Below are 41,017 nucleotides of genomic sequence, written 5' to 3'. Positions count from 1 at the left end.
CTGCTCCATCCGAGGGGCCCGGTTCCTACCGGGCCCCTCGGCCTTTTCCCGGAAACGAGTCAAGAAAAGTAACAGAACTCCCAGGGAGCCATCTGGCAGGGGAAAAGCGGAAGTCGGTAGGGTTGCCGGAACCCCTCCTGTGACGCCTGTGACGTACCGGGCGCACACCTCTATACATGGAGACTCCGTGATCCCCCGAGTAAAGCGCTTCCTGCCCGCCTTCGGCGGCCTCCTCACCGCCGCCACGCTGACCGCGACCGGCCTCGCCACCGCCGCGCCCGCCCAGGCCGCTCCGGAGCAGGCCCGCGACAACCTCTCCGCGAGCAAGGCCGACGCCTACGCCGTGGCGAACTTCTGGCTCGCGTCCAACGGCGCCGCCCTCAAGAAGGCCACGCAGTACAACTGGGACGCCAAGGCCGTGACCAGGCTCGTCGCCAGCCGCAGCACGGCCGCGGCCGCCGACGGCAAGGCCGGTGCGGTGGCCCCCGTCGGGGGAGAGAAGACCTCCGCCGCCAAGGCGAAGAACGTCAACCTGCCCAAGACCGTCGGCAAGGTGTTCTTCGTCGACCACAAGGGCGACTACCGCTGGTGCTCGGCCACCTCGATCCAGTCGACCTACCGCAACCTGGTCGCCACCGCCGGCCACTGCGTCTACGACATCGAGGGCAACCGCGACGTCATGAACAAGTGGGTGTTCGTCCCCGGCTACTACCAGGGCAAGGCCCCGTGGGGCGTCTACGTCGGCCAGACGGCCTTCACGCACTACAACTTCGCGGTCTACGAGGACTTCGACCACGACTACGCCTTCGTGGCCGTCTACAACGGCTTCGCGCTCAGCGCCCCCAAGGAGGTCGCCAAGAGCGAGTTCACCGCGTGGACCGGAAGCAAGTGGATCGAGTCCGAGGAGCTGAAGGACATCGCCGGCGGCAAGACCGCCCAGCAGCAGTACGCCGAGGGCTTCGAGAAGTACGGCGAGGCCGGCCCCTTCTGGTCCAAGGACTTCGACGTCACCCCGGAGAAGGTGGGCCACGACTACAAGGGCGCCAAGACCCTGACCAAGGTCGAGGTCACCGAGTCCGTCTACAACGCCGCCGCCAAGAGCACCGACAAGCACGTCAACGGCGAGCAGTACGCCGTCGAGGGCCCGGTCGCCATCTCCAAGGAGGAGTTCGACGCCCTCACCAAGAAGAAGGCGGAGGGCGGATTCCCCGGCAAGCTGACCTACGAGGGCAAGAGCGACGCGCAGACCGCCTGGTTCAAGACCCAGTACTACGTCAAGCAGTGGGTCAAGACCGGCAAGACCGTCAAGTACTTCCGGGACCGCTACTACGTCGGCCAGGCCAAGGACACCGGCCGCCTCGGCGACACGGTCGGCGGCCAGGGCTTCGCCTGGAACCAGAAGCCCGGTCAGGCGGTCCACGCCTTCGGCTACCCCGGTGACGCCCACCCCGACGGCGACAAGCCGTTCACCGGCGTGACCATGAAGTACTGCTACGGCAAGACCAACACCCGGACCTACTCCTCCAACACCTACAAGATCGACGACCACCTGGCGCTGAAGTGCTCGATGACCGGCGGCGCCGACGGCGGCCCGTGGATCCTCAAGTACGGCAACGCCAAGCGCCTCGGCTACGTCAACGGCGTGACCAGCGCCTTCCACGACCAGGACGGCAACGACCGGGTGGACTTCATCAGCTCGGCGTACTTCGACGGTGACGCCGCGGGCGTCTACCGCGAGGCCCTCCAGGTGCGCAACACCCGGATCGTCGGCGACAAGGGCGAGCTCCTCAAGTAGGAGACCCCGCGACAGGCGTGGAAAGGGGACCCGGCCCACCGCCGGATCCCCTTTCCCCTGTCCGGACACCCCAGTCTGTCCGGAGGCTCCTCACCCGCCCGCCTGAGCGGCACGGCCGTGGCGGGCCCTCCCGCTCAGGCGGCGGTCAGCTCCCTGATCCGCGCCTCCAGCTCCGCCACCGCGGGCTCGGCGGCGTACGGCTCCATCCGGGCCCGCAGGTCGGTCACGTAGGACCGGGTGCGGGCCGACTGCAGCCCCGAGGCCAGCTCCAGCGCCTGCCCCGCCGCCGCGCAGGCCTCCTCCAGCTCTCCGCACTCCAGCAGCCCCGCGGCGAGCAGCGACAGGTTGAACATCCGGCCCCGCACGAACCGCCCGTCCATCTCCAGCGACCGCCGTGCGTGCCGTACGGCCTGCGGCCCGTCCCGCAGGTCGCGGAAGCAGTGCGCCGTCTTCGCCGCGAGGTACGCCTCGTCGAAGTAGGCGATCCAGCCCGGCTCGTCGCCGGGCCTGCGGCGCTCGAAGGCCCGCTCCGCCTGGTGCAGCGCGGCCCGGCAGCCCGCCCGGTCCTCCCGTACGGCGTGCGCGTGCGCCTCCAGCACGTGCGCCTCGGCCAGCAGGGCGGGGATCCCGGCGCGCCGGGCCGACACCTGCGCGGCGCGGGCCAGGTCGAGGGCGTGCGCGGGTTGCCCGAGGTAGACGGCCTGGTGGCTCATCCCGGCGAGGATCTCCCCGCCGAGGCCGTGGTCCCCAGCCCCCCGCGCCAGCCGGAGCGCCTGGATCAGGTAGCGCTGGGCCACCCCGTGGTGCTCCAGGTCGTAGGCCATCCAGCCGGCCAGCCGGGTCAGCTCGGCCGCCGCCGAGGCGAGCTCCTTCCCGGTGGCCTCGGCGTAGGAGCCGTCGTTGAGCAGCGGCGCGACGGCGGTGTCGAGGTATTTCACGACCGCCGAGCGGATCCGGCCGCCGCCGTACCGGTTGTCCAGCTCCCCGAAGGAGCGGGTGACCTCCCGGATCGCGGCGATGTCGGCCATGCCCACCCGCCGGGACCCGCCCGCGACGGGGCGCCCCTCCGCCGGGAGGGTCAGCCAGCGCACGGCCCCCACCGAGCCCGCCCCGATGGCGAAGGTGGAGTCGACCAGGAACCTGCGGCGCTCCACGTCGGCCCGCCACAGCGCCGTCACGCTCGCGACCCCCTCGTGCCAGGTGCGCGGGAACTCCTGCCCCACCTCCGGCGGGGCGTCCGCCCGCGGCATCCCGAGCTCCGCCCGCGTGACCGTCCGGCCGAGCCGGAGCGAGAAGACCTCGCCGAGCAGCCGGGGGACCGGCTCCCTCGGGCGCAGGCCGCCGATCCAGCGCCGGACGGAGCGCTGGTCGTATCCCAGTCCCGGCACGCCGCGGAAGCGGCCGAGCTCGTTGACGTTGCGGGCCAGTCCCCGGTGGGTGAAGCCGGCTTCGGCGATGAACCGTTGGAGCGGTCGGTTCGGCTGGCGTGCCATCGCTCTCCTCGCCTCGGAGGTGACGGGGCGGGCGGGGGGCGTGCGCGCATCCGCAACACGCTCCCGCGCACGCGCCGTCCACGTGCGTGTCCCTGCCCGGGAGGGCAAAGGTAACGGAGGGGACTTGTTATATCACGTTCCGTAAAGGCTCGGTGATTTCTCGGCAAAAAGAAGACGCCCCCGCCGGTCGGGCGGGGGCGGTCCTCTCTCCGGGTCAGAGGCGGGCGACCCCGTCGGCGCGGGCCTGGGCGGTGACCGCGGCGATGACCGCGGGGGCCACCCGCTCGTCGAACGGGCTGGGGATCACGTAGTCGGCGGAGAGCTCGTCGTCGCCGACCACGGCGGCCAGCGCCTCGGCGGCGGCCACCTTCATGTTCTCGGTGATGGTCCGGGCGCGCACGTCGAGCGCCCCCCGGAAGACGCCGGGGAAGGCCAGCACGTTGTTGATCTGGTTCGGGAAGTCGGAGCGGCCGGTGGCGACCACCGTGGCGTGCCTCCTGGCGACCTCGGGGTGGACCTCCGGCGTCGGGTTGGACAGCGCGAAGACGATCGCGTCGGACGCCATCGAGGCGATGGCCGCCTCGGAGACCGTCGAGCCCGACAGGCCGATGAACACGTCGGCCCCGGCCAGCGCCTCCTCGGTGGAGCCGCGGAGCCCGGCCTTGTTGGTGTCGCGCGCCAGGGCCTGCTTCACCGGGTTGAGGCCGTCGCGGCCCTCGTAGATGAGCCCCTTGGAGTCGGCGACCGCGATGTCGCCGATGCCGGCGCCCAGCAGGATGCGGCTGACCGCGACGCCGGAGGCGCCGGCACCCGCCACCACGGCCCGCAGGTCGCCCAGCGGGCGGCCGGTCAGCCGGGCGGCGTTCTTCAGCGCGGCCAGCGCGACGATCGCGGTGCCGTGCTGGTCGTCGTGGAAGACGGGGATGTCCAGCAGCTCCCGCAGCCGGTCCTCGACCTCGAAGCACCTGGGCGCGCTGATGTCCTCCAGGTTGATGCCGCCGAACGACGGCGCGAGCCGGACCACGGTCTCGACCAGCGCGTCCACGTCGGTGCAGTCGAGGCAGATCGGCACCGCGTCGACGCCGGCGAACTCCTTGAACAGCAGGGCCTTGCCCTCCATGACCGGCATGGCGGCGGCGGGGCCGATGTCACCGAGACCCAGCACCGCGGTGCCGTCGGAGACGACGGCCACGACGTTCGAGACCCAGGTGTAGTCGGCGGCGAGCTCGGGCTCCTCGGCGATCGCGGTGCAGACCTTGGCCACGCCGGGGGTGTAGGCCAGGGACAGGTCGTCGGCGTTGCGGACCGGGACGGTCGAGCGGACCCCCAGCTTGCCTCCGCGGTGCAGGGCGAAGGCCGGATCCAGATCGAGGGCTTCGAGGGAGAGGGAAGATGACGAGATGGCCACAGCGACCCCTGTAGTTCAGTCAGACGGACAGTTCCTTCGTAGGCGCCGCAGGGAAGCTGGCCCGGCTTCTGTAGCCGCTCGGGACGTGCTCACTGAGAACGGTCACCTGGAGGGTTCGGGGGTCACCCGTTGCTCGATTGTGCCACATTATGAGACTCCGGCAGGTGACGGGGGCGCACGCTTTCCTTGAACGCGACGTTAAACTGCTCGCACGTAATGCTCGAACCCCTGACAGACCCTTACCCCGTGATCTCGACACCCCGACGGAACCCCCGGTGGACCTGATCTCCTACGCCGAGCTGGCCGTACTGCTCGTCAACAGTCCCGACCGCCTCACCGGCCTGGAGGGACTGCGCGCCCTCCTGCAGGAGAGCGGCCGGTCCCGGCAGGCATCCCGGCTGACCCGCGCCGACCTCGACGCGCTGCGCGCCCTGCGCGAGGAGCTCGTGGCCGTCTTCGAGGCCGCGGCCGACGGGAACGAGCGCGAGGTCGTCGCCCGGCTCAACGCCCTGCTCCGCCGCCACCCGGTCCACCCGCAGATCACCGAGCACGACGGCGAGCCGTGGCACCTGCACCTGACCGAGGGCGGGCGCTTCGCCGACCAGTACGTCGTGGGCGCCGTGATGGGCCTGGCCACCATCGTCACCGACCTGGGCGCCGACCGGCTGGGCCTGTGCCAGTCACCGCCGTGCCGCCGGGCCTACCTCGACACCTCCTCCAACCGGTCCCGCCGCTACTGCTCGGAGCGGTGCGCCAGCCGGGCGAACGTCGCCGCCTACCGGGCCCGGAAGAAGGTCGGCCAGGACAGCGGCGGCCGGTAGCGCGCCACCACCCGGCCGAGCACCGGGACCGGGCCGAAGTCCCAGCTGTCCCTGCGGCCCGGGGCGCGCTGGTTGTCGCTCTCCACCCACCAGCCCTCGCCGTCGCGCCAGGCGGCGCGTTTGACGATCAGCCGGGACGGGTCGGAGGGGAGCCGGGCGAGGACCAGGTCCCCGGCCCGGACCGGTGCGCCGCGCCGTACCCAGAGCCAGTCCCCGGGACGGAGCGCGGGCAGCATGGAATCCCCCTCGACACGGACTCTCACGCGCTGAACCCCCTTCCACATCGGCCCTTCCAGGGCGAGTAAGGTCGGTGATGGACCATGCTGATCTCAGCATCAAGGAAGGATTTCCGATGCTCGCACGACTCCTGCGCCCCAGGCACGTCGCCTCCGCCCACTGCGACCTGCCCTGCGGCGTGTACGACCCGGCCCAGGCCCGCATCGAGGCCGAGTCGGTGAAGGCCATCATGGAGAAGTACGCCGCGAACGAGGACCCGGTCTTCCGCACGCGCGCGCTCATCATCAAGGAGGAGCGGGCCCAGCTGGTCAAGCACCACCTGTGGGTGCTGTGGACCGACTACTTCAAGCCCCAGCACCTGGAGGCCTACCCCCAGCTGCACCAGCTCTTCTGGGAGGCCACGAAGCTGGCCGGCGCCGCCGCCGCCAAGGGCACCGTGGACGCCTCGAAGGCCGACGAGCTCCTCGCCAAGATCGAGGAGATCTCCAAGATCTTCTGGGAGACCAAGGCCGCCTGAGGCGTCCGCGCCTGAGGCGCGACCGGGCCGTGACCGGGTCGGCGCGGTGCGCCGGCGCCTTCCGGGGACCTCCCCGGGGCGTCGGCGCACCACTTCTCTGACCTCGCGGAACGCCCTTTTTTCCCGTTCCAAATCATCAGGTTCGCGCGTCCGATCGGGCCAACGGCCACCTGGGGGCGGTAGGTTGCAGTCAGCGACCCTGCGAGGAGGAACGTGACTGAGCACACCGAGGCGCCCGCGGTCGACGCGGGCGGGATCCGTGACGTGGTGAGCGTCCGGCTGCCGGCTGTGAGCGCATATCTGTCCGTTTTACGTACGGCCACCGCGGGACTGGCCGCCCGGCTGGACTTCACGCTGGACGAGATCGAAGATCTCCGGATCGCGGTCGACGAGGCGTGTGCGATGTTGTTGACCCAGGCCGTTCCCGGCACCGACCTGACGGCCGAGTTCGAGCTGACCGGGCAGGACATGGTGGTCCGGGTCGAGGTCAGCACGGTGGGCAGCTCGCCGCCCAAGCGCGACGAGTTCGCCTGGATGGTGCTCACCGCCCTGGCGGACGACGTGGACGCCGTGACCGACTCCCCCGACCGTATGGCCATCGTGCTCCGCAAGCGTCGAGGCGCGGCGAGGCCGGCGTGACGGAAAGGACTCGTGCCATGGCCACCAGCGATCACGCGGTGCCCGACCGGGTGCGCGCGCGCACGCTCTTCGGCGAACTGGCGGAGTTGACCCCCGACGACCCGCGACGCCAGCGCATCCGTGACGAGCTCGTCGAGCTCCACCTGCCCCTGGTCGAATACCTCGCCCGCCGGTTCCGCAACCGGGGCGAGTGGCTGGACGACCTCACCCAGGTCGCCACCATCGGGCTGATCAAGTCCATCGACCGCTTCGACCTCGACCGGGGGGTGGAGTTCTCCACCTATGCCACACCCACCATCGTGGGCGAGATCAAGCGGCACTTCCGCGACAAGGGCTGGGCGGTCCGCGTGCCGCGGCGCCTGCAGGAGCTGAAGCTCTCGCTCACCAAGGCGATCAGCGAGCTGTCGCAGCGCGAGGGCCGGGCGCCCACCGTGGCCGAGCTCGCGGCCTACCTGAAGATGACCGAGGAGGAGGTGCTGGAAGGGCTGGAGTCGGCCAACGCCTACTCCACGGTCTCCCTGGACGCCCCCGACTCCGGCGACGACGACGCGCCCGCGGTGGCCGACTCGCTCGGCATCGTGGACGACTCCCTGGAGGGCGTCGAGTACCGCGAGTCGCTCAAGCCTCTGCTCGAGCGGCTCCCACCGCGCGAGAAGCGCATCCTGCTGCTGCGGTTCTTCGGCAACATGACGCAGTCGCAGATCGCCACCGAACTGGGCATCTCGCAGATGCACGTCTCCCGGTTGCTGGCCAGGACCCTGACCCAGCTCCGTGAGGGGCTGACGGCCGAGGACTGAGCCGTCGCCCTTCCCCGTCAGGCTCCGCCGCGACGGCCGTCCTGGACGCCGTCCGGCGGTGCGGCGTCCCCGTAGAGGATCCGGGTCGTCGGCGGGGAGAGCAGGCAGACCAGTCCGGCCACCACGGCGGCGGTCAGGACCGCGCCGAGGAGCGCCTGGCCGGACTGGAACAGCGTGACGGCGACCGGGATCATGAAGATCTGGGTCAGCACGCCGGGGCTGCGGGTCCACTTCTCCGCCCGGAGCAGCCCCCAGGCGACCCGGAGCAGGACCGCCCCCACCAGGAGGCCGAACCCCGCGACGAAGATCGAGCTCATCGTGTCGGACGGCTCTCCGATCACGGTCTCCACCGCGACGTAGCCGCCGAGCAGCAGAGCGGTGAGACCCTCCAGCGCGACGACGGCGGCGGCGGCGGTGAGGGTCAGCGGGCGGTTCGGCACAGGCCAACCTTACCGCCGGTTACGGTAGGTCCCCCTTTCGGCGCCTCTGTGCCGTTATTGATGGATACGCTGGCGCCATGCGCGCGATGCTCCTGGTGAACCCCAAGGCCACGACGACGAACCACCGGACGCGGGACGTGCTCATCAGGGCGCTGGGCGCGACGATGGACCTGACCGTCGAGGAGACCGGCTACCGGGGGCACGCGGCCCACCTGGCCCGCACCGCCCACGCCGACGGGTTCGACGTGGTCGCGGTGCTCGGCGGCGACGGCACGATCAACGAGACCGTGAACGGCCTGCTGGAGGCGGAGGACGGCGAGGTCGCGGCGGAGCGGCCGGCGCTGCTGGTGATCCCGGGCGGGAGCGCGAACGTCTTCGCGCGGGCGCTCGGCCTGCCGAACGACCCGGTGGAGGCGACCGGCGTGGTCCTGGAGGCGGTGGGCGCGGACCGGCGCCGGACGGTCGGCCTCGGCCAGGCGCTCTGGGACGGCCGGAGCCGCTACTTCACGTTCTGCAGCGGCCTGGGCTACGACGCCGAGGTCATCCGGGCCGTAGAGGGCCTGCGCGGCGCCGGGCGCAGGGCCACCCCCGCCCGCTACGTGAACACCGCGCTGCGCCACTATCTGTCGACCGACAAGCGCCACGCCGCGATGACCCTGACGGGCCCCGACGTGTCCCCGGTCTCCGGCATCTTCATGGCGATCGTCTCCAACACCTCGCCGTGGACCTACGTCGGGCCCCGGCCGGTCTGCCCGACGCCCTGGGCGAGCTTCGAGACCGGTCTGGACCTGCTGGGACTGCAGCGGCTCGGCCTGCCCACGATGGCCCCGCTGCTGAGCCAGATCCTCGGCACCCGCGACACCCTGCCCACCGGGCGGCACCTGGTGCAGCTCCACGACGAGAAGGAGTTCACGCTGACCGCCGAGCGCCCGGTGGCCTTCCAACTGGACGGCGACTACCTGGGGGAGGTCGAGCAGGCGACCTTCCGGTCTATCCCCGACGCGTTACAGGTAATGGCATAGCGGGTTACATATCGTCATCATGTGACGCATCCGACACCCTTAACCACGAAAACCTTCCCCCAAACCTCTTGCGTGCTTCTTAGGGGGCTGACAATCTCAACAGTGACGTCGGAACGTAGGACCTTTGAGCGGAGACCCTCGCTCTGAGGCCACCGGCGATCACCGTGAGCAACCCGGACCGACCCAGGACCGGGCCCCCGCTCGCGCCCGCTAGTGAAACCGTTCACAAAGTGAGCCGACCTACGGAGCCGCGCAAGGGGCTCCTCTTACGAAGGAGTGGACGCATGGACTGGCGCCACCGAGCTGCCTGCCGTGACGTGGACCCCGAGCTGTTCTTCCCGATCGGCAACACCGGGCCGGCCCTGATGCAGATCGAAGAGGCCAAGCAGGTCTGCCGTTCCTGCACCGTGAACGAGGCGTGCCTGAAGTGGGCCCTGGAGTCCGGTCAGGACGCCGGCGTGTGGGGCGGCCTGAGCGAGGACGAGCGGCGCGCCCTCAAGCGCCGCACGGCCCGGGCCCGCGCCCGCGCCACCGCCTGACAGCAGTCTCCCACGGCCCCCGGATCCGCACGGCACCGGGGGCCGCGCCACCCCTACGACGCGCCCGCTCCCCCGCCGAGCCCGTCGGGCCGGATCTCCGACCGGGGCAGCGGGATCGCCAGGGTGACCTCGGTGCCGCCGCCCTGACGCGGCGCGATGGACAGGCGCCCGGCCAGCTCCCCCACCACCAGCGTCCGCACGATCTGCAGGCCGAGGCTGGTGGTCGCGTCCAGGTCGAACCCCGCGGGCAGGCCGGCACCGTCGTCGGAGACCGCCACGTCCAGCCGGTCCGCCCCCCGTGCCGCGACCACCTCCAGCCGCCCCGGCCGCTGCGCCAGCCCGTGCTGGACCGCGTTCTGCAGCAGCTCGGTGAGGACCATCGCCAGCGGGGTCGCGATCTCCGAGCGCAGCACCCCGAACGAGCCGACCCGGCGCGGCGTCACCTGCGCCTCCGGCGCCGAGACCTCGCTCGCCATCGCGATCACCCGGTCGGCGATCTCGTCGAAGTCCACCTGCTCCTCGGGCGTGTGCGAGAGCGTCTCGTGCACGATCGCGATCGACCCGACCCGGCGCACCGCCTCCTCCAGGGCCTCCCGCCCCTCCGGCACCTGCAACCGCCTGGCCTGCAGCCGCAGCAGCGCCGCCACCGTCTGCAGGTTGTTCTTCACCCGGTGGTGGATCTCCCGGATGGTGGCGTCCTTGGTCATCAGCTCGCGCTCGCGCCGCCGCAGCTCGGTCACGTCGCGGATGAGCACCAGCGCGCCGATCCGCCCGCCCCCGACCACCAGCGGGATCGCCCGCAGCTGCACGACCGTCCCGCCCGACTCCACCTCGGTCTCCCGGGGCTCCTTGCCGCTCGCCACGACCATGAGGTTCTCGTTGATGGGCTCGTCCGCGTAGCAGAGCGTCGCGGTCGTCCGGCCCAGCTCCGCGCCGACCAGGTCGGCGGTGAGGCCCAGCCTGCGGTAGGCCGACAGGGCGTTCGGCGAGGCGTAGGTCACCCGGCCCGCCCGGTCCAGCCGGAGCAGGCCGTCGCCGACCCGCGGCGAGCGGACCAGGATCGGCTCCGCGCCGGAGAAGGGGAAGCGGCCCTCGGCCACCATCTGCGCCAGGTCGGAGGCGCTCTGCAGGTAGGTCAGCTCCAGGCGGGAGGGGGTGCGCGCCGAGGACAGGTTCGTCGAGCGCTGGATCACCCCCAGGTAGCGGTGCCCGTCCGCCCCGCCGCAGGTCCGCCGCACCGGGATGGTCTCCTCCCGCACCGGGACCCCGGTGGACCAGTCGGGGTCGCCCTCGCGGCAGATCCTCCGCTCCTCCCAGGCCGTGTCGATGAGCTCGCGCTCGCCCCTGGCGATGATCGTCCCCACCACGTCGTCGTGGTAGACCGTGGGGCCGGTGGTGGGCCGCATCTGCGCGACCGCGATCCACCCCGACCCGTCTTTGAGCGGGATCCACAGGATGAGGTCGGCGAAGGACAGGTCGGCCAGGAGCTGCCAGTCGGAGACCAGCGAGTGCATCCACTCGAGGTCCCCGTGGTCGAGCGCGGTGTGACGGACCGCGAGGTCGGTGAGAGTCGGCACGTGTGCATCATGCGTTCTCACCCGGCCTGAAGGCGAATCGGCCGTCCCCGGCTGCGAAGATGCGGGTTATGCGGCAGACCACGGATCCCCTGGCCCGGTTGCGCGCGGCGGCAGACGACCGGCGGGCGGCGGGCCTGAGGCGCGCCCTGCGCCCCCGCACGCCCGACGACGACGGCCTGCTCGACCTCGCCTCCAACGACTACCTGGGACTGGCCAGGGACGGGCGGCTGGCCGAGGCCGCCGTCGCGGCCACCCGCCTGTGGGGCACCGGCTCCACCGGTTCCCGCCTGGTCACCGGCTCCACGGAGCTGCACGCCCGGCTCGAGGAGGCGTTGTGCGCCTTCGCCGGGGCGGAGGGCGCGCTGGTGTTCTCCTCCGGCTACCTGGCCAATCTGGCGGCCGTCGCGGCGCTGGGCTCCGGCGGGCTGGTGGTCTCCGACGCCGGCAACCACGCCTCGATCGTGGACGCCTGCCGGCTGTCCCGCTCGCGCGTGGTGGTCACCCCGCACGGGGACGCGTCCGCGGTGGAGAAGGCGCTGGCCGGCCGGAGCGAGGAGCACGCCGTCGTGGTCACCGACGCGGTCTTCTCCGTCGACGGCGACCTGGCCCCGCTCGCGCGACTGCACGAGGCCGCCGTACGGCACGGCGCGCTGCTCGTCGTGGACGAGGCCCACGCGCTCGGCGTGGTCGGCCCGGGCGGACGGGGAGCGGTGTACGCCGCGGGTCTGGCAGGTGAACGGACGGTTGTGAGAACGGTCACACTGTCGAAGGCCCTCGGTTCCCAGGGCGGGGCCGTGCTGGGCGCCCGCGAGGTCGTAGAGACGCTGGTGGACACCGGCCGCCCGTTCATCTTCGACACCGGGCTGGCCCCGGGCAGTGTTGCCGCCGCACTCGCCGCGGTGGATATCCTTCTCCATCAGCCCGAACTGCCCGGACGTGTGCGAACCAGGGCGGGTGAGCTGGCCGCGCTGGCCCGCGAGCTCGGTCTGGAGACCCGCGAACCGGCAGGTGCGGTCGTCCCCGTCGTGCTCGGCCGGCCCGAGACCGCACTCCGGGCGGCCGCCATCTGTGCGGAACACGGAGTGCGCGCCGGATGCTTCCGGCCGCCCTCGGTGCCGGTCGGCCGCTCTTGTCTGCGGTTGACCGCGCGGGCCAATCTGAGTTCCGATGATCTCGCGGTGACCAGGAGTGCGCTCACCGCCGTTGCCGAGATGAAGGTGGGCATGTGAGCGAACGCGGCGAGCGGTCCGGCCGGGACGGCGCGGCCGGCCACGAGGGTTCCGCGCCGGCCGGCGAGGAGCTCCCATGACCGACGACTCCCCTCGGATCCCGAAGTACTACGACGTCAAGCGGAGCCTTCTGGCGCTGACCAAGAGCCTGCCCCCGGGCAGCGCGCTGCCGCCCGAGCGGACCCTCGCGGTCCGTTTCGAGACCTCGCGCACCACCGTACGGCAGGCGCTGTCGGAGCTCGTGGTCGAGGGCCGCCTGGTCCGCATCCAGGGCAAGGGGACGTTCGTCGCGCAGCCGAAGGTCGCCCAGGTCCTCCAGCTGACCTCCTACACCGGCGACCTGCGGACCGTCGGCCTGGAGCCCGACACCAAGATCCTCGACATCAGCTACGTCACGGCCGACGAGCCCCTGGCCCGCCGCCTGGCCATCAACCCCGGCGGCCGGGTGCTCCGCATCCACCGGCTCCGCCTGGCCAACGGCGAGCCGATGTCGATCGACACCACCCACCTGTCGGCCCGCCGCTTCCCCCGGCTCCGGCGGGAGCTGGAGGTGCACTCCTCGCTGTACGAGACGCTGCACAACGCCTACAACGTGCGGCTGACGGACGCCGAGGAGGTCATCGAGACCGTGCTGGCGACGCCGTACGACGCCCAGGTGCTCGGCGTCGACGTCGGCCTGCCCATGCTGCTGCTCACCCGGCACGCCTTCGACGCCGACGGCAACCCGGTGGAGTGGGCGCAGTCCCTCTACCGGGGCGACCGCTACAAGTTCGTCACCCGCCTGCACCGCCCCTGACGGCTCCGGGGCCCGGCACGCCCCCTCGGCCTGCGGGGGCGTGCGCCGTAGGGTGGGACGGGTGAGCATCCTCGTGGTCACCGGGACCGACACCGGAGTGGGGAAGACGGTCGTCACGGCCGCCGTGGCGGCGCTGGCGCTGGAACGCGGCTCCTCGGTGGCCGTGGTCAAACCCGCTCAGACCGGAGTCGGCGAGAACGAACCGGGCGACCTGGACGACGTCATCCGCCTGTCCGGGGTGACCACCACCTTCGAGCTCGCCCGGTTCCCCGCCCCGCTCGCCCCGGCCGCGGCCGCGCGCGTGGCGGGACTGCCCCCGGTCTCCCTCGCCGAGGCCGCGGTGCGGATCAAGGAGCTCGCCGAGTCGCACCGGCTGGTCCTGGTGGAGGGCGCGGGCGGCCTGCTCGTCCGCTTCGACGAGGAGGGGTTCACGATCGCGGACCTGGCGCGGATGCTGCACGCCCCGGTGCTGGTGGTGGCCCGGGCGGGGCTCGGCACGCTCAACCACACCGCGCTGACGCTGGAGGCGATGGCGGGCCGGGGCCTCGATCCGGCCGGAGTGGTGATCGGCTCCTGGCCGGCGGAGCCGGGCCCGGCCGAGCGGTGCAACGTGGCCGACCTGGAGATGCTGGCCGCCCGGCCGCTGGCGGGCGTGCTCCCGGAGGGGGCGGGCGGGCTGGACCGCGCGGCCTTCGCCCGTGTGGCGCGCGGGGGACTCGGCCCGACGCTGGGCGGCGTGTTCGACCCCTCCGCCTTCCGGCGCGGCCTTACGCTCTTCCCGTAGTCCCCGCAGGTCCCCTCGGTCCCGGGGCGCGCCGCCGGATCGGACCTCCAAGGAGGCCGGGCTCCCGCCGGAGGCCCCGCGCACGTCCAGGAGTCCTTCCGCGCCCGCCGCGCGGTCGCCCTGTAGTTCCCCCTGTAGTCCCGTAGACGCCCCCTGCAGAGTGGAGCCGCACGTTGAACGACATCCTCGACACCGCCCGCGTCCAGGTCCTGGCGGAGGGCCGGGGGCTCGGCGCCCCCCAGGTCCTGGAGTGCCTGAAGCTGCCCGACGACCGCCTGCCCGACCTGCTGGCCCTCGCGCACGAGGTGCGCATGGCGTGGTGCGGCCCGGAGGTCGAGGTCGAGGGGATCGTCTCGCTCAAGACCGGCGGCTGCCCCGAGGACTGCCATTTCTGCTCCCAGTCCGGGCGGTTCCCCTCCCCGGTCCGCGCGGCCTGGCTGGACGTCCCCTCACTGGTGCGGGCCGCGCGGGAGACGGCGGCGACCGGGGCGACGGAGTTCTGCATCGTGGCCGCCGTGCGCGGCCCCGACCGCCGGTTGATGGACCAGGTCCGCGAGGGCGTGCGGGCCGTCCGGGAGGCGGTGGAGATCAACGTCGCCTGCTCGCTCGGCATGCTCACCCGGGAGCAGGCGGCCGAGCTGGCCGCGATGGGCGTGCACCGCTACAACCACAACCTGGAGACGGCGCGGTCGCACTTCGGCGCCGTCGTCACCACCCACACCTGGGAGGAGCGCTGGGAGACCTGCCTGATGGTCCGCGAAGCCGGGATGGAGCTGTGCTGCGGCGGCATCGTGGGCATGGGCGAGACCCCGGAGCAGCGGGCGGAGTTCGCCGGGCAGCTCGGCGAGCTCGTCCCCGACGAGGTCCCGCTCAACTTCCTCAACCCGCGCCCGGGCACGCCGTTCGAGCGGTTCCCCCCGATGGAGGGGGGCGAGGCGCTCAAGACGATCGCCGCCTTCCGGCTGGCGCTGCCGCGCACGATCCTGCGCTACGCCGGCGGGCGCGAGCTGACCCTGGGCGACCTGGGCACGCGGGACGGCATGCTCGGCGGGATCAACGCCGTCATCGTCGGCAACTACCTGACCACCCTCGGCCGGCCCGCCGAGCACGACCTCCGGCTGCTGGCGGACCTCAGGATGCCGATCAAGGCGCTCTCCGACACCCTGTGACCGCCCGCCGTACCGCGTTCTGCGCGGCACGGAGGGACCCTCCGGCGCGGGGTAACGGAAGTGTCACGTTCCGTTCAGGAGATGTCCGTGGACACGCGTGTGACGGGAGGGAATCGGGGGAGGTAGAAGGCCGTGAAGCCCCCCGAGCAACTCCCCTGTCCGACTATGTGACCGACTGGTAGGTTTCGCGGTATGGAGTCCCCCAAGCACGCCGGTGACATCGCGGTCGCCGTCTCCAAGGCCTACGGCATCGAGACCATGTTCACCCTGTCCGGCGGGCACGTCTTCCCGCTCTACGACGGGGCGGTCCACGAAGGCATGTCCATCCTCGACGTGCGGCACGAGCAGAGCGCCGTCTTCGCCGCCGAGGCCACCGCCCGCCTGACCCGCAGACCCGGCCTCGCCGTGCTCACCGCCGGGCCCGGCGTCACCAACGGGGTCAGCGGCGTGGCCACCGCCCACTTCAACGGCTCCCCCGTCGTCGTCATGGGCGGCCGGGCACCGCGTTCCCGCTGGGGCTCCGGCGCGCTGCAGGAGATGGACCACCCGCCGCTGCTCGCGCCGGTCACCAAGCTCTCCTTCACCGGCTCGGGCCCGGACTCCGTCGGGCAGGACGTCGAGATGGCCTTCCGCACGGCCATCGCCCCGCACCGGGGCCCGGTCTTCCTCGACTTCCACATGGACGACCTGTTCGCGCCCTCCCCCGAGCACCACACCGAGACGCTCACCCCCTCCCCCCTGGAGCCCGACGCGGACGCCCTGGCCGAGATCGCCCGTCTGCTCTCCGAGGCCGAGCGCCCGGTGCTGGTGCTCGGCTCCGACGTGTGGATGGACCGCGCCGAGGAGGTCGCCCGGGGCTTCGCCGAGGAGTACCGCCTGCCGGTCGTCCCCAACGGCCAGGGCCGCGGCATCCTGCCCGCCGGGCACGAGCTGCTGGTCACCCGCGCCCGGGGGCTGGCCTTCGCCCAGGCCGACCTGGTGATCGTGGCCGGCACCCCGCTGGACTTCCGGCTCGGCTACGGCTGGTTCGGCGGCAAGGACGGCGCCCCGCTGGCCAAGGTGGTGCACCTGGCCGACGCGCCGTCGCAGATCGCCACCCACATGAAGCCCTCCGGCGCCGCGGCCGGCGACCTGTCCCTGGTCTTCTGGGGCCTGTCCGCGGCCTGCGCCGAGGCCGGCGTGTCCCCCCGGTCCTACGCCCCGTGGCTGGAGAAGCTCGCCGCGGCCGCCGCCGAGGCCATCGCCGGGGACGCCGAACTGCTGGCGTCCGCCGCCGCCCCCATCCACCCGATGCGGGTCTACGGCGAGCTGAACCGGCTCCTCGCCGACGACGCCGTGGTCATCGGCGACGGCGGCGACTTCGTCTCCTACGCCGGCAAGTACGTCGAGCCCAGGCAGCCCGGCAACTGGCTCGACCCGGGCCCGTACGGCTGCCTGGGCACCGGGCTGGGCTACGCCATCGCCGCCCGGCTGGCCCGGCCCTCCTCCCAGGTGGTGCTGCTGCTCGGCGACGGCGCCGCCGGCTTCTCGCTGATGGACGTCGACACCCTCGTACGGCACCGCCTGCCGGTGGTGATGGTCTGCGGCAACAACGGCATGTGGGGCCTGGAGAAGCACCCCATGCAGATGCTCTACGGCTACGACGTGGCCGCCGAGCTCCAGCCGCAGTGCCGCTACGACCAGGTGGTGACCGCCCTGGGCGGCGGCGGCGAGCTCGTCACGGACCCGGCGCAGATCGGTCCGGCGCTGCGCCGCGCGTTCGACTCGGGCGTGCCGTACATGGTGAACATCGCCACCGACCCGTCGGTGGCCTACCCCCGCGCCACCACCGGCGTGTGAGGGGCCTGGAGGATCCGTCCGGGGACCGTCCGGCCGGTCCGCCCCCGCGGCTCCCCGGAGACGGCGGGCGCCGTCTCCCGGCGGGCGGCGGGGGAGCCCGCCGGGCCCGTGCCCGCTACGGTTTCCCGGGTCCCCGGAGCGGGGTCAGCCCTTGGTGGCCTTGACCGTCGGCGTGGGGGTCGGCGTCGCCGGGCCACCGCCCTGGCAGGGCACGGGGTCGGCGATGAGCTCGACCGGCTTGCGGGCGTCCCACAGCTCTCCCCCGCGCGGATACTGCTGGTAGACCATCCAGCACTTCTCCGTGTCGGGTCCGCCCTCCTGGGTGACCTGTGCCTTGAAGCCGGCGTTCTTGAGCTGCTGGAGCGCCTGGGTGAGCGGCATCAGCATGACGTCCGGAACCTTCTTCTTCGGCGCCGGTGTCGGGGTGGGGGTCGGCGTCGGAGTGGGCGTGGAGGTCCGCTTCTGCGTGGTGGGGGTCGCGCTGGGCTGCGCGGGCTCGTCCTCCGTGGGCGTCGCGGGCGCCGCGGAGGGCAGGCGCTCCTCCTCGGGGGTGGGGGTCGGGCGAGGCGTCGGACGACCGCTCTGGCGTGCCTTCGGCGGCTTGCTGGGAGCGGGCGGAGTGGTGATCTCGCTCGGCAGGGGATCGGCCTTGGGCGTCTCGGAGGCGGCGACCATCCCGTTGATCGTCACCACGGCCACCGCGGAGCAGAGGACCACGGCGCCCGCGGAGACCGCCAGCAGGCCGCCCCGGCGCTTGGGCCGCTGCACGCCCCGGCGGCCCCGCCGCCCGGGGGAGAGCTCGGTCGGGGTGCCGGGCGCCACCGCGCCCGCCTGCCAGCCCGACGTCGGCTGCGCCGCCGCGTTCCAGCCGGTCTGCGGCATCGACTCGCCCCGCTGCCCGTCCGGCCGCACGGCGGCTCCCTGCCCGGGGGCCGCGCCCGTCTCGATCGGCGGGACCGCGGTCGCCCCGGTCTGCGGGCCGGCCATCGCCTGGCGTGCGGCGTCGCTCATCGCGGCGGCGCTGGGGAAGCGTCGGGCCGGGTCCTTGGAGAGCGCCCGCTCCACCAGGGCGCGGACCATCGGCGGGATGTGCTCGGGGAGCGGCGGCGGGGCCTCGCGGATGTGCTTGAGCGCGATCGTGACAGGACTGTCGCCGTCGAAGGGGCGCTGCCCGGCCAGGCACTCGTAGGCGACCACGCCGAGGGCGTAGATGTCCACCGCCGGGGTGACCGGTGCGCCCTCGGCCTGCTCCGGCGCGCAGTAGGCGGCGGTGCCGAGCACCATGCCGGCGTCGGTCAGCCGGCTGGCCGTGTCCGCCCTGGCGATGCCGAAGTCGGTGAGCACGAGCGTGCCGTCGGAGCGGACCAGCAGGTTGCCGGGCTTGACGTCCCGGTGCACGATGCCCTGGTCGTGCACCGCCTGCAGAGCCGAGGCGGCCTGGGCGATGAGCTCCATCGCGGCGCCGGGGGTGATGCTGCCGAGCCTGCCGAGCAGCCGGTCCAGCGGCTCGCCGTCCACGAACTTCATCACCAGGTACGCCGTCGCCCCCGCGCCGGGCACCTCGTGGACACCGTAGTCGTAGACGTCGACGACCCCTGGGTGGTTGATCGTCGCCATCGCCCTGGCCTCGCCCTGGAAGCGAACCAGGAAGCCTGGGTCGTCGGTGCGCCCCGGAAGCAACACCTTCACGGCGACGGTGCGGGCCAGGACGGTGTCCTCACCCCGCCACACCTCGCCCATGCCGCCGGCACCGATGCGGGTATCTAGGCGATACCGCCCGGCCAGCGTCGTGCCTTGGGCCACCATGACTCCCCCGTAACCCTCTCCACTCCCACCCCAGGGCTCTCCAATAAAGCGGATTTGTATCGTGGCAACGTCACGGCGGCATAACGAAGTCCTGCACGCCGCTTGACCCGCTCGTGGGGCGCGAGCGGCAGCATGACACAAAAGTCCAAGCTTCGGGGCTATTTATACAGTTTGCTGGTCAAGATACGCGACCCGGGCCAGAAACGGGCAACCCCGACCTGCCTTCCAGATCTCCGATGTGAGGACTCTCCACCACGGAACGGACGCCAGGAAGAGGATACGCGGGAGCGGGCGTCCGGCCGGACGCCCTCAGCCGCTCAGCGTGCCGTGCTCGGCGCAGCGGGCCGACCAGCCCGCAGGCGTCACCTGCACCACCATCCGGCGCCGGCAGCGGGCGCAGTAGCGCGGCGGCTCCAGCTCCCGCGCGGCCCGGCAGGGGCCGTGGTCGGCGCCGTCCGCCGGACCTCCGCAGTGATCGCAGTACGGGTTCCGATATCGCGTCACAGCCCAGACCCTATGCTGGCCCTCATGACGCTCGCTCCCGGTCTGCACGCCCGGCTCCTCATCATGGTCGAGAAGAGCGACACCGCGATGAAGGTCGGCAGCGGCGACGTCCCCGTGCTGGGCACCCCCCGCCTGCTCGCCCTCGCCGAGCAGGCCACCGTCCGGGCGGTCGCGGACGCGCTGGAGCCCGGCCAGACCTCCGTGGGCACCAGGGTCGCCCTGGAGCATCTGGCGGCCAGTCCGATCGGCACCCACGTCGAGATCGCCGCCGAGCTCACCGAGGTCGACGGCCGCCGCCTGGTCTTCGCCTTCACCGCCCGGGACGCCCGGGCCACCGTCGCGACCGGCACGATCGAGCGCGTGGTCGTCGACCGCGAGCGCTTCCTCGCCCGGCTCTCCGGCTGACCGCCCCCGCCGTACCCGTGGGCGGGCACGGCGCGGGAGCACCCGGGCCGGGCCGCCGTCCGCGGCCGCCCGGCGGTCACCCGTCCGGACGGCCGCGGACGGCGCTCGGCGGAGCTACTCGATGACGGCGATGAGATCGCCCTCCTGGATCACATCGCCCTCGGCCACCTTGATCTGGGCCACCACGCCGTCGTCCTCCGCGATGACCGGGATCTCCATCTTCATCGACTCCAGGATGACCAGCGTGTCGCCGTCCGCCACGGTGTCGCCCTCGGAGACGAGGACCTTCCAGACGTTCGCCACCATCTCCGCGCGTACCTCAACCACCGCGAACTCCCTCACTGTCACTCTCGACGTTCATGCTCGATCCGGCCCGCGCGGGCCGCGGCCGCACGCGCCCGTTCCCCGGGCCCGCCGCACCGCACGCGCCCGCGCGGATCAGGCCCTCATCCGGGACACCAGCCCGGTGTCGTAATCTCCGGCGACGAACTCGGGGTGCTCCAGCAGCTCCGCGCAGAACGGCAGGTTGTGCTTGGGCCCCTCGATCTGGAAGCCCGCCACGGCCTTGCGCGCCCGCTCCAGCGCCTCGTCCCGGGTCCGGCCGTACACGCAGAGCTTGGCCATGAGCGGGTCGTAGAACGGCGTGACCGCGGTGCCCGCGGCGTAGCCGGAGTCGACCCGCACACCCTCCCCGGAGGGCTCCTCCCACACGTCGATCTTCCCCGGTCCGGGCAGGAACCGCCGGGGGTCCTCCGCGTAGACCCGGAACTCGATCGCGTGGCCGGAGGGCGCCACCGGCGGCGGCTCCGCCTCCCCCGCGGCGATGCGCAGCTGCTGCTCCACCAGGTCCACCCCCGTGACCAGCTCGGTCACCGGGTGCTCCACCTGGAGCCGGGTGTTCATCTCCAGGAAGACGAAGTCCTGCGCGTCCGCGTCGACCAGGCACTCCACGGTCCCGGCCCCGAGGTATCCCACCGCCTCGCCCGCCCGCACGGCCGCCGCCAGCATGCGCTCGCGCAGCCGCGGGGTGATGCCGGGCGACGGCGTCTCCTCCACGACCTTCTGGTGGCGGCGCTGCACCGAGCAGTCGCGCTCGCCCAGCGCGACGACCGTGCCGTCCGGGAAACCGAGGATCTGCACCTCGACGTGGCGGGCGCGCTCTATGTAGCGCTCGAGCAGGATGGCGGGCCCCGCGGAGGCGCCGTCCCGCCCGGCGGCGCCGAAGCGGGCGGCGGCCCGCGCCGCCGTCTCGAACGCCTTGGCCAGCTCCGCCTCGTCGCGGGCGACGCCCATGCCGATGCCGCCGCCCCCGCCCGCGGCCTTCACCATGACCGGGTAGCCGATCCCGGCCGCCGCGGCCACGGCCTGCTCCAGGCCGGTGACCGGCTCCCTGGTCCCGGCCGCGACGGGAACACCCGCGGCCTCCATCAGGTTGCGCGCGTTGATCTTGTCGCCCATCCGCTCGATCGCCTCGGGCGAGGGGCCGATCCAGACCAGCCCCGCGTCGATCACGGCACGGGCGAAGCCCGCGTTCTCGGAGAAGAAGCCGTACCCCGGATGGACCGCCTGCGCCCCCGACGCCCGGGCCGCCTCGAGCACCTTGTCCGCATCGAGGTAGCTCTGCACCGGGTTGGCGGGACCCAACAGGACCGCCTCGTCGGCCTCCTTCACGAACGGCAGGTCCGCGTCGGCCTCGGAGTACACCGCGATGGCCCGCACCCCCATGCGGCGGACCGTACGGATGACGCGCCTGGCGATTTCGCCGCGGTTCGCGACCAGGACAGACTCGAACACGTAGTGGCCCCTTTCGACCGCTCCACCCTAAGGCCGGGGCCTCGGCCCGGCCTTTCCCCCGACGGCACTGATCACAGCAGCGTGAGCTGTAGGAAACTTACAATGCGCGGGGCCGGAAACCCTCGTACGACAAGCCGGGAGACGGCGTTCTGCTCACCTCGTGCCCCGGTCCCGGACGTCCCGGCGGGCCCACCGGGCCGCCTCCGTCTCCCGGACCGGTCAGTAGCGGGCGAGGCGGCCGGTGACCCGCACCAGCGCCTCGACGACGGCGGGGTCGTACTCTCCGCCGACGCCGAGGCGGAGCCGCTCCAGCGCGGCTCCGGCGCGGTCCCGGTCGGTGGAACCGCCCACCAGGTCGTCGTAGGCGTTGGCGGCCTTGATGATGCGGCTCGACAGCGGCGACCGCCGGCCGCAGGGCTCGCACTGGCGGCGGACGATCTCCGCCACCCGGTCCAGCACCCCCGTCTGCCGGATCACCTCGGCGCCCAGCTCGGCGATCCGGCGGGCCTGCGCCGGATCGGTGAGCACGGTCGCGCCGCCGGGGATCGGGTCGCGGAGCGAGAGCTGCCCGATGTCGTGCATGAGCGCGGCGTACTCCAGCTCCAGCAGCTCCGGCTCCGCCATGCCCAGCTCCCGCCCGACGGCGACCGACAGGCGGCTCACCCGGCGCGAGTGCCCCGGCTCGACGTAGCCGGCGACCTCGGTGACCTGCGCCAGCGCCCGGACGGTCTGCAGGTAGGTCGCCCGGATCCCGGCGTACTTGCGGAAGGCGACCTGGGTGACCAGCAGCGGCGCGGCGAAGACCAGCAGCGCCGCCATGTCCATGCTGTGCGAGGCGAGCGCGAGCAGGATGCCGGAGGCCGCCACGGCGACGCCCAGCGGCACGGCCATCCGCAGCTCGTCGCGGACGGCGACCCGGAACGCGGCGCGCACCTGCTCGGCCCGGATGACGGCGGCCAGCAGCACGTCGACCAGCACCGTCACCAGGATCAGCACCGCCATCACGCCCAGCGCGGGCGTCCAGCTCCCCTCGGGCGGCCGCGTCGTCTCGTGCAGCGTCCCGGCCAGCGGCCGGTAGGCGACGGCCAGCAGCGCGCCCGTGAGCAGGCGCCGGGCCATCGCGTCGAGCTGCGGCGGACGTCCCACCGCCAGGTGCGGCAGCGCCCCGGCCACCATGCCGACCGCCAGCACCGCGACGACCTGCAGGGCCGAGTGGGTCGCCGGCGTGCTGCCCATGTCGAGCAGGAGCGTGTAGCCGAGCGCGGCGGCGGCCCCGATCGGCGCCACCTCCCGGTTGCCCGGCATGGTGAGCCTGGCCAGCTCCCCGGCCGCGATCAGCGCGCCGAACCCGATCGCGAACTCCGGCTGGTGCAGCCCCACCGCGGCCGTGTAGGCCACCCCCGCCACCGCCACCAGGCCCGCCGCGGAGATGAGCAGGAGCTGGCCGGAGTCGAGCCGCCGGAACGCGCGGGCGGCCGGGAGCGCCGTACCGGCGGTGCCGGTCACCGCTCCGTCCCCATCGTCGCGTCCGACACCACCTGGATCGGGCTGGTCGGGTCGTCGTGGTCCTTGGTGGTGGTCTCCGCCGTGCCGGCCGGCGGAGCCGCCACCGGACGCGGCGACTCCCACCCGTGCCGGTCCAGGGCCTTGAGGAAGGCGTTCACCATGACCGGGTCGAACTGGGTGCCCGCGCCCTTGCGCAGCTCCTCCGTGGCCACCTCGATCGGGCGGGCGTTGCGGTAGGAGCGGTCGGAGGTCATCGCGTCGAAGGCGTCGGCCACCGCGATGATCCTGGCGAACTCCGGGATCTCGTCCCCGGCCAGCCCCATCGGGTAGCCCTTGCCGTCCTGCCGCTCGTGGTGGTGCATGATCCCGGCGAAGGCCTCGTCCAGGAAGTCGATGCCCCGCACGATCTCCAGCCCGCGCATCGGGTGGAGCTGGATGGCGGCGAACTCCTCCTCGGTGAGCGGGCCCTCCTTCTGCAGCACCTTCGTCGGCACGCCCAGCTTGCCCACGTCGTGCAGCATGCCCGCGTAGCGGATCGCCCGCAGCCGCTCCGAGCCCATCCCGATCTCCTCGGCGATCATGCCGGAGGCCCGGGAGACCCGGGTGCAGTGGCCCCGGGTGTAGTAGTCCTTGGTCTCCACCGCCTGGCAGAGCGCGGCGATCGTGGCGTCGTAGGAGCGCTGCTGGGCGTGGTACTGGCCGAAGGCCCAGCGGGCGACGAACAGCGGGATCAGCACCAGCACCGCGGCGATCGAGGCGACCGTCGCCCACAGCCCGGCGATCAGCAGGCCGAAGGTGGCGTATCCCAGGTAGGAGACCAGGAACTGGGCCAGTCCGCGCAGCGGCACCTGGTCGGCCTGGCCGGTCACCACCAGGACGCCCGCGATCAGGGCGAAGTTCAGCGGCACGAACACCGCCGCCGCCCCGGCGAACGGCACGATCAGATCACTGAAGTCGGCCCCCGCCATGCCCGGCGCGGAGGCCGGGCTGCCGAGCAGCGTCGTGTAGACCCAGCCCGCGCCGTAACCGCAGATCGCGAACTGGGCGCCGTTGAACAGCCGCTTCACCAGCGGCAGGCCGGGCCGCACGCTGAACACGGCCGTCACGCCGACGAGCGCCGCGCCCTCCGGGCCCACCAGCACCACCGCGGCGAGGGCGGCCGAGAAGCTGACCGAGACCGCGGCCTGCCTGACGCTGAGCAGCGTCGGCATCGACTCGCACACCAGGAACAGCAGGGCCAGCACCAGCAGGGTGGACCAGTCGAGCCGCTCGGTCCGGCCGCTCCCCAGCACGCCGTGGAGGAGCAGCCCGAAGGCCGTCCCGATCACGGCGACGAGGTAGACCTTGGCAAACCATGGCAGTCCACGCAATGCGGCCACCCTAGGGGTCCTACGGGCGCGTGTTCAGGTCCAGGAGATCCCCGGGTGTGCCCGGATGACCGTTTCCTTCGACATGCGCTGCCTCCACGTTGATTTCGTGTCTCAGGCTACAGAAGCGAACCGCTTCCGGCGGGATGGACCGATAATCGCAAGCAAAGCGTAACCAACCCAGCACGAGGAGTTTGTCAGCGTACCGACGAGCGGCTCCGCGCCCACTCGACGGTGGTCTTCAGCCCGGTGACCAGGTCCGTCCGGGGCCGCCAGCCGAGCGCCTCGAACGCGGGCGCCGGGTCGACCGCCATCGCGGGCAGGTCCCCCAGGCGCGCGGGGGCGCTGCCCGGCGTGTCGGGCGCCCCGGCCGTCGCCGCGACGAGGCCGTGCAGCTCGCGGTCGGTGGTCTGGATCCCGGTGCCGAGGTTGAACCGGCCGCCGCCGCCCGCCTGTCCGCAGGCCCGGGCGAAGCCGTCCACCACGTCGTCGACGTAGACGTAGTCGCGCGTCTGCGTGCCGTCGCCGTACACCACGGTGGGCGCCCCGTTGAGCAGCGCGTCGGTGAAGATCGCGACCACACCGGCCTCGCCCTCGGGCGACTGGCGGGGTCCGTACACGTTGGAGAGCACGAGCGTGGTGTAGTCGATGCCGTACAGCGCCTTGAAGGTCGCCAGGTAGACCTCCGCGCTCAGCTTGGAGGCCGCGTACGGCGAGCGCGGGTCGGTGGCCGCGCCGGCGGGGACCGGGATGACCGCGGGCCGGCCGTACACCGCGACGGAGGAGGCGAAGACGACCTTGCGCGTGCCGCCCCGCCGGGCGGCGGAGAGCACGGAGACGGTGCCCTCGACGTTCAGCCGGGCGTCGTGGACCGGGTCCGCCACGCTCCGGCGCACACTGATCTGCGCGGCGAGGTGGCAGACGACCTCGGGCCGGAACTCCTCGGCCAGGTCGGCCAGCGCGGGGTCGCGGACGTCCATCTCGTGCATGCCGAAGCGCGGGTTCCGCTCCGCGTCCGCGAGATTGGCCCGGCTCCCCGAGGAGAGGTCGTCCACGACCCCCACCTCGTGTCCGTCGGCCAGCAGCCGGTCCACCAGGTTGGACCCGATGAACCCCGCTCCTCCGGTGACGAGTATCCGCATGCCGCTCCCCGTTCGTCGTCACGAGGCCGCGGCCGGGCGCGCCGGATGTCCTCACCACGCGCGGGAGGGCCTCGCCGACATCGCCCCGTGCGGCCCGTACGGCCGTTGTCGTACGGGAATCCTAGAGGTCAGGAGGTCAGTTCGCTGCGCACCTGGTCGATCCGGTTGAGGACCTTGGCCCTCAGGTCGTCGGGGACCTGCTCGCAGCCGCAGTGCTTGGCCACGAGCTGTTTGACCACCTGCTCCAGGCCGTACTCCTTCAGGCAGGGGCCGCACTCGTCCAGGTGCTGGCGGATGTCGACGCAGTTGCCCTCGTCGAGCTCGCCGTCGAGGTAGTTGTAGACCTTGTCCAGTACCTCACGACAGTCGGTGTCGTGGTGCTCTCCACAGCTCACTGTGCACCCTCCGCAGGAACCAGGCCACGCTCCCGGGCGTAGTCCTCGAGTTGCGTCCGCAGCTGCCGGCGTCCGCGGTGGAGCCTCGACATCACGGTCCCGATCGGGGTCCCCATGATGTCGGCGATCTCCTTGTAGGGGAAGCCCTCGACGTCGGCGAGGTAGACCGCGATCCGGAAGTCCTCCGGGAGCGCGGCCAGCGCGTCCTTGACGTCGCTGTCGGGAAGGTGCTCGAGCGCCTCGATCTCGGCCGACTTCAGCCCCGCCGAGGTGTGCGACTCGGCCCTGGCCAGCTGCCAGTCCTCGATCTCCTCCGCGCCCGACTGCTTCGGCTCCCGCTGCTTCTTGCGGTAGCTGTTGATGAAGGTGTTGGTGAGGATGCGGTAGAGCCAGGCCTTGAGGTTCGTGCCTTCCTGGAACTGGTGGAAGGACGCGAACGCCTTCGCGAAGGTCTCCTGGACGAGGTCTTCGGCGTCGGCGGCGTTCCTGGTCATCCGGAGCGCGGCGGAGTAGAGCTGGTCGAGATAGGGCAGCACATCCCGCTCGAACCGCTGGCTCCGCTGCTCCAGAGTCTCCGCGTCTGTCGCAGGGACCGGACCCACCCCCTTAAGATCTCCGGAGTCCGGCTCACGCGGGACACCGTACAGAGCGGAGGATACCCGCTCGGCGGTGGACGGCCGATCGCCGGGGTGGACGGCGGTTTCGATCAAGGCGAGCATTCGCTGGGCCAACCTCCCGAAAGGATCTGCGCTGTTCGTTGGCAACACGCCCGCCCGGCCGTCTGTTCCCGCAAGATAGAAGGTGACGAACGAGCCGGTACGGGGAAAAACATACGTACCGGCAGGTAGCTTCAGACCACCGGAGAACCCCGACGCCAGGAGCCGCTTGTGCTGCCCATCCCGGCCGAAGAGCTGAACGGCTCAGGAACGCTCGGGCCGTACTGGACCTTTTACCGCGCGGTCGTCGCCGAGCAGCTGAACCGCTGGCTGCCCCGCACCCCGTCCACCATCCTCGACCTGTCCCGCGGACAGGGCCGCTGGTCCGCCCAGGCGGCGCGCGCCGGGCACCGGGTGATCGAGGTGGTCGACTTCCGCAAGACGCTGGCGGCCGACGCCGGACCGGTCCTGCGGGACGCCGACCGGGTCCGCCGGGTCCGCGCCGACGACCTGCGCTTCCTCCCCGACGGCAGCATGGACGCCGTGCTCGCCGAGGACCGGGCGATGTCCCTGGAGCTCATGGCCGAGTCCGCGGTCGGCGACATCGCCCGGGTGCTGCGCCCCGGCGGCCGGGCACTGGTCTGCGTCGACTCGCTGGTGCTGGGCATGGCGATCCTCGCCGAGCAGAACTACTGGGCCCACCTCCGCCAGACCGGCGAGGTCATGCTCGTGCCCTGGCCCGACGGGAGCATCACCCGCTGCTTCAGCAGCACGCAGCTGCGCGAACTGCTGGTCGAGGCCGGGCTGGAGGTCGAGTGGATCCGGCCGCGGACCGTCCTGTCGCCCTCGGCGGTCGACCACGTGCTCGCGTCCGACTCCCGCGCGCTGAACTGGCTGGTCCGCACCGAGCTGGAGGCCCACCCGGACGACGACGACACCGTGGGCATCCACCTCGTGGCCAGCGCCCGCCGACCCGAGGACTCCTAGCGGCGGCGCTCCTTCCTCGACTGGCACTGCACGCACCGGGCGGCCTCCGGGCGCGCCTCCAGCCTGCCCTCCGGCACGGACGTGCCGCAGTCCACGCACAGGCCGTAGCGCCCGTCGTCGATCCGCTTGAGCGCCTCCAGGACGGAACGGCGCTGCCGGACGGCCACGTCCAGCATGGCCCTGGCCCGGTCGGCCTCGGTCAGCACGGCCCCGGCGTCGGCCGCGGACCGATCGTGGAAGGCGGAGGGGTCTCCTCTGAGGATCCCGATGGACCGGTCGAGCTCGCTGAGCATGGTCTCCAGGCGCATGCGCGCGGTCGCGTCGTTCACGAGCGCACCTCCGGGATGCGGGGGCTGCCCCGGCGGGATTCCCCGGATCTCCCGCCGGGCACGGGGGACGGCTTGGGTCGCGTCACCTCACGCGGCGCGCGGAGGTTCCGCTTTCCTCACCGGATGCCCGCTCAGCACGGTTTTTACACCGGCCACCGGCTCTTTTCAGAAGAGAGCCGACTCCTTTCCCCCTTCTTCACGCAGCGGCTCGACCAGCTCCGGCCCGTTGTTGCGGACGGAGTTCACCGCGGTCGAGACGGGGTGGATCGCAAGCCCCGTGGAGCCGGCCGGGATCAGGAACTCCCGCGCGTCGCGGACCCCCGGGTCGAGCCAGTCGCCCCACCGGTCGCGCTCGATCAGCATCGGCATGCGGTCGTGCACCTTGCCCGCCTCGTCCACCGCGGTGGTGGTGATGACCGTGCAGGTCGCCAGCCACGCGTCCGGGTCGTCGTCGGGCCGCCCCCGATCGCGCCAGAACTCGTACAGCCCCGCCATCGCCATGACGGAGCCGTCGGCCGGCCGGATGAAGTAGGGCTGCTTCTTCGGCCTGCCCCCGGCGCCGGTCTCCTCCAGCACGGCCCACTCGTAGTAGCCGTCGGCCGGGATCAGGCAGCGGCGCCCGGCGAACGCCCGGCGGAACGACGGCTTCTCGGCCACGGTCTCCACCCGCGCGTTGATCATTTTGGCGCCGATGGACGGATCCTTGGCCCACGACGGCACCAGCCCCCAGCGCAGCACGCGCAACTGGCGCACCGGCCGGGCCTCCTCCGCCGCCTCCTTGGGCGCCCGGCTGAGCACCGCGTAGACCGGCTTGGTCGGCGCGACGTTGTAGTCGGGCCTCAGCTCGGATCCGTCGGCGCCGTCGAGCTCCACCTCGAACTCCTCCAGCAGCTGCCGCTTGCTCCGCGCAGCCGCGAATCTCCCGCACATACCCCCACTCTGCCACCTTCCGGCGCACCCGGCCCGGACCGGTCCGCGGACCGTCCCGGAGGCCTCCTTCCGGCTGGCCGCGCCCCGGGCGCCGGCCCCTCCCCTCCCGCGACACCCCCGTCCGCACCCGGCGTTTCCCGCCCGGCGAGCCGCTCTCGGTAGGCTCGTGGCATGTCGTCCGCTCCGCTGTGGCCCGCCCCGACCGCGACCCGTCCCGTCCACGCGACCGTCCCGGTCCCGGGTTCGAAGTCCGTGACCAACCGCGCGCTGCTGCTGGCCGCGCTCGCCGACGGCCCCGGCACCGTACGGCTGGCGCTGCGCAGCCGCGACTCCGACCTGATGGCCGACGCCCTGCGCACGCTCGGCGCCACGATGACCTCCTCCGGAGAGAGCGGCTCCAGCCTCGACTGGGCCGTCGTCCCCGGGCCGGTCACCGGCGGAGGCCGCATCGACGTGGGCCTGGCCGGCACCGTCATGCGCTTCGTGCCGCCGGTGGCCGCGCTCGCCGACGGCGAGGTCTCCTTCGACGGCGACCCGCACGCGCGCAAGCGCCCGATGGGGGTGATCCTCGCCGCGCTGCGGGCGCTGGGCGCGCACGTCACGGGCGACGCGCTGCCGTTCACGATCCGCGGGCCGCTGACCGGCGGCGAGGTCGTGCTCGACGCGTCCGGTTCCTCGCAGTTCCTCTCCGGCCTGCTGCTGGCCGCCGCGCGCTTCCCCAAGGGGGTGACGGTCCGGCACTCCGGACCGCCGGTCCCGTCGCAGCCGCACATCCGGATGACGGTCCAGATGCTCCGCGAGCGCGGCGTGCACGTCGACGACTCCGAGCCGGACGTCTGGCGGGTCGAGCCCGGCACGATCCGGGCCACCGACTTCACCGTGGAGCCCGACCTGTCCAACGCGGCGCCGTTCCTGTCGGCGGCGATGGTCACCGGCGGCACGGTCGTCATCCCCGGCTGGCCCTCCGCCACGACGCAGCCCGGCGACCGGCTCCGGGAGATCCTGTCCGACATGGGCGCCTCCGTCGCGTTCACCGCCGACGGGCTGGCGGTGACCGGCACCGGCCGCGTCCGCGGCATCGACGCCGACCTGCGCGACGTCGCCGAGCTCACCCCGACGATCGCCGCGCTCGCCGCGCTCGCCGACTCCCCCAGCCGGATCCGCGGCGTCGCGCACATCCGCGGGCACGAGACCGACCGGCTGGCGGCGCTGGCCGCCGAGATCAACGGCCTCGGCGGTGACGTGGACGAGACCGAGGACGGGCTGGAGATCCGGCCGCGCCCGCTGCGCGGCGGGGTGTTCCACTCCTACGCCGACCACCGCATGGCCACCGCCGGCGCGGTGATCGGCCTGGCCGTGCCGGGGGTCCAGGTGGAGGACATCGCCACCACGGGTAAGACCCTGCCGGAGTTCGCCTCCATGTGGGCGCGGATGTTGGGAGGCGACCGCTGAGAAGGCGGGAGTACGACGAGGACGACGTCAGGGTCCGGCCGGGGAAGGGCTCCCGGCCCCGGACCCGGATCCGCCCTGCGCACGAGGACGCCGTCCAGGGGTTCGTCGTGGGCGTCGACCGCGGCCGCTACACGTGCCTGGTGACCGACGGGGCCGGCCGCGGCGGCCGCCGCGGCTCCCGGGAGCGCGGTGGCCGGGCCGCCAAGGCGCAGGCGGGCGGCACGCTGGTGGTGGCGATGAAGGCCCGCGAGCTCGGCCGCAAGGGCATCGTGGTCGGCGACCGGGTCGCGCTGGTGGGCGACGTCTCCGGCAGGCCCGACACGCTGGCCCGCGTCGTCCGAGTGGAGCCGCGCGCCTCGATGCTCCGCCGCTCCGCCGACGACACCGACGACACCGACGGCATCGAGCGGCCCGTCGTCGCCAACGCCGACCAGCTGGTGATCGTCGTGGCGCTGGCCGACCCGCCGCCCCGTCCCCGCATGATCGACCGCATGCTCGTGGCGGCCTACGACGCCGACATCGAGCCGTTGCTCTGCCTGACCAAATCCGACCTCGCCTCGCCGGAGGAGATCGTCTCGCTGTACGCGCCGCTCGGCCTGCCGTACGTGGTGGTGCACAAGGGCGGCGAGCTCGACGAGTTGCGGGAGCGGCTGCGCGACCGGATCAGCGTGCTCGTGGGGCACTCCGGAGTGGGCAAGTCCACCCTGGTGAACACCCTTGTGCCGCACGCCAACCGGGCCGTCTCGCACGTCAACGCGGTGACCGGCCGGGGCCGGCACACCTCCACCTCGGCCGTGGCGCTGGAACTGCCGGAGGGCGGCTGGATCATCGACACCCCCGGCGTGCGCAGCTTCGGCCTGGCGCACATCTCGGCCGAGACCGTCGTGGCGGGCTTCCCCGACCTGGTCGAGGGCACGGTCGGGTGCCCCAAGGGCTGCACCCACCTGGGCGAGGACTGCGCGCTGGACGCGTGGACGGCCGCCGGTCACGCCGACCCGGCCCGGCTGGACTCGCTGCGCCGCCTGCTGTCCAGCCGCGAGGGCGCCGCCGACGACGACCGGCGCCCGGACGACCTGCCCTGACCTTCCCTACGGCCGGCGCCCCCTCCCACCGGACCCCGCGTCACGGCCCGGCGGGCGCCCCGGGGCCCGCCGCGGCCCGGGGCGCCCGATCCGTCTCCCCCTCTCCTGCCCCGGGCCGCCGACGCGGTAGCGTTCCCCCGTGACGGGTTACAACGACGACCTCAGGCTCGCCCACGTCATGGCCGACGCCGCCGACGACCTGACCCTGCGCCGGTTCAAGGCGGTGGACCTGCGGGTCGAGACCAAGCCCGACCTGACCCCGGTGAGCGACGCCGACCGGGCGGTCGAGGAGGCGATCCGGAACACGCTCCGCCGGGCCCGGCCCCGGGACGCCATCGTCGGCGAGGAGTTCGGCACGACCGGGCACGGCGCCCGGTCGTGGATCATCGACCCGATCGACGGCACGAAGAACTACGTGCGCGGCGTCCCCGTCTGGGCCACGCTCATCGCCCTGATGGACGCCGGCCGCGTCGTCGTCGGCCTGGTCTCCGCGCCGGCGCTCGGCCGCCGCTGGTGGGCCGCCCGCGACGGCGGCGCCTGGACCGGCAGGAGCCTGACCAAGGCCACCCGCTGCCAGGTCTCCTCCGTCGCCCGGCTGGAGGACGCCTCCTTCTCCTACTCCAGCCTGGGCGGCTGGGAGGAGGCCGGCAGGCTCGACCACTTCCTCGGCCTGACCCGCTCGGTCTGGCGCACCCGCGCCTACGGCGACTTCTGGTCGCACATGATGGTCGCCGAGGGGGCGGTCGACCTGTCCGCCGAGCCCGAGCTCTCCCCATGGGACATCGCGGCCCTGACCGTGATCGTGGAGGAGGCCGGCGGCATCTGGACCGACCTGTCCGGCGTCCCCGGCCTGGACGGCGGGAGCCTGGTCTGCACCAACGGCGCCCTGCACGGCGAGGTCCTCAAGCGCCTCGGCGGCGGCCCGCTCACCCTTCCCGTCTGACCCGCCCGTCCCGGTCGGCCCGGCCGCCTGTCGGCCCCGCCCGGCCCCCGCACCGGCGGCCGGGCGGGCCCGGCGCGCACACCGCCGTCCCCGCGCGGGGACGCGCCCGCCTCCCTTTCGGGGAACGTTCCAGAACCGGCCGGTGAAACGCTCCAACGCCGCCCCGCCCCGGCCCGCCGACGCCCGTCCCGGACAGGTTTCCCCTGCTCAGGACCACTGCCACACGGGTGACCGGACACATTCATCTCCCGTTCACCTTTACTCGGGCTTTGAGTCACTTTGCCTCCCTACTGTCCTGAAGCGTTGAAGGACTTAGTGGGAGGAACCCAACCGTGAAGTATGCAGGCCGGCTCGCCGCGGTCACCCTCGCCGGCGCGCTCTCGCTCGCTGCGTGCGGCACCGATAACAACACCCCCGGCTCCGACACCTCCGCCGCGGCGGCCACGGGGAGCTCGGATTCCGGCCTCAGCGGTACGATCAACGCCGCCGGCTCTTCCGCGCAGGCCAACGCCATCGACGAGTGGAAGAAGAAGTTCCAGCAGGCCAACCCCGGGGTGAGCCTCAACTACCAGCCCAGCGGCTCCGGCGCCGGCATCCAGGCGTTCATCCAGGGCACGGTCGCGTTCGCCGGCTCCGACTCCGCGCTCAACGAGGAGAAGGGCGAGCCCGCCCAGGCGGACGCCCGCTGCAAGACCGGCAAGGCCATCAACATCCCGATGGTGACCGGCCCGGTGGCCGTCGTCTACAACCTGGAGGGCGTGGACGGGCTGCAGCTCTCCCCCAAGACCCTGGGCAAGATCTTCAACAGCGAGATCACCAAGTGGGACGACGCGGCGATCAAGGCCGACAACCCCGACGCCCAGCTGCCCTCGACCCCGATCCAGGCGTTCCACCGCTCGGACGAGTCGGGCACCAGCGACAACTTCACGAAGTTCCTCGCCAAGACCGCTGACTGGCCGCACGAGCCGGCCAAGGCCTGGCCGGCCGAGGCCAAGGGCCAGGGCGCCAAGGGCTCCGACGGCATCGCCCAGTCGGTGAAGTCGACGCCGGGCGCGATCAGCTACGTCGAGCTGTCCTACGCCGAGAACTCCGGCCTGCAGAAGGCCAAGGTCGCCAACGGCTCCGGCGAGTTCGTCGAGCTGACCCCCGAGAGCGCGGGCAAGACCGTCGAGGCCGCCGAGATCACCGGCACCGGCAACGACCTCAAGCTCAGCATCGACTACGCCACCAAGGCCGCGGGCGCGTACCCGATCGTTCTGGTGACCTACGAGATCACCTGCGAGAAGGGCCTCTCCCCCGAGGAGGCGAAGCTCGTCAAGTCCTTCCTCGGCTACACCGCCAGCGACGAGGGCCAGGCCGTCCTGAAGGACCTGGGCTACGCCCCGCTGCCGCCGGCCATGCTCACCAAGGTCCGCACCGCCATCGAGGCGATCTCCTAATCCGATGGCGACCGACGTTCGTACCCGTGACGGCGGGCCGGCCCTGAGCCGGTCCGCCTCGCGGCGCAGCCGCGGTGAAGCCCCCTTCCGCTACGCCTCCACCGGCGCCGGAGTCTTCCTCCTGGTGATCATGGCGGCCATCGCCGTCTTCCTCATCGTCGAGGCGGTCCCGGCCCTGCAGGCGAACAAGGGCAGCTTCTTCACCGACCTCACCTGGGAGCCGAACAGCACCGGGTCCTTCGGCATCGCCGCCCTGGCGTTCGGGACCGTCATGAGCTCCGTGCTCGCCCTCGTCATCGCGGTGCCGGTGGCGGTGGGCGTTGCCCTGTTCATCTCCCACTACGCCCCGCGCCGGATGGCCGGGGTCCTGGGATACGTCATCGACCTGCTCGCGGCCGTCCCCAGCGTCGTGTACGGCCTGTGGGGCGTCATCTTCCTCGTCCCCTTCATCCAGGGCCCGTCGGAGTTCCTCAACGAGTACCTCGGGTTCATCCCGCTGTTCGACGGCGACATCGTCGCGGGCCGCTCGATGCTGACCGCGTCGGTCGTCCTGGCGATCATGATTCTGCCGATCATCGCGGCGATCTCCCGGGAGGTCTTCCTCCAGGTGCCGAAGACGCACGAGGAGGCGGCGCTCGCCCTCGGCGCGACCCGCTGGGAGATGATCAGAACCGCGGTGCTCCCGTTCGGCCGCCCCGGAGTGATCAGCGCGGCCATGCTCGGTCTCGGCCGTGCCATGGGAGAGACGATCGCCGTCGCGCTCATCTTCCCGGCGACGTTCGGGATCAGCTTCGAGATCCTCACCCCGCAGGGCAACAGCATCGCCGCCAACATCGCCAACGGCTTCGGCGAGGCCACCGACATCGGACGCGGCGCCCTGATCGCGTCGGGTCTGGTGCTGTTCGTCATCACGCTGCTCGTGAACATGGGCGCACGCATGATCGTCGCCCGCCGCAAGGAGTACTCGGGGGCCGCCGCATGACCGCAGTCCAGCACGCCGGGATCCGCCGCGGCGGAATCCAGCGCATCTCGGCCGCACGGCGGTTCAAGGACCGGTTCGTCCAGGCACTCGTGTACCTGGCGTTCGCCCTCGCCCTGGTGCCGCTGGTCGCCGTCCTCTGGATGGTGATCGCGAACGGTCTCGCCCGCTTCGACATGGAGTTCCTCACCCACTCCATGCGCAACATCGGGGCCACCGACGCCGGGGGCGGCGCCTACCACGCCATCCTCGGCACCCTGGAGCAGGTCCTGCTGGCCTCGGCCATCTCCATCCCGGTCGGCCTGCTCACCGCGATCTACCTGGTCGAGTACGGCGAGGGCGGGCGCCTGGGCCGGGCGATCAGCTTCTTCGTGGACGTCATGACCGGCATCCCGTCCGTGGTCTCCGGCCTGTTCATCCTGGCCTTCTGGGTCCTCGCCCTGGGCATGCCGTTCTCCGGCTTCGCGGGCGCGCTGGCCCTGTCGATCCTGATGATGCCGACCGTGGTCCGCTCCGCGGAGGAGATGCTGCGCCTGGTCCCCAACGACCTGCGCGAGGCCTCCTACGCCCTGGGCGTGCCCAAGTGGCGCACGATCATCAGGGTCGTGCTGCCGACCTCGTTCACCGGCATCGCCACCGGCGTCATGCTCGCCATCGCCCGTGTCGCGGGTGAGACCGCTCCCCTGCTCCTCACGGTCTTCTTCACGGACTCCATCAACGCGGACCCGTTCAACGGCCCGCAGATGGGCCTGCCGCTCTATGTCTTCGACCAGGCGGCCCGCCCCACGGACACCGCCATCGACCGCGCATGGGCCGGAGCCCTCACCCTCATTCTGATCGTCATGCTGCTCAACCTGGTGGCGCGCTTCATCGCCTGGTGGCGCTCGCCCTCCGGGAAGAGCTAGGAGGAAAGCCGAAATGAGCCAGCAGATCCAGGTTTCCGGCCTCGACGCGTACTACGGCAAGCACAAGGCGATCGAGGACATCTCGATGACGATCGAGCCGCAGTCGATCACCGCCTTCATCGGCCCGTCGGGGTGCGGCAAGTCCACCTTCCTCAGGACGCTCAACCGGATGCACGAGGTCATCCCGGGCGCCCGGGTCGAGGGGAAGGTCCTGCTCGACGGCGAGGACCTCTACGCCGCCGACGTCGAGCCGGTGTCCGTGCGCCGGATGATCGGCATGGTCTTCCAGCGCCCCAACCCCTTCCCCACGATGTCGATCTACGAGAACGTGGCGGCCGGCCTCCGTCTCAACGGCAGCAAGCACTCCAAGTCCGAGCTGGACGGCATCGTCGAGACCTCGCTGAAGGGCGCCAACCTCTGGAACGAGGTCAAGGACCGGCTCAACAAGCCCGGCGCCGGGCTGTCGGGCGGTCAGCAGCAGCGGCTGTGCATCGCCCGGGCCATCGCGGTCCAGCCCGAGGTCCTGCTGATGGACGAGCCGTGCTCGGCGCTGGACCCGATCTCCACCCTGGCGATCGAGGACCTGATGATGGAGCTGAAGAACAAGTTCACGATCGTGATCGTGACCCACAACATGCAGCAGGCCGCGCGGGTCAGCGACCGCACGGCGTTCTTCAACCTCGCGGGGCAGGGCCAGCCGGGCAGGGTCATCGAGATGGACGAGACCACTCGCATCTTCACCAACCCCGCGCAGAAAGCCACCGAAGACTACATCACCGGCCGTTTCGGATAACTCGACCATATTTGGAGGACCCGGGTGATCCAGCCGCAGATGGCACCCGACGTGGACGGGGACACACGGACATCGCCCATGCTGCTGGTGGCCGATCCGGAGTCACCCCTGGTCGAGGAGCTCGCCGCGACCCTGGAACGCGAGGGAGTGGAGGTCCTGGGCGTCCCCGACGGGGCCCAGGCGTTGCTGCAGGCCGGAGCGCTCCGGCCTGACGTCGTGCTCGTCAGCGCCTCCCTCCCCGTCATCGGGGCGGTGGAGTTCATCCGCACGGTACGGCTGACGCGGAACGTCCCCGTCCTGCTCGGTGTGGGCGAGGGCCACGCCGAGCAGGCGGTGCAGGCGCTGGCGGCCGGCGCCACGGCCTGCGTGGCACGGCCGTACCGGGTGCCGGAGCTGCTCCCCCTGCTACAGGCCGCGGTCTCCGGCGATTCAGGGGCTCGCCGGACGCTGGTGGTCGGCAATGTGGAGCTCGACGTCAACGCCTACCAGGTGCGGGTGGACGGCCGGGTCGTCCACCTGCCGCTGCGCGAGTTCGAACTGCTCCACTACCTGATGCGCAACGCGCACCGCACGGTCACCCGCGAGCAGATCATGCGGCACGTGTGGAACTCCACCGACACCACCTCGACCAACACCATCGCGGTGCACGTCAAACGGCTGCGCGCCCGGCTCGGGGACACCGACGACCGGCTCATCCAGACCGTGCGCGGGGTGGGCTACCGCCTGGTCGAGAGCTCCTGACGGATCGGCCGCCGGCCCGGCGGCCGAGGAGGACGTCCCCGTTCCCGCCGGACGCGCGCCCATCCGCCGCCGGGCGCGCGTCCGGCGGGAACGGGGAGACCCCGCGGGCACCGGTGTGCGCATCGCGGCGCACCGGGAGAGCCGGCCCGCCGGCGGACGGGGACCGGGCGGGCGGCGCGGCCCGCCCGGTCCTTTCCTCGTGCCCGGTCCCGCGCCCGGACGGCGACCTCCGACTACGCAAAACGGTCGGCCAACACAATTCCCTCCCATCACTGCGAAACGGCGGAATCATCTCGGGGCGGCGGTACCAATCGGTCGGCCGCAACCAATTCGGGATCACTTCCAAAGAAGCGCCATCACCCCTTGACCGAAACATGGCGCTAATTCGTTGAAGCGATGCGGCCAGTGCGAGATGTTTATTCGCGACAACGAGCGGTCAGCCGAACACGGCTTACAGCAGGAGTCTCCAGAAGTTCCCCGTTTCGTTTCCATGGAGGAAGCATCATGATCCGTCGTATTCTCGCCGGTACGGCCATCGCCGGTATCGCCGCCTTCGCGGGCCTGGCCACGGCCGGTGTCGCGTCCGCGGGTGACTGGGACGACCGTCGTCCCGGCTTCACCTACGTCGACGACAGCAACCACAACGAGATCCTGAACGACCTCATCGACCTCGCCCTTCTCGGCATCATCGAGAACTGAGCTTCTCGCTGAGGCGATGACGCGCATCCGGCACGGCATGCCGGATGGTGCCGCCTGGAGACGGTCCGCGTCCGGGTTTTCCTGGCCGGCCGGAAACAACCTGATGTGAACCATCTCGAAAACGGCACGGAAGCCCCTGGCGTGAGTGTTGTCTGGCCAACGACTCACACGCCGGGGGCTTTTTGCCGTCCCGTCATTCCTCCGACCCTTTTCTGAGGGCCCTGCGGTTTCCCTTGCCGGGGCATTCCGCCTCCCCGCGGAAGGCGGACAGGATCCGCTCCGCCACGCCCTCGACCGCGGTCACGCCCGCGGCCATCCTCCTGTTGCCCTCGGACAGGACCGCCACCGCGTAGTCGTGCCCGAAGCCCCTGATCAGCCCCGCGCTCACCACCACCCAGCGCCCGTCGGACACGCGCCGCAGCCAGCCGTTCTTGAGCGCCACCCGCTCCCCGGGACAGGCCGCAGCGCTGATGCCCCAGCGCTGCTCGGGGATCACCTCCTCCATCAGCCGGAGCACCCGCTCCCGGTCCTCCCGCGCCAGTGGGCCGCGCTCCGTGGCCAGCGCCTCGAGCAAGCGGAGCTGGTCCTCCGCGGTGGTCCGGGTGATGCCCCAGCAGTACAGGTCGACGCAGCGCCCCGACGGCGCGTGGGTGCGCTCGAGCCCGAGTCTCCTGTTCGCCTCGGCCAGCCCCGCTTCCAGGCCGATGCTCTCGTACAGCCGGTCGGCGGCGTGGTTGTCGCTGAGGCGGATCATCCGGTCCGCGTCGCGCCGGGCCCGTGCGTCCAGCGCCTTCCAGGGCGTGTCGAGCAGCAGGGCCGCCAGGATGTTCACCTTGGAGGTGCTGGCCGTGAGCAGTCGCAGGTCGCCGCGGTAGTGGTAGTCCCGTCCGGTGGACAGGTCCCGCGCCGCGGCCGTGAGGCGGCCGCCGTACCCGGCCAGGGAGCGGTCGATGGCCCGGGTGAGTGCGGACCCGGAGACCTCCGGCGGCTCCGGCGGCACGGGCCCCGGCCGCGGGATTCCTGCGGCCGGGAAGAGCGGGGACAGCGGCGCGAACGGGGCAGGCGGTGCCGGCACGGCCGACGGCGGCGTCCACGTCTCCGCCTCGGCGGGCCGGTCCGCCCCCGGCGGGGCGGTCCGCTGCAGCGCGCACCCGCACGCCAGCGCGGAGACCAGCACGGCCGCAGCGGCGACCGGAGTTCGCGAACCAGTCATGTTCCCCACCACCCCACATATGCCGCAAATCGGGCTTACCCAATTAACGCGACATGCGACGGGGCGGTGGAAGAGCACCTGCCGAACCCGGGACGTTCCCTGGTACGGCAGGCCCGCGGGCGGCCTAGCTTTGACGCGCGCCGGCGATTAGCCGGAGGATGCTGTCGTCGTCGCAGCTCTCCCAGAATCCGCCGACGGCGTCCTCCAGGTGCTCCAGCGAGTCCGCGCGGAACAGCACGTCCTGGTACTTCGTGATGTCGTACTGCGTGGTCCCCATCGCGGCGATGTCCAGCGGACGGATGTCCATCCCCCGGAACTCCTCGATCTCGCCGTAGGACGACAGGATGCCCGCGCCGTACGCGCGCAGCTCGCCCCCGTCGGTCATCACCCCGAACTCCAGGGTGAACCAGAAGACCTTCGAGACGAACTCCAGCGCCTCGTCGCTCTCGACCCGCCGCGCGGCCTGGCCGGCCAGCCGGTACAGCGCCGCGTACCGGTCGGAGGCGAGCGCGTTGGCGTGCCCGATCACCTCGTGGATCACGTCGGGCTCGGGGGTGTAGAGCGGCGTGGAGTGGTGGCGGATGTACTGCGTCGAGTGGAAGAGGCCGTCCGCCAGGACTCCGTAGAAGTCCCGGAGCGGCACCAGACCGGCCGCCGGCAGGTAGCGGAAGCCGGTGAGCGGCGCCAGCAGGTCGCCGACCTCCTGAAGCTGCGGGATGCGGTCGGCGGGCAGCCCCAGCCGCTCGACGGCCCGCAGATACTCGGCGGTCGCGTACTTGCGGTGCTTGACGGCCAGCTCCCGGCTGACGAGGGCCCACACCTCGTGCTCCTGCTCGGTGTACTCGGCCGTCGGGATGGGCGTGCCGGGCACGTAGTCCAGCGCGAGCGCGGCGATGGCGTTGCGGCGGGCCCGGTAGACGGGATCGGAGAAGCCAGGGTGACTCGCGGCGAGCTGGACCTCGACCGTACCGTCGTCCCGAGTCGCCACCGGCGCGAAGTACTGTGCTTCCTCGAACATGAAGAAATGACAGCAATTCACGGATTCGCTGGCAAGAGCGAGCATTTGGAGTAGGCGATTCGCGCAAGATCGACCGGTCATACCTGGTTCGGACTGGTCAGATCGCCTAGTGTGACGCCATGCACATCGATGAGCTGGACAGCCGCCTCCTGGTGACCATGCGCGCCAACCCGCGGATCGGGCTCACCGAGCTCGCCCGCCTGCTCGGGGTGGCACGCGGCACCGTCCAGGCGCGGGTGGAGAAGCTCACCGCGCGCGGCGTCATCGCCGACTTCGGTCCCACCGTCGTCCCCGAGGGCATCGGCTACCCGATCCTGGCCTTCGTCTCCCTGCAGATCGCCCAGGGCCGTCTGGCCGAGGCCGTACAGGCGCTGCAGGACCTCCCGGAGATCCTCGAGGTGTACGGCACCAGCGGCCAGTCCGACCTGCTCTGCCGCGTGGTGGCACGGAGCACCCCCGATCTGCAGGAGATCATCGCCCGCATCCTGACCTCGCCGGCCGTGCAGCGCACCGACACCACGGTCGCGCTCTCCGTCCAGGTCCCCTTCCGGATCGAACCGCTGCTCGAAGCCGCCCCCGGACGTGTCACCGGCGACCTTCCGGCGGTCCCCGTCACCACGGCCCACAGGAAGACGAACCGGTGACCGCCGGCCGCGCTGGGCGGCTTCTCCAGGAAAAGGACGCGAACGCCGAGGAGTCTCCGGCCGTGGGCGGACCCGGTCTACGGCCGGGGCCGATCCTGCCCTCCGCACGCGCCCCCGGGAAGCACACGGAAAAAAAGGGGGCCGCCCCGGAAGACGACCCCCCACACCCCGAAAACAGAAAGGGCC

At 72.1% G+C, this 41,017-nt stretch carries 42 protein-coding genes; 24 read left to right on the top strand and 18 right to left on the bottom strand.

The features are described 5' to 3' along the window. Positions 1-187: 187 nt before the first annotated feature. Positions 188-1,795: a trypsin-like serine peptidase gene (locus ABD823_RS27940; protein WP_344864737.1), complete on the top strand. Its 1,608-nt coding sequence runs from the start codon at positions 188-190 to the stop codon at positions 1,793-1,795. 134 nt (positions 1,796-1,929) lie between these two features. Here ABD823_RS27940 and ABD823_RS27935 read toward each other — a convergent pair whose 3' ends face one another. Continuing rightward, complete coding sequence (locus ABD823_RS27935) at positions 1,930-3,288, bottom strand: NsdA family TPR-like regulatory protein (RefSeq protein WP_344864735.1); 1,359 nt, start codon at positions 3,286-3,288, stop codon at positions 1,930-1,932. Between the two features lie 214 nt (positions 3,289-3,502). After that, positions 3,503-4,696, bottom strand: coding sequence for an NAD(P)-dependent malic enzyme (locus tag ABD823_RS27930; protein ID WP_425566671.1), 1,194 nt, complete (start codon positions 4,694-4,696; stop codon positions 3,503-3,505). Between the two features lie 275 nt (positions 4,697-4,971). Between ABD823_RS27930 and ABD823_RS27925 the strand changes: the two genes are divergently transcribed. Next, a complete protein-coding gene (locus ABD823_RS27925) occupies positions 4,972-5,517 on the top strand; it encodes a CGNR zinc finger domain-containing protein (RefSeq protein ID WP_344864733.1) in 546 nt (181 codons plus the stop codon). Here ABD823_RS27925 and ABD823_RS27920 read toward each other — a convergent pair. Then, positions 5,472-5,801 carry a S24 family peptidase gene (locus ABD823_RS27920; RefSeq protein WP_344864731.1) on the bottom strand — a complete coding sequence of 110 codons (330 nt, stop codon included), beginning with the start codon at positions 5,799-5,801 and terminating at the stop codon, positions 5,472-5,474. The two genes, ABD823_RS27925 and ABD823_RS27920, sit on opposite strands and share 46 nt — an antisense overlap. 68 nt (positions 5,802-5,869) lie before the next feature. Here ABD823_RS27920 and sodN point away from each other — a divergent pair, with 68 nt between their 5' ends. From sodN to ABD823_RS27905, 3 genes are all read left to right on the top strand, one after another. Then, positions 5,870-6,271, top strand: a complete 402-nt coding sequence (sodN, locus tag ABD823_RS27915; RefSeq protein WP_344864729.1) for a superoxide dismutase, Ni — start codon at positions 5,870-5,872, stop codon at positions 6,269-6,271. Positions 6,272-6,484: 213 nt separating this feature from the next. Beyond that, positions 6,485-6,910 carry an anti-sigma factor gene (locus ABD823_RS27910; protein ID WP_344864727.1) on the top strand — a complete coding sequence of 142 codons (426 nt, stop codon included), beginning with the start codon at positions 6,485-6,487 and terminating at the stop codon, positions 6,908-6,910. A 17-nt stretch (positions 6,911-6,927) separates the two neighbouring features. Beyond that, positions 6,928-7,707: an RNA polymerase sigma factor SigF gene (locus ABD823_RS27905; protein ID WP_344864725.1), complete on the top strand. Its 780-nt coding sequence runs from the start codon at positions 6,928-6,930 to the stop codon at positions 7,705-7,707. Positions 7,708-7,724: 17 nt separating this feature from the next. Here ABD823_RS27905 and ABD823_RS27900 read toward each other — a convergent pair whose 3' ends face one another. Continuing rightward, positions 7,725-8,147, bottom strand: a complete 423-nt coding sequence (locus tag ABD823_RS27900; protein WP_344864723.1) for a hypothetical protein — start codon at positions 8,145-8,147, stop codon at positions 7,725-7,727. Positions 8,148-8,224: 77 nt separating this feature from the next. Here ABD823_RS27900 and ABD823_RS27895 point away from each other — a divergent pair, with 77 nt between their 5' ends. Next, complete coding sequence (locus ABD823_RS27895) at positions 8,225-9,169, top strand: diacylglycerol/lipid kinase family protein (protein ID WP_344864721.1); 945 nt, start codon at positions 8,225-8,227, stop codon at positions 9,167-9,169. Between the two features lie 284 nt (positions 9,170-9,453). After that, a complete protein-coding gene (locus ABD823_RS27890; protein WP_344864719.1) occupies positions 9,454-9,708 on the top strand; it encodes a WhiB family transcriptional regulator in 255 nt (84 codons plus the stop codon). Between the two features lie 53 nt (positions 9,709-9,761). Here the strand turns inward: ABD823_RS27890 and ABD823_RS27885 are convergent, their stop codons facing one another. Then, positions 9,762-11,285 (bottom strand): sensor histidine kinase, encoded by a 1,524-nt coding sequence (locus ABD823_RS27885; RefSeq protein WP_344864717.1) that lies wholly within the window; start codon positions 11,283-11,285, stop codon positions 9,762-9,764. 59 nt (positions 11,286-11,344) lie between these two features. On the opposite strand from ABD823_RS27885, the gene ABD823_RS27880 reads away from it, so the two are divergent. From ABD823_RS27880 to ABD823_RS27860, 5 genes are all read left to right on the top strand, one after another. Then, entirely contained in the window at positions 11,345-12,514 is a 1,170-nt protein-coding gene (locus tag ABD823_RS27880; RefSeq protein ID WP_425566670.1) for an 8-amino-7-oxononanoate synthase, read from the top strand. A 76-nt stretch (positions 12,515-12,590) separates the two neighbouring features. Continuing rightward, entirely contained in the window at positions 12,591-13,310 is a 720-nt protein-coding gene (locus tag ABD823_RS27875) for a GntR family transcriptional regulator (RefSeq protein WP_344864713.1), read from the top strand. Between the two features lie 61 nt (positions 13,311-13,371). After that, positions 13,372-14,094, top strand: coding sequence for a dethiobiotin synthase (gene bioD / locus ABD823_RS27870; protein WP_344864711.1), 723 nt, complete (start codon positions 13,372-13,374; stop codon positions 14,092-14,094). Between the two features lie 173 nt (positions 14,095-14,267). Beyond that, positions 14,268-15,263, top strand: a complete 996-nt coding sequence (gene bioB, locus ABD823_RS27865) for a biotin synthase BioB (protein WP_344864709.1) — start codon at positions 14,268-14,270, stop codon at positions 15,261-15,263. A 192-nt stretch (positions 15,264-15,455) separates the two neighbouring features. Continuing rightward, positions 15,456-17,102, top strand: a complete 1,647-nt coding sequence (locus ABD823_RS27860; protein WP_344864707.1) for an acetolactate synthase — start codon at positions 15,456-15,458, stop codon at positions 17,100-17,102. A gap of 144 nt (positions 17,103-17,246) precedes the next feature. Here ABD823_RS27860 and ABD823_RS27855 read toward each other — a convergent pair whose 3' ends face one another. Next, on the bottom strand, positions 17,247-18,908 hold the full coding sequence (locus ABD823_RS27855; RefSeq protein WP_344864705.1) for a serine/threonine-protein kinase: 1,662 nt from the start codon (positions 18,906-18,908) through the stop codon (positions 17,247-17,249). Positions 18,909-19,217: 309 nt separating this feature from the next. After that, a complete protein-coding gene (gene bsaP, locus ABD823_RS27850; RefSeq protein ID WP_344864703.1) occupies positions 19,218-19,412 on the bottom strand; it encodes a biotin synthase auxiliary protein BsaP in 195 nt (64 codons plus the stop codon). Between the two features lie 24 nt (positions 19,413-19,436). Between bsaP and ABD823_RS27845 the strand changes: the two genes are divergently transcribed. Further along, complete coding sequence (locus ABD823_RS27845) at positions 19,437-19,817, top strand: thioesterase family protein (RefSeq protein ID WP_344864701.1); 381 nt, start codon at positions 19,437-19,439, stop codon at positions 19,815-19,817. Between the two features lie 114 nt (positions 19,818-19,931). On the opposite strand, the gene ABD823_RS27840 is transcribed toward ABD823_RS27845, so the two are convergent. The 7 genes from ABD823_RS27840 to ABD823_RS27810 form a co-directional block, all read right to left on the bottom strand. Then, entirely contained in the window at positions 19,932-20,144 is a 213-nt protein-coding gene (locus ABD823_RS27840) for a biotin/lipoyl-binding carrier protein (RefSeq protein ID WP_344864699.1), read from the bottom strand. Positions 20,145-20,255: 111 nt separating this feature from the next. Beyond that, positions 20,256-21,611, bottom strand: coding sequence for an acetyl-CoA carboxylase biotin carboxylase subunit (locus ABD823_RS27835; protein WP_344864697.1), 1,356 nt, complete (start codon positions 21,609-21,611; stop codon positions 20,256-20,258). A 219-nt stretch (positions 21,612-21,830) separates the two neighbouring features. Beyond that, positions 21,831-23,117 carry an HD-GYP domain-containing protein gene (locus tag ABD823_RS27830; RefSeq protein ID WP_344864695.1) on the bottom strand — a complete coding sequence of 429 codons (1,287 nt, stop codon included), beginning with the start codon at positions 23,115-23,117 and terminating at the stop codon, positions 21,831-21,833. Then, positions 23,114-24,487 carry an HD-GYP domain-containing protein gene (locus tag ABD823_RS27825; protein ID WP_344864693.1) on the bottom strand — a complete coding sequence of 458 codons (1,374 nt, stop codon included), beginning with the start codon at positions 24,485-24,487 and terminating at the stop codon, positions 23,114-23,116. Before ABD823_RS27825 ends, ABD823_RS27830 begins: the two co-directional genes overlap by 4 nt. Before the next feature lie 194 nt (positions 24,488-24,681). Next, positions 24,682-25,626: an NAD-dependent epimerase/dehydratase family protein gene (locus ABD823_RS27820; RefSeq protein WP_344864691.1), complete on the bottom strand. Its 945-nt coding sequence runs from the start codon at positions 25,624-25,626 to the stop codon at positions 24,682-24,684. 128 nt (positions 25,627-25,754) lie between these two features. Beyond that, positions 25,755-26,021, bottom strand: a complete 267-nt coding sequence (rsrA, locus tag ABD823_RS27815) for a mycothiol system anti-sigma-R factor (protein ID WP_344864689.1) — start codon at positions 26,019-26,021, stop codon at positions 25,755-25,757. Beyond that, entirely contained in the window at positions 26,018-26,623 is a 606-nt protein-coding gene (locus ABD823_RS27810) for a sigma-70 family RNA polymerase sigma factor (protein ID WP_344864687.1), read from the bottom strand. Before ABD823_RS27810 ends, rsrA begins: the two co-directional genes overlap by 4 nt. A 285-nt stretch (positions 26,624-26,908) precedes the next feature. Here ABD823_RS27810 and ABD823_RS27805 point away from each other — a divergent pair, with 285 nt between their 5' ends. Continuing rightward, entirely contained in the window at positions 26,909-27,664 is a 756-nt protein-coding gene (locus ABD823_RS27805; protein ID WP_344864686.1) for a class I SAM-dependent methyltransferase, read from the top strand. Here the strand turns inward: ABD823_RS27805 and ABD823_RS27800 are convergent. Together ABD823_RS27800 and ABD823_RS27795 are read right to left on the bottom strand one after the other, a co-directional pair. Further along, positions 27,661-27,993 carry a TraR/DksA family transcriptional regulator gene (locus ABD823_RS27800; RefSeq protein ID WP_344864684.1) on the bottom strand — a complete coding sequence of 111 codons (333 nt, stop codon included), beginning with the start codon at positions 27,991-27,993 and terminating at the stop codon, positions 27,661-27,663. The genes ABD823_RS27805 and ABD823_RS27800 overlap by 4 nt on opposite strands. A 165-nt stretch (positions 27,994-28,158) precedes the next feature. Then, positions 28,159-28,923, bottom strand: coding sequence for an SOS response-associated peptidase (locus tag ABD823_RS27795; RefSeq protein ID WP_344864682.1), 765 nt, complete (start codon positions 28,921-28,923; stop codon positions 28,159-28,161). Positions 28,924-29,094: 171 nt separating this feature from the next. Between ABD823_RS27795 and aroA the strand changes: the two genes are divergently transcribed. The 9 genes from aroA to ABD823_RS27750 all read left to right on the top strand — a co-directional run bounded on the left by aroA (position 29,095) and on the right by ABD823_RS27750 (position 37,956). Next, positions 29,095-30,375, top strand: coding sequence for a 3-phosphoshikimate 1-carboxyvinyltransferase (gene aroA, locus ABD823_RS27790; RefSeq protein ID WP_344864680.1), 1,281 nt, complete (start codon positions 29,095-29,097; stop codon positions 30,373-30,375). Then, on the top strand, positions 30,372-31,457 hold the full coding sequence (gene rsgA, locus ABD823_RS27785; protein WP_344864739.1) for a ribosome small subunit-dependent GTPase A: 1,086 nt from the start codon (positions 30,372-30,374) through the stop codon (positions 31,455-31,457). The genes aroA and rsgA overlap by 4 nt, the downstream gene beginning before the upstream one ends. A 139-nt stretch (positions 31,458-31,596) precedes the next feature. After that, positions 31,597-32,400 (top strand): histidinol-phosphatase, encoded by an 804-nt coding sequence (hisN, locus tag ABD823_RS27780; protein WP_344864678.1) that lies wholly within the window; start codon positions 31,597-31,599, stop codon positions 32,398-32,400. A gap of 332 nt (positions 32,401-32,732) precedes the next feature. Further along, positions 32,733-33,839: a phosphate ABC transporter substrate-binding protein PstS gene (gene pstS / locus ABD823_RS27775; RefSeq protein ID WP_344864676.1), complete on the top strand. Its 1,107-nt coding sequence runs from the start codon at positions 32,733-32,735 to the stop codon at positions 33,837-33,839. Positions 33,840-33,843: 4 nt separating this feature from the next. Continuing rightward, positions 33,844-34,821 (top strand): phosphate ABC transporter permease subunit PstC, encoded by a 978-nt coding sequence (pstC, locus tag ABD823_RS27770; RefSeq protein WP_344864675.1) that lies wholly within the window; start codon positions 33,844-33,846, stop codon positions 34,819-34,821. After that, positions 34,818-35,723, top strand: coding sequence for a phosphate ABC transporter permease PstA (gene pstA / locus ABD823_RS27765; protein ID WP_344864673.1), 906 nt, complete (start codon positions 34,818-34,820; stop codon positions 35,721-35,723). The genes pstC and pstA overlap by 4 nt, the downstream gene beginning before the upstream one ends. 13 nt (positions 35,724-35,736) lie before the next feature. Further along, entirely contained in the window at positions 35,737-36,516 is a 780-nt protein-coding gene (pstB, locus tag ABD823_RS27760; protein ID WP_344864671.1) for a phosphate ABC transporter ATP-binding protein PstB, read from the top strand. Between the two features lie 24 nt (positions 36,517-36,540). Further along, complete coding sequence (locus ABD823_RS27755) at positions 36,541-37,257, top strand: response regulator transcription factor (RefSeq protein ID WP_344864669.1); 717 nt, start codon at positions 36,541-36,543, stop codon at positions 37,255-37,257. A gap of 504 nt (positions 37,258-37,761) precedes the next feature. Continuing rightward, positions 37,762-37,956, top strand: coding sequence for a hypothetical protein (locus ABD823_RS27750; protein ID WP_344864668.1), 195 nt, complete (start codon positions 37,762-37,764; stop codon positions 37,954-37,956). 193 nt (positions 37,957-38,149) lie between these two features. Here ABD823_RS27750 and ABD823_RS27745 read toward each other — a convergent pair whose 3' ends face one another. Next, a complete protein-coding gene (locus ABD823_RS27745; protein ID WP_344864666.1) occupies positions 38,150-39,169 on the bottom strand; it encodes a serine hydrolase in 1,020 nt (339 codons plus the stop codon). 124 nt (positions 39,170-39,293) lie between these two features. Continuing rightward, complete coding sequence (locus ABD823_RS27740; RefSeq protein WP_344864664.1) at positions 39,294-40,187, bottom strand: phenylalanine 4-monooxygenase; 894 nt, start codon at positions 40,185-40,187, stop codon at positions 39,294-39,296. Positions 40,188-40,306: 119 nt separating this feature from the next. Here ABD823_RS27740 and ABD823_RS27735 point away from each other — a divergent pair, with 119 nt between their 5' ends. Then, a complete protein-coding gene (locus ABD823_RS27735; RefSeq protein WP_344864662.1) occupies positions 40,307-40,831 on the top strand; it encodes an Lrp/AsnC family transcriptional regulator in 525 nt (174 codons plus the stop codon). Positions 40,832-41,017: the final 186 nt, after the last annotated feature.

It is taken from the genome of Planomonospora alba, from assembly GCF_039534085.1.
GTDB lineage: Bacteria > Actinomycetota > Actinomycetes > Streptosporangiales > Streptosporangiaceae > Planomonospora_B > Planomonospora_B alba.
Note: the sequence above shows the minus strand (reverse complement) of the source record. Positions and strands in the feature narration are given on the sequence as shown.

Excerpts from the sequence above, each read along its gene's own strand:
- ABD823_RS27935 (WP_344864735.1), bottom strand. The coding sequence starts at position 3,288 with ATGGCACGCCAGCCGAACCGACCGCTCCAACGGTTCATCGCCGAAGCC.
- ABD823_RS27920 (WP_344864731.1), bottom strand. The coding sequence starts at position 5,801 with ATGTGGAAGGGGGTTCAGCGCGTGAGAGTCCGTGTCGAGGGGGATTCC.
- sodN (WP_344864729.1), top strand. The coding sequence starts at position 5,870 with ATGCTCGCACGACTCCTGCGCCCCAGGCACGTCGCCTCCGCCCACTGC.
- ABD823_RS27905 (WP_344864725.1), top strand. The coding sequence starts at position 6,928 with ATGGCCACCAGCGATCACGCGGTGCCCGACCGGGTGCGCGCGCGCACG.
- ABD823_RS27895 (WP_344864721.1), top strand. The coding sequence starts at position 8,225 with ATGCGCGCGATGCTCCTGGTGAACCCCAAGGCCACGACGACGAACCAC.
- ABD823_RS27890 (WP_344864719.1), top strand. The coding sequence starts at position 9,454 with ATGGACTGGCGCCACCGAGCTGCCTGCCGTGACGTGGACCCCGAGCTG.
- ABD823_RS27880 (WP_425566670.1), top strand. The coding sequence starts at position 11,345 with ATGCGGGTTATGCGGCAGACCACGGATCCCCTGGCCCGGTTGCGCGCG.
- ABD823_RS27875 (WP_344864713.1), top strand. The coding sequence starts at position 12,591 with ATGACCGACGACTCCCCTCGGATCCCGAAGTACTACGACGTCAAGCGG.
- ABD823_RS27860 (WP_344864707.1), top strand. The coding sequence starts at position 15,456 with ATGGAGTCCCCCAAGCACGCCGGTGACATCGCGGTCGCCGTCTCCAAG.
- ABD823_RS27855 (WP_344864705.1), bottom strand. The coding sequence starts at position 18,908 with ATGGTGGCCCAAGGCACGACGCTGGCCGGGCGGTATCGCCTAGATACC.
- ABD823_RS27845 (WP_344864701.1), top strand. The coding sequence starts at position 19,437 with ATGACGCTCGCTCCCGGTCTGCACGCCCGGCTCCTCATCATGGTCGAG.
- ABD823_RS27820 (WP_344864691.1), bottom strand. The coding sequence starts at position 25,626 with ATGCGGATACTCGTCACCGGAGGAGCGGGGTTCATCGGGTCCAACCTG.
- ABD823_RS27795 (WP_344864682.1), bottom strand. The coding sequence starts at position 28,923 with ATGTGCGGGAGATTCGCGGCTGCGCGGAGCAAGCGGCAGCTGCTGGAG.
- aroA (WP_344864680.1), top strand. The coding sequence starts at position 29,095 with ATGTCGTCCGCTCCGCTGTGGCCCGCCCCGACCGCGACCCGTCCCGTC.
- pstC (WP_344864675.1), top strand. The coding sequence starts at position 33,844 with ATGGCGACCGACGTTCGTACCCGTGACGGCGGGCCGGCCCTGAGCCGG.
- pstA (WP_344864673.1), top strand. The coding sequence starts at position 34,818 with ATGACCGCAGTCCAGCACGCCGGGATCCGCCGCGGCGGAATCCAGCGC.
- pstB (WP_344864671.1), top strand. The coding sequence starts at position 35,737 with ATGAGCCAGCAGATCCAGGTTTCCGGCCTCGACGCGTACTACGGCAAG.
- ABD823_RS27750 (WP_344864668.1), top strand. The coding sequence starts at position 37,762 with ATGATCCGTCGTATTCTCGCCGGTACGGCCATCGCCGGTATCGCCGCC.
- ABD823_RS27745 (WP_344864666.1), bottom strand. The coding sequence starts at position 39,169 with ATGACTGGTTCGCGAACTCCGGTCGCCGCTGCGGCCGTGCTGGTCTCC.
- ABD823_RS27740 (WP_344864664.1), bottom strand. The coding sequence starts at position 40,187 with ATGTTCGAGGAAGCACAGTACTTCGCGCCGGTGGCGACTCGGGACGAC.
- ABD823_RS27735 (WP_344864662.1), top strand. The coding sequence starts at position 40,307 with ATGCACATCGATGAGCTGGACAGCCGCCTCCTGGTGACCATGCGCGCC.